At 71.1% G+C, this 57671-nt stretch carries 43 protein-coding genes, 1 tRNA gene and 2 pseudogenes (2 of these 46 running past the window's edge); 27 read left to right on the top strand and 19 right to left on the bottom strand.

Features of this window, described 5'->3' with window-relative positions; genetic code table 11:
- The 3 genes from ACZ56E_RS25660 to ACZ56E_RS25650 form a co-directional block, all read right to left on the bottom strand.
- Positions 1 to 82, bottom strand: the 5' portion of a protein-coding gene (locus ACZ56E_RS25660; RefSeq protein ID WP_471217630.1) for a LysR family transcriptional regulator. It extends 839 nt beyond the left edge of the window; 82 of the gene's 921 nt are visible here — the first part of the coding sequence; its start codon is at positions 80 to 82; its stop codon lies off the left edge, out of view.
- Between the two features lie 29 nt (positions 83 to 111).
- Positions 112 to 1032, bottom strand: coding sequence for a DMT family transporter (locus ACZ56E_RS25655; RefSeq protein ID WP_471217787.1), 921 nt, complete (start codon positions 1030 to 1032; stop codon positions 112 to 114).
- 170 nt (positions 1033 to 1202) lie between these two features.
- Complete coding sequence (locus ACZ56E_RS25650; RefSeq protein WP_471217628.1) at positions 1203 to 2690, bottom strand: FAD-dependent monooxygenase; 1488 nt, start codon at positions 2688 to 2690, stop codon at positions 1203 to 1205.
- Between the two features lie 127 nt (positions 2691 to 2817).
- Here ACZ56E_RS25650 and ACZ56E_RS25645 point away from each other — a divergent pair, with 127 nt between their 5' ends.
- On the top strand, positions 2818 to 3387 hold the full coding sequence (locus tag ACZ56E_RS25645; protein WP_471217627.1) for a TetR/AcrR family transcriptional regulator: 570 nt from the start codon (positions 2818 to 2820) through the stop codon (positions 3385 to 3387).
- A gap of 129 nt (positions 3388 to 3516) precedes the next feature.
- Here ACZ56E_RS25645 and ACZ56E_RS25640 read toward each other — a convergent pair whose 3' ends face one another.
- From ACZ56E_RS25640 to ACZ56E_RS25630, 3 genes are read right to left on the bottom strand one after another with little or no spacing between them, the layout of a single operon-like run.
- On the bottom strand, positions 3517 to 3756 hold the full coding sequence (locus ACZ56E_RS25640; RefSeq protein WP_150167792.1) for a hypothetical protein: 240 nt from the start codon (positions 3754 to 3756) through the stop codon (positions 3517 to 3519).
- Between the two features lie 20 nt (positions 3757 to 3776).
- Positions 3777 to 5924, bottom strand: coding sequence for a 4-alpha-glucanotransferase (gene malQ / locus ACZ56E_RS25635; RefSeq protein WP_471217625.1), 2148 nt, complete (start codon positions 5922 to 5924; stop codon positions 3777 to 3779).
- Positions 5924 to 6160 (bottom strand): hypothetical protein, encoded by a 237-nt coding sequence (locus ACZ56E_RS25630; RefSeq protein ID WP_471217624.1) that lies wholly within the window; start codon positions 6158 to 6160, stop codon positions 5924 to 5926. Before ACZ56E_RS25630 ends, malQ begins: the two co-directional genes overlap by 1 nt.
- A gap of 355 nt (positions 6161 to 6515) precedes the next feature.
- Between ACZ56E_RS25630 and ACZ56E_RS25625 the strand changes: the two genes are divergently transcribed.
- Positions 6516 to 9500, top strand: coding sequence for a beta-N-acetylglucosaminidase domain-containing protein (locus ACZ56E_RS25625; protein ID WP_471217623.1), 2985 nt, complete (start codon positions 6516 to 6518; stop codon positions 9498 to 9500).
- Positions 9501 to 9558: 58 nt separating this feature from the next.
- Here ACZ56E_RS25625 and ACZ56E_RS25620 read toward each other — a convergent pair whose 3' ends face one another.
- Positions 9559 to 10095 carry an HNH endonuclease gene (locus ACZ56E_RS25620; RefSeq protein WP_150184145.1) on the bottom strand — a complete coding sequence of 179 codons (537 nt, stop codon included), beginning with the start codon at positions 10093 to 10095 and terminating at the stop codon, positions 9559 to 9561.
- Between the two features lie 275 nt (positions 10096 to 10370).
- Here ACZ56E_RS25620 and ACZ56E_RS25615 point away from each other — a divergent pair, with 275 nt between their 5' ends.
- From ACZ56E_RS25615 to ACZ56E_RS25570, 10 genes are all read left to right on the top strand, one after another.
- On the top strand, positions 10371 to 11507 hold the full coding sequence (locus ACZ56E_RS25615; RefSeq protein ID WP_468601220.1) for a mechanosensitive ion channel family protein: 1137 nt from the start codon (positions 10371 to 10373) through the stop codon (positions 11505 to 11507).
- A gap of 2037 nt (positions 11508 to 13544) precedes the next feature.
- Positions 13545 to 14732, top strand: coding sequence for an ROK family transcriptional regulator (locus tag ACZ56E_RS25610; protein ID WP_471217621.1), 1188 nt, complete (start codon positions 13545 to 13547; stop codon positions 14730 to 14732).
- 57 nt (positions 14733 to 14789) lie between these two features.
- Positions 14790 to 16154, top strand: coding sequence for an ABC transporter substrate-binding protein (locus tag ACZ56E_RS25605; protein WP_471217619.1), 1365 nt, complete (start codon positions 14790 to 14792; stop codon positions 16152 to 16154).
- A gap of 19 nt (positions 16155 to 16173) precedes the next feature.
- Positions 16174 to 17109: a carbohydrate ABC transporter permease gene (locus ACZ56E_RS25600; RefSeq protein WP_471217618.1), complete on the top strand. Its 936-nt coding sequence runs from the start codon at positions 16174 to 16176 to the stop codon at positions 17107 to 17109.
- 8 nt (positions 17110 to 17117) lie between these two features.
- The gene (locus tag ACZ56E_RS25595) at positions 17118 to 18029 is read left to right on the top strand and encodes a carbohydrate ABC transporter permease (RefSeq protein ID WP_471217616.1); all 912 of its coding nucleotides are present in this window, start codon (positions 17118 to 17120) and stop codon (positions 18027 to 18029) included.
- 8 nt (positions 18030 to 18037) lie between these two features.
- Positions 18038 to 19303, top strand: a complete 1266-nt coding sequence (locus ACZ56E_RS25590) for a 6-phospho-beta-glucosidase (protein WP_471217614.1) — start codon at positions 18038 to 18040, stop codon at positions 19301 to 19303.
- Complete coding sequence (locus tag ACZ56E_RS25585) at positions 19294 to 20268, top strand: N-acetylglucosamine kinase (protein WP_471217613.1); 975 nt, start codon at positions 19294 to 19296, stop codon at positions 20266 to 20268. The genes ACZ56E_RS25590 and ACZ56E_RS25585 overlap by 10 nt, the downstream gene beginning before the upstream one ends.
- 216 nt (positions 20269 to 20484) lie before the next feature.
- Complete coding sequence (locus ACZ56E_RS25580) at positions 20485 to 22005, top strand: hypothetical protein (protein WP_471217785.1); 1521 nt, start codon at positions 20485 to 20487, stop codon at positions 22003 to 22005.
- A 47-nt stretch (positions 22006 to 22052) separates the two neighbouring features.
- A complete protein-coding gene (locus ACZ56E_RS25575; protein WP_471217612.1) occupies positions 22053 to 23066 on the top strand; it encodes a glutamate ABC transporter substrate-binding protein in 1014 nt (337 codons plus the stop codon).
- A 79-nt stretch (positions 23067 to 23145) separates the two neighbouring features.
- Positions 23146 to 24465 (top strand): hypothetical protein, encoded by a 1320-nt coding sequence (locus tag ACZ56E_RS25570; protein ID WP_471217610.1) that lies wholly within the window; start codon positions 23146 to 23148, stop codon positions 24463 to 24465.
- Between the two features lie 37 nt (positions 24466 to 24502).
- Here the strand turns inward: ACZ56E_RS25570 and ACZ56E_RS25565 are convergent, their stop codons facing one another.
- Entirely contained in the window at positions 24503 to 24850 is a 348-nt protein-coding gene (locus tag ACZ56E_RS25565; protein ID WP_471217608.1) for a hypothetical protein, read from the bottom strand.
- A gap of 10 nt (positions 24851 to 24860) precedes the next feature.
- Here ACZ56E_RS25565 and ACZ56E_RS25560 point away from each other — a divergent pair, with 10 nt between their 5' ends.
- From ACZ56E_RS25560 to ACZ56E_RS25545, 4 genes are all read left to right on the top strand, one after another.
- Positions 24861 to 26999: a serine/threonine-protein kinase gene (locus ACZ56E_RS25560; protein WP_471217606.1), complete on the top strand. Its 2139-nt coding sequence runs from the start codon at positions 24861 to 24863 to the stop codon at positions 26997 to 26999.
- Between the two features lie 2 nt (positions 27000 to 27001).
- On the top strand, positions 27002 to 28372 hold the full coding sequence (locus ACZ56E_RS25555) for a PP2C family protein-serine/threonine phosphatase (protein ID WP_471217604.1): 1371 nt from the start codon (positions 27002 to 27004) through the stop codon (positions 28370 to 28372).
- An 88-nt stretch (positions 28373 to 28460) separates the two neighbouring features.
- Positions 28461 to 29816, top strand: a complete 1356-nt coding sequence (locus ACZ56E_RS25550; RefSeq protein WP_471217602.1) for a vWA domain-containing protein — start codon at positions 28461 to 28463, stop codon at positions 29814 to 29816.
- Positions 29817 to 29929: 113 nt separating this feature from the next.
- Entirely contained in the window at positions 29930 to 31603 is a 1674-nt protein-coding gene (locus ACZ56E_RS25545) for an FHA domain-containing protein (protein ID WP_471217601.1), read from the top strand.
- A 31-nt stretch (positions 31604 to 31634) separates the two neighbouring features.
- Here ACZ56E_RS25545 and ACZ56E_RS25540 read toward each other — a convergent pair whose 3' ends face one another.
- Complete coding sequence (locus ACZ56E_RS25540; RefSeq protein WP_471217599.1) at positions 31635 to 32594, bottom strand: methyltransferase domain-containing protein; 960 nt, start codon at positions 32592 to 32594, stop codon at positions 31635 to 31637.
- Between the two features lie 81 nt (positions 32595 to 32675).
- Here ACZ56E_RS25540 and ACZ56E_RS25535 point away from each other — a divergent pair, with 81 nt between their 5' ends.
- Complete coding sequence (locus tag ACZ56E_RS25535) at positions 32676 to 33089, top strand: globin (RefSeq protein WP_362987569.1); 414 nt, start codon at positions 32676 to 32678, stop codon at positions 33087 to 33089.
- Between the two features lie 41 nt (positions 33090 to 33130).
- On the opposite strand, the gene ACZ56E_RS25530 is transcribed toward ACZ56E_RS25535, so the two are convergent.
- From ACZ56E_RS25530 to ettA, 3 genes are read right to left on the bottom strand one after another with little or no spacing between them, the layout of a single operon-like run.
- Positions 33131 to 33817 carry a DUF8185 domain-containing protein gene (locus ACZ56E_RS25530; RefSeq protein ID WP_468601250.1) on the bottom strand — a complete coding sequence of 229 codons (687 nt, stop codon included), beginning with the start codon at positions 33815 to 33817 and terminating at the stop codon, positions 33131 to 33133.
- Positions 33814 to 34254, bottom strand: a complete 441-nt coding sequence (locus tag ACZ56E_RS25525; protein ID WP_471217597.1) for an acyl-CoA thioesterase — start codon at positions 34252 to 34254, stop codon at positions 33814 to 33816. Before ACZ56E_RS25525 ends, ACZ56E_RS25530 begins: the two co-directional genes overlap by 4 nt.
- 7 nt (positions 34255 to 34261) lie before the next feature.
- The gene (gene ettA, locus ACZ56E_RS25520) at positions 34262 to 35926 is read right to left on the bottom strand and encodes an energy-dependent translational throttle protein EttA (protein ID WP_398297881.1); all 1665 of its coding nucleotides are present in this window, start codon (positions 35924 to 35926) and stop codon (positions 34262 to 34264) included.
- 1713 nt (positions 35927 to 37639) lie between these two features.
- Here ettA and ACZ56E_RS25515 point away from each other — a divergent pair.
- Positions 37640 to 37789 (top strand): annotated as a pseudogene (locus tag ACZ56E_RS25515) (IS5/IS1182 family transposase); the annotation flags it as partial.
- A 363-nt stretch (positions 37790 to 38152) separates the two neighbouring features.
- On the opposite strand, the gene ACZ56E_RS25510 reads toward ACZ56E_RS25515, so the two are convergent.
- The 4 genes from ACZ56E_RS25510 to ACZ56E_RS25495 form a co-directional block, all read right to left on the bottom strand.
- The gene (locus ACZ56E_RS25510; protein WP_471217595.1) at positions 38153 to 39568 is read right to left on the bottom strand and encodes a Cys-Gln thioester bond-forming surface protein; all 1416 of its coding nucleotides are present in this window, start codon (positions 39566 to 39568) and stop codon (positions 38153 to 38155) included.
- A gap of 302 nt (positions 39569 to 39870) precedes the next feature.
- A complete protein-coding gene (locus ACZ56E_RS25505; protein WP_471217594.1) occupies positions 39871 to 40314 on the bottom strand; it encodes a single-stranded DNA-binding protein in 444 nt (147 codons plus the stop codon).
- Between the two features lie 182 nt (positions 40315 to 40496).
- Positions 40497 to 42383: a YfjP family GTPase gene (locus tag ACZ56E_RS25500; protein WP_471217592.1), complete on the bottom strand. Its 1887-nt coding sequence runs from the start codon at positions 42381 to 42383 to the stop codon at positions 40497 to 40499.
- A gap of 5 nt (positions 42384 to 42388) precedes the next feature.
- The gene (locus tag ACZ56E_RS25495) at positions 42389 to 44080 is read right to left on the bottom strand and encodes a dynamin family protein (protein WP_471217590.1); all 1692 of its coding nucleotides are present in this window, start codon (positions 44078 to 44080) and stop codon (positions 42389 to 42391) included.
- Positions 44081 to 44349: 269 nt separating this feature from the next.
- Between ACZ56E_RS25495 and ACZ56E_RS25490 the strand changes: the two genes are divergently transcribed.
- The 3 genes and pseudogenes from ACZ56E_RS25490 to ACZ56E_RS25480 all read left to right on the top strand — a co-directional run bounded on the left by ACZ56E_RS25490 (position 44350) and on the right by ACZ56E_RS25480 (position 48429).
- A tRNA-Arg gene (locus ACZ56E_RS25490) sits at positions 44350 to 44422 on the top strand.
- Between the two features lie 304 nt (positions 44423 to 44726).
- Positions 44727 to 46617 (top strand): annotated as a pseudogene (locus tag ACZ56E_RS25485) (TerD family protein).
- A 585-nt stretch (positions 46618 to 47202) separates the two neighbouring features.
- Complete coding sequence (locus tag ACZ56E_RS25480) at positions 47203 to 48429, top strand: hypothetical protein (RefSeq protein ID WP_471217588.1); 1227 nt, start codon at positions 47203 to 47205, stop codon at positions 48427 to 48429.
- A gap of 70 nt (positions 48430 to 48499) precedes the next feature.
- Here the strand turns inward: ACZ56E_RS25480 and ACZ56E_RS25475 are convergent, their stop codons facing one another.
- A complete protein-coding gene (locus ACZ56E_RS25475) occupies positions 48500 to 49933 on the bottom strand; it encodes a tyrosine-type recombinase/integrase (protein WP_471217586.1) in 1434 nt (477 codons plus the stop codon).
- Positions 49930 to 50130 carry a helix-turn-helix transcriptional regulator gene (locus ACZ56E_RS25470; protein ID WP_471217584.1) on the bottom strand — a complete coding sequence of 67 codons (201 nt, stop codon included), beginning with the start codon at positions 50128 to 50130 and terminating at the stop codon, positions 49930 to 49932. Before ACZ56E_RS25470 ends, ACZ56E_RS25475 begins: the two co-directional genes overlap by 4 nt.
- A 963-nt stretch (positions 50131 to 51093) precedes the next feature.
- On the opposite strand from ACZ56E_RS25470, the gene ACZ56E_RS25465 reads away from it, so the two are divergent.
- The 6 genes from ACZ56E_RS25465 to ACZ56E_RS25440 all read left to right on the top strand — a co-directional run bounded on the left by ACZ56E_RS25465 (position 51094) and on the right by ACZ56E_RS25440 (position 57200).
- Positions 51094 to 51900 carry a helix-turn-helix domain-containing protein gene (locus ACZ56E_RS25465; protein ID WP_471217582.1) on the top strand — a complete coding sequence of 269 codons (807 nt, stop codon included), beginning with the start codon at positions 51094 to 51096 and terminating at the stop codon, positions 51898 to 51900.
- 26 nt (positions 51901 to 51926) lie between these two features.
- On the top strand, positions 51927 to 52616 hold the full coding sequence (locus ACZ56E_RS25460; RefSeq protein ID WP_471217784.1) for a zinc finger domain-containing protein: 690 nt from the start codon (positions 51927 to 51929) through the stop codon (positions 52614 to 52616).
- Positions 52617 to 52735: 119 nt separating this feature from the next.
- Positions 52736 to 53533: a DUF2637 domain-containing protein gene (locus ACZ56E_RS25455; RefSeq protein ID WP_471217576.1), complete on the top strand. Its 798-nt coding sequence runs from the start codon at positions 52736 to 52738 to the stop codon at positions 53531 to 53533.
- Between the two features lie 307 nt (positions 53534 to 53840).
- Positions 53841 to 54665 carry a DUF2637 domain-containing protein gene (locus tag ACZ56E_RS25450; protein ID WP_471217574.1) on the top strand — a complete coding sequence of 275 codons (825 nt, stop codon included), beginning with the start codon at positions 53841 to 53843 and terminating at the stop codon, positions 54663 to 54665.
- A 416-nt stretch (positions 54666 to 55081) separates the two neighbouring features.
- A complete protein-coding gene (locus tag ACZ56E_RS25445; protein ID WP_471217782.1) occupies positions 55082 to 55516 on the top strand; it encodes a plasmid mobilization protein in 435 nt (144 codons plus the stop codon).
- Positions 55517 to 55520: 4 nt separating this feature from the next.
- On the top strand, positions 55521 to 57200 hold the full coding sequence (locus tag ACZ56E_RS25440; protein ID WP_471217572.1) for a relaxase/mobilization nuclease domain-containing protein: 1680 nt from the start codon (positions 55521 to 55523) through the stop codon (positions 57198 to 57200).
- 44 nt (positions 57201 to 57244) lie between these two features.
- Here the strand turns inward: ACZ56E_RS25440 and ACZ56E_RS25435 are convergent, their stop codons facing one another.
- Positions 57245 to 57671: the end of an amino acid permease gene (locus ACZ56E_RS25435; RefSeq protein ID WP_471217570.1), read on the bottom strand. 1091 nt of this gene lie beyond the right edge of the window; only the last 427 of its 1518 coding nucleotides appear in the window; the start codon falls outside the window, past its right edge; the stop codon is at positions 57245 to 57247.

The raw sequence follows: 57671 nt of genomic DNA, 5'->3' as shown, positions 1-57671 counted from the left end.
GCGTCTGCGCCGTCGCCGTGACGGTGCCCCGCTCACTCAACGTGCGCAGGATCTGCAGCTTCTTGATGTCCCACTCGCTCATGAGCCCAACGTACCGACTGGTCAGAAGCATCACTTCGTGCGGGCCGCGCCGAGCACGACCCCGCCCAGGATCAGCCCCATGCACAGCACCTGCAGCCACCCCATCGCCTCCCCGAGGACCGCGAAGGAGAGCAGCGCGACGCAGACCGGCTGGAGGTAGTAGACGACCCCGGCGCGGGCGGCGCCGATGAGCGAGATCGCCTTGTTCCAGGCGAAGAAGGCGACCGCCGACGACACCACGCCGACGTAGAGGAGTGGGGAGACCGTGCCGACGGTGGGCTCGAAACCGCCCTGGACCGCATAGCTGACCAGGAAGACCGGCAGCAGCATCAGCGCGCCGAGCACGAACGTCGAGAAGAGGAAGGGGAGTCCGTCGATCTCGGCAGGCTTGCGCTTGAGCAGCGCGCTGTACGAGCCGAAGGAGAGCGCGGCCGCGATGATCCAGAGGTCGCCGACCGCGAAGTCCATGGCGAGCGAGCCCTTGCTGACCAGGAGCAGGACACCGGCGCAGGCGACGAGCATGCCGGTGACGCGGCGCGCGCCGAGCCGGGTGCCGCCGAGGCGTTCGTAACCGGCCATCAGGACGGGCGACGCAGCCATGATCATGCCCATGTTGCCCGCGGAGGTCGTCATGCCCGCCTGGTTCACGAGGGTGTTGTAGACGGTGACGCCCAACAGAGAGGCGACGAGCAGGAACTTGAGGTGCTCGCGGAGCACCTTCCGCTGCCGCCAGGTCCGGCGCGCGGCGAACGGCGCGACCGCCGCGATGGCGATGATCCAGCGCCAGAACGCGTGCTGGACGGGCGGCACGCTGTCGTGCAGCGCCCGGGAGGTGACGAAGCTGCCCGACCAGACGACCGTGGCGAGGGCCGCGAGGGCGAGGCCGACGCCGATGGGGCGCGCGGCCGCCTTCGCGGCGGCCGACGCGGTGTGAGCGGGGGTCCGGTCCAGGACTGCCACGGGGTATCCCTTGTCTCTCTCCCCGCGGTGCGGGGTGTGTGGGGTGTCTCGGTGAGGTGCGGAACCACCGTGACACCCCCACACCCATCAGGTCCATCGAATCTTTTCGCCGATTCTTTGAAGGAGAACTGAAGGGTTCGGGCACGCTCGGATGTGCTGGTCTACGCCGTGGCCCATTCCTTCAGCGCCGCCTCCACTTCCCCCGCCCCCGCCTCGTCCGCCGCCCACGCCACGTACCCGTCGGGGCGGACCAGGACCGTCGTGCGGCGGCCGCTCGACCAGTGGGCGGGCACCGCACGCCCCGTCCCGCACTCCTCCTCGCCCTCCGGCGTGATGAGGACGAACTCGCCCGCGCGCAGGGCCTCGTAGAGCCGCCCCTCCTTGAGTGCGACGTCGGGGATCCGCCGTCCGACGAGCCGGTGAGCGCCCTTCGGGGACCCATACGCGATGCCGACGCCGGTGACCTGGCCCGTCGCCTTGGCGCGCACCGCGGGCACGTGGTTGACGAAGGTCGCGAGGGCGGCGCGGGCCGCACGCGTCCACGGGCGCTTGGCCATCGCGAGCCTGACGAGCCCGCCGCTGCTGCGGAGCGCCGCCCTGCCGACCGGGTACCGCTCGGATGCGTAGCTGTCGAGGAGGCCGTGCGGGGCGTGGCCGTGGACCGCTGCGGCCAGTTTCCAGCTCAGGTTCGCGGCGTCCTGGAGTCCGGTGTTCATGCCCTGGCCGCCGGCCGGTGAGTGGACGTGCGCGGCGTCCCCGGCGAGGAAGACGCGCCCCACCCGGTAGGCGGGCGCCTGCCGCTCGTCGCTGTGGAAGCGGGACATCCAGCGGGCGTCGTGCATCCCGAAGTCGCGGCCGAGTGCGGCCCGGGCGATCTCCTTGACCTCGTCGAGGTCGAGCGGCTCGCTGTCGGGGACGTCGCGCGAGCGGTTCCAGCCGATGACGCGGTGGTAGCCGTCGGCGAAGGGCGCGATGAAGGCGAAGGAATCGCCGACGGCGTTGACGGTGACCAGCGTCGGCGGCTTCTCGGCGAGCTTGACGTCGGCGAGGACGAGCGAGCGGATGACGGATCTGCCGGGGAAGGGCAGGCCGACCGCCTCGCGCACGGCGCTGTGCAGGCCGTCGGTGCCGACGACGTAGGCGGCGCGCAGCGTGCTCGGCTCGCCGCCGGGGCCACGAACCCGGAGCGTCACCCCGGCCGCGTCCTGGGTGAGTCCGGCCACCTCGGTCTCGTACGCGAAGCGCACCCCGGCATCGGCCGCGCGCCGCTCAAGGACGCGCTCGACCTCATACTGCGGGATGACGAGAAGGTGCTGGAAGCGGGACGGCAGCCGCGCGAGGTCCAGCACGAGGCGGTCGAAGAGCCGGAGCCTGTCGAGCGGCTCCCCCGCCGCCTCCAGCTCGTCGGCGAGGCCCCGCGCGTCCAGCTGCTCAAGGGTGCGGGCGTGCAGCACCATCGCGCGGGAGAGGTTGCCGATGCCGGGCGCCCGCTTCTCCACGAGGGTGACGGGGACGCCCGCGGCGGCAAGGTCCCCGGCGAGCAGCAGCCCGGTGGGGCCGGCTCCGACCACCACGACGGCGCTGCCGCCCGTGCCGGTGCTTTCGGTGAGGTGCGCGTTCTTCTTCGTGTCGCCGGTCGTGCCGTTCATGGCCGCCTCCTGATGCCCACACGTGTTGGTCAACGCCCATTGGCCAACACTTGTTGACCAACGCTTGTCGGCAAACGTACGACCGCGGCCATGGACTGTCAACGGTTGTTGGCCTACGTTTGTTGGCATGACGGAAACGATCCCTGCCCGCCGCTCCGACGCCACCCGGGCCGGCATCCTCGCCGCGGCCCGCGAGCGCTTCGCCGCGGACGGGTACGAGCGTGCGACGATCCGCGCCATCGCCAAGGACGCCCGTATCGACCCCTCGATGGTGATGCGCTACTACGGCAACAAGGAGGGCCTCTTCGCCGCCGCCACCTCGGTCGACCTGCGGCTGCCGGACTTCGCCGAGGTGCCGAGGGAGGACGTGGGGCGGGTCCTGGTGACGCACTTCCTCGCCGTCTGGGAGGGCGACGAGGTGCTCACCGCGCTGCTCCGGGTGGGCATCACCAACGAGGCGGGGGCGGAGCGCATGCGGGGGATCTTCGCGGAGCAGCTGCTGCCGGTAGCGCGCGAGGTCTGCCCCGACCCGGCCGAGGCGCCGACGCGGGCGGCGCTCTGTGCCGCGCAGGTGCTGGGTCTCGCCCTGACGCGGTACGTGCTGCGGTTCCCGCCGTCGACGGCGCTGACGCGGGAGGAGGTCACGGACTGGCTGGCGCCGACGCTCCAGCGCTATCTGACGGCCGGACGGCCGTGAGCACGCCGAGGGCGCCCTCCGGCGACGTCCGTACGCGGTACGGGGGTACGTCGCCGGAGGGCGCCCTCGGCGGGAAAACGGAAGCTACCGGTCGGCCCGGAAGTCGAGGTCCGGCCCGGAAGCTGAGGTTCAGCCCTGCTTCTGCTGCTTGCGGGACTTGTCGCCGACCATCACGAGGCCCGCGATCACCAGGAACAGCACGATGGGCGCGGCGACATACAGGCCGAGCGTGTCGATGACGCTCAGGCCGGGGCCCGGGTCGTCACCGTCGTCGCGCACGGCCGCGAGGGCGGGGGACGACATGAGCAGCATCATCAGCGTCGTGCCGGAGGCCAGGGCGCCGGCGCGCAGTGCGTTCTTCTTGTCCACGGTGCCAACGTAGCGAACTCCTAAACGGGGTGCGCGCCCGGGGGTGCCGTACGGGCGCCCCGGCCCTCCGCCGAACCGTCACGGAACACCGCCATCAGGGCGTGCAGACGCGGCGATGCGGCGAGTTCCTCCAAGGTGACGGGGTGTCCGGCGGCGTCGGCCACGGGCAGGCGCCAGTTGGGGTACTGGTCCCAGGTGCCGGGCAGGTTCTGCGGCCTGCGGTCGCCGACCGCGTCCGGGAGCCAGACGCCGATCATGCGGGCCGGGGTGGCCAGCAGGAAGCGGTGCACGGCGCGGATCTCGTCCTCCTCGCAGCCGATCCCGCCGGGCAGCATGCCGAGCCGGCAGAGCAGCCCGAGCCATTCCCGCACGTCCGCGGCGGCCTCGGCCCGCTCCTGCGCCAACGGCCTGGTCAGCAGCCCGAGGTCGTGGCGGAGCCGGACGTGGCCGCCGGTGAGGCGGGCGGCGGTCGGGGGCAGGTCGTGCGTGGTGGCGGTGGCCACGCAGTCGGCGCGCCAGGCGTCGGCGGGCAGCGGGCGGCCCGTGCCCTGCCAGTCCCGCTCGAACCAGAGCACCGAGGTGCCGAGCACGCCGTGTTCGCGCAGGGCCTCGCGGACGCCCGGCTCGACCGTGCCGAGGTCCTCGCCGATGACGAGGGCGTCCGCGCGGTGCGCCTCCAGGGCGAGGACGGCGAGCATCGCCTCGGCGTCGTACCGCACGTACGTCCCCTCGGTGGGCTCGCGGCCCTCCGGGACCCACCAGAGGCGGAACAGGCCCATGACGTGGTCGATGCGGAGTGCGCCCGCGTTCCGGAGGAGGCCGCGCAGGAGGGCGCGGTAGGGGGCGTAGCCGGACTCGGCGAGGCGGTCCGGGCGCCAGGGCGGCAGGCCCCAGTCCTGGCCGCGCGCGTTGAAGGCGTCCGGCGGCGCGCCGACCGACATGCGCGGGGCGAAGTGCCGCTGCTGCGCCCAGGCGTCGGCGCCGCCCGGATGCACACCGACCGCGAGGTCGTGCACCAGGCCGATGTCCATGCCCGCCTCGCGGGCGGCGCGCTGGGCGGCGGCCAGCTGGGTGTCGGTGAGCCAGGCGAGGCGGCTGTGGAAGTCGACGCGGTCCATCGACGCGCGGCGGGCGCGGGCCGTGCCGGGCGAGTCCGGGTCGCGCAGGGCCGCGGGCCAGGAGTGCCAGTCGGGACCGTGGATCTCGGCGAGGGCCGACCAGGTGGCGTGGTCCTCCAGGGCGGGGCCCTGTTCGGCGAGGAAGGCGTTGTACTCGGCGCGGCGGCCGGGCCCCAGGGGGACATCGTGGAGCAGTTCGAGCGCTTCGCGCTTGAGGGCCCAGACCGCGTCGCGGTCGATCAACTGGCTCTGTTCCAGGACCCCTTCGCGCAGCCGCGCCGCCCGCCGGCACAGCTCTTCGGCCCGCTCGCGCGCCGCGCCCCGCAGATACGCGAACTCCGGGACCGCCTCGACACGCAGGTGCACGGGGTCGGGAAAGCGGCGCGAGGAGGGCCGGTACGGAGAGGGATCGCTCCCATGCCCCGCCGGAGAGGCGGGCACGGCGGCGTGCAGCGGGTTGACCTGGACGAAGCCCGCGCCCAGGTCGCGGCCGGACCACGCGGCGAGATCGGCGAGGTCACCCAGGTCCCCCATGCCCCAGGAGTGCCGGGACAGCAGGGAGTAGAGCTGGACCAGCAGCCCGTGGGCGCGCCGCTCCGGGGTCCTGATCCGGCGGGGCGCGGCGATGAGGTGGGCCTCGGCGGCGCTCCGGCCGGGGCACCGCACGTGGAGCCGGTGGGCCCCGGGGGGCAAGGGCTCCGGGAGCCCCGCGGCACCGCTCGGCGCGCCCGGCCCGTCCGGCACGGTCCACTCGGCCGTTCCGCCCTGCTCCAGGTCCACCCGCACCCGTGACCCTGCGGGCAGTTCCGCGAGGGACGGGGGCAGGGGGGCGTCCGTCCAGAGCACCACGGTCGGCGGGAGCAGGCGTGCGGACAGTTCCGTCTCGCGTGCGGCCAGCGCGGCTCCGGCGGCTTCCGGAGTGCTTGCGTCCACGTCCAGGGCGGCCAGGGCGGCGATCACCGCGGCGTCGGAGGCCGGGACGGTGTGTCCCGGGGACGGAGAGTAGGAGGTGGCCACGCCGTACGAAGCGGCCAGCCGCTCAAGAGGCATCAGACCGCCATGGAGTCCAGGCCCGAGGCCATACCGGTTGCGGTGGGCTCGCTGGTGAGCGGCGCGGCGTCGGCGAGGGGCGGCTCGCTGGTCAGCGGCGCGGCGTCGGCGAGCGGGGGCTCACTGGTGAGGGGCGGCTCGCCACAGCCGCAGGAGAACGAGCCGTCGAGGCCCGAGTCGGGGTGGGAGACCTGTTTGGAGAGCGCGGAGAGCAGAAGATTGGCGGAAGCGGCCACGTGGGAGCTCCTTTTCAGGGGGCAGGTCTCGGCAGCCCTACCCAGTGCGCGGACTCGCAGACGTATACGTTGCCACAACGTGACCCTGGTCACATCCACTTCCTCGTACGGAAGTTGTCTTCCGCGGCCCGTTCCGCCCCGGAAGAACAGGCTCCGGCCCGCCCGCTGCCGGGAAGATGTCCACCGTCGTCGCCCCCTAGTCCCCCGTTCCGGAAATTCGGGCAGGTTCCGCGAAGAATCCCCCGCCCGGTACCGCCTCCCGTTGACACCTCAGCCGCCTCAGTGGTGGGCTCACTGCCACATGTGACGCAAGGGACCGCAAGGACCCCGAGGGACGAGAACAGGGGCGAGGGCCGTGCAGTTGCGGCGCAGGAAGGGCGCGGCCGCCATCGCGGTCGCCGTGATCGCGGGCACGCTCGGCGGCGCGCACGGCGCCCTCGCTGCCCCGGGAGCGCCCGGCCGGCCCGGCGTTCCCGCCGCCTCCCCCGACGACGGCGGCAAGGACGGCCGGAAGGCCGCCGCGTCCGGTCTGCCGTCCGTCTGGCCGCGTCCCCAGTCGATGAGCGCGGCGGGAAGCTCCGTCACCCTGGGCGACGACGTCGTGCTCGTGACGGCCGACGGCAGCGCACCCCAGGGGAAGTCGGACGGCGCCGATGACGACCCGTACGCCCTGGAAGCCCTCCGCGCCGTCCTGCGCGACGCGGGCGCCCGCCGGATCACCGAGGTGCGGGACGGCGACCCGCTGCCCGCGGGCGGCACCCTCGTCGTGCGCGTCGGCGGGACCGGCGCCGACCGGGCGCTGCGCTCGCTCGGAGCCCGCGAGCACGGGGACCTGCCGAGGGGCGGCTACCGGTTGGCCGTCGGCCGCGTCGCCGGGCGCGACACCGTCGCCCTCGCGGGAGCCGGCGCGGACGGCCTCTTCCACGGCGTACAGACCCTGCGGCAGATCGTCGGCGGCGCGCACGGCACCCGCCTCGTCCCCGGCGTACAGATCCGGGACTGGCCCGGCACCGCCGTGCGCGGCATGGCCGAGGGGTTCTACGGCACCCCCTGGACCCGCGAGCAGCGGCTCGCCCAGCTCGACTTCATGGGGCGCACCAAGCAGAACCGGTACCTCTACGCCCCCGGCGACGACCTCTACCGCCAGGCACGCTGGCGCGAGCCCTACCCGGCGGACCAGCGGGCCGACTTCCGCGCCCTCGCGCGGCGCGCCAGGGCCAACCACGTCACGCTCGCCTGGGCCGTCTCGCCCGGCCAGGCCATGTGCCTGTCGTCCGAGCGGGACGTCAAGGACCTCACCCGCAAGATCGACGCCATGTGGGCGCTCGGCGTGCGCGCCTTCCAGCTCCAGTTCCAGAACGTCAGCTACAGCGAGTGGCACTGCGAGCAGGACGCCGAGACCTTCGGGTCGGGCCCGGAGGCCGCCGCGAAGGCGCAGGCACGGGTCGCCAACGCGGTCGCCGCACACCTGGCCGCCCGCCACCCGGGCGCGCACCCGCTCTCCCTGATGCCGACCGAGTACTTCCAGAAGGGGACGACCGAGTACCGCGCGGCTCTCTCCCGCGCCCTGGACCACCGCGTCGAGGTGGCCTGGACCGGCGTCGGCGTGGTCCCGCGGACCATCACCGGGCGCGAACTGGCGGGCGCCCGCGAGGCGTTCGGCGCGCACCCGCTGGTCACGATGGACAACTACCCCGTCAACGACTTCGCGCAGGACCGCATCTTCCTCGGCCCCTACACCGGCCGCCAACCCGCCGTCGCCACCGGCTCGGCCGCCCTCCTCGGCAACGCCATGGAACAGCCGTCCGCCTCCCGCATCCCCCTCTTCACCGCCGCCGACTACGCCTGGAATCCGCGCGCCTACCGCCCCCACGAGTCGTGGCTCGCCGCCATCGACGACCTCGCGGGCGGCGACCCGAAGGCGCGGGGCGCGCTGCGGGCCCTCGCGGGCAACGACGCCTCCTCCGTGCTCGGCGCCGACGAATCGGCGTACCTGCGGCCGCTCATGAGCGAGCTGTGGCGCGCCCGTACGACGACGGACCGGGCGCGGAACGACCGTGCCGCCGAGCGGCTGCGCGCCGCCTTCACCGTGATGCGGGAGGCACCCGAGCGCCTCGCCGACAGCGCGCTCGACGACGAGGTGCGCCCCTGGATCGAGCAGCTGGCGCGCTACGGCGAGGCCGGCGAGACCGCGGTCGACCTCCTGACCGCCCAGTCCGCCGGCGACGGCGCGGCGGCCTGGCGCGGCGCGCGCGCCCTGACGAAGCTCAGGAAGGAGCTCGGGCGCAGCGGCGTCACCGTCGGCAAGGGCGTCCTGGACCCGTTCCTCTCGCACGCGCAGAAGGCGTACGCGGCGTGGGCGGGGACCGAAGGGAAGCGGGCCTCGGACGGTGCGACGGCGCGGTTCGGCCGCGTCCGGGCGCTCGCCGCGGTGACGGCGCTGACCGACCCCGGCACGCGGGGCACCGTCGAGGCGCACGTCCCGGACAAGGGCTGGCGGCGGATCGGCGCCCTCTCGGAGCAGGGCTTCACCGAGCTCGACCTCACGAGGGGCGAGAAGGTGCGCGCCGACGCGGTCCGGGCCGTGGCCGCCGACGGCACCGTCCGCCACGTCGTCCCCTGGTTCGCCGACACCCCCGCCGCCCGCCTTTCGCTGTCCCGCACCGAGGCCGACGCGGAGATCGGCGGCGGCCCACTGCGGATCTCGGCGAAGCTGCTCCCGCTGCGCCCCGGCGACGTCACCGGACGGCTCCGGGCGAAGGCCCCCAAGGGCATCGAGGTGCGGGTCCCCGACAGGTCCACGCTGCCGCGCGGCACGGAGGTCGCCGTGCCGGTCGACATCACCGTTCCGGCGGGCACCCGCGCGGGGACGTACGAGATTCCGCTGGCCTTCGGCGACGAGACCCGCACGGTCTCGGTCCGCGCCTTCCCCCGCACCGCGGGCCCCGATCTGGCGCGCGGCGCGAAGGCGTCGTCGTCGGGCGACGAGACGAAGGACTTCCCCGCGTCGGGCGCCGTCGACGGCGACCCGAAGACACGCTGGTCGTCGCCGGCCGAGGACGGCGCGTGGTGGCAGGTGGAGCTCGCGCAGCCGGTCAGGCTCGGCCAGGTGGTGCTGCGCTGGCAGGACGCGTACGCGAAGGGCTACCGCGTCCAGACGTCCGCCGACGGCCGGACCTGGCGCACGGCGGCCACCGTGCGGGACGGCAGGGGCGGCCGCGAGGCGGTCCGCATGGACGCGCGTGACACCCGCTACCTCCGTGTGCAGGGCGACGAGCGGGCCACGCGCTTCGGCTACTCGCTCTGGTCCGTGGAGGCGTACGCGGTCGCCGAGGACTGACGACGACCGCGTACGACCCGAGTGCGTTCGCACACACGTACAACAAAGGCCCGGATCGCTAGGCGGAAATGCCGTCGATCCGAGCCATCGCGTCGTCCGCGCCGAACGGCTGCAAGTACGGCAGCCAGCGCGGATCCCTATGTCCGGTCCCGATGATGCGCCACGCGAGACCCGACGGCGGCGCGGGTTTGTGCCGCAGCCGCCAGCCGAGCTCCATGAGATGCCGGTCGGCCTTGACGTGGTTGCAGCGGCGGCAGGAAGCCACCACGTTGTCCCAGGCGTGCTGGCCGCCTCGGCTCTTGGGAATGACGTGGTCGACGCTGGTTGCGACGCCACCGCAGTACATGCACCGGCCGCCGTCGCGGGCGAAGAGCGCCCGCCTGGTCAGCGGAACGGGCCCCCTGTAAGGGACCCGGACGAACCGCTTGAGGCGGACCACGCTGGGTGCGGGGACGGTGCGCGTCGCGCTGTGCATGAAGGCGCCGGATTCCTCGAGGCAGAGAGCCTTGTTCTCCAGGACGAGGACGAGCGCGCGGCGGAGCGGTACGACGCCGAGGGGCTCGTACGACGCGTTGAGGACCAGGACATGCGGCACGGATGCCTCCTTGTACGCCGGCGGCGCGTGGCTCGCGCCGGGACGATCTGCCAGCCAGTCTCCCCTCATGCCTGGTCGTAGCGCCAGCATGTACTCGTAACGGCCTTGAAGTGTTTTCGACCACAGCGGACGCGAAAGCCGTCTCTGCCTCCTCCCCCCTGGTTCTTCCCGAGTTAGCACCGTCTCTCCCTCGAACATGACAACGATGCACACACGATGCCCCGTTAGTGTGGTGAGTCTGCCCGGCTTCCCCCCACTCCGCCGGTTCCGCTTCGATGGCGGTTCTTCGTTCGCCGGGCAGGCCGCGATACCTGGAGGTACCTGCCGTGTTCTTGTCCGTCCTGTCGGCAGCCGGAACGGACCCGGACGACACGCCACAGACCAAGCCGCCCACGCTCGAGGACGCCCAGGAGAGCGCCACGAACGCGGCCAGCTGGGTCGAGCAGAACTGGTCCACGTGGCTCGGTATCGGCCTGCGCATCGTGCTGATCGTCACGATCGCCGTCGTCCTGCGCGTCCTGGTGCGCCGCGCCATCACCAAGCTGATAGACCGCATGAACCGCACGGCGCAGGCCGTGGACGGCACGGCGCTCGGTGGCCTCCTGGTGAACGTGGAGCGCCGCCGCCAGCGCTCGCAGGCGATCGGTTCGGTCCTGCGTTCGGTCGCCTCGTTCCTGATCCTCGGCACGGCCGGGCTGATGGTCCTCAGCGCGTTCGAGATCAATCTGGCACCGCTGCTGGCCTCCGCGGGTGTGGCGGGCGTCGCGATCGGCTTCGGCGCGCGCAACCTCGTGACGGACTTCCTCTCCGGCGTCTTCATGATCCTCGAGGACCAGTACGGCGTGGGCGACTCGATCGACGCGGGGGTGGCCTCCGGCGAGGTCATAGAGGTCGGCCTGCGCGTCACGAAGCTGCGCGGCGACAACGGCGAGATCTGGTACGTCCGCAATGGCGAGGTCAAGCGCATCGGCAACCTCTCCCAGGGCTGGTCCACGGCGGGCGTCGATGTGACGGTCCGCCCGGACGAGGACCTGGACAAGGTGAAGGCGACGCTGGCGGAGGTCGGCGAGACCATGGCGAAGGACGAGCCGTGGAACGAGAAGCTGTGGGGTCCCGTGGAGATCCTCGGCCTGGACAGCGTTCTCCTCGACTCGATGGTGATCCGCGTCTCTGCGAAGACGATGCCCGGGCAGTCCTTGGGGGTCGAGCGTGAGCTGCGCTGGCGGATCAAGCGGGCGTTCGACGAGGCGGGGATCCGCATCGTGGGCGGCCTGCCGCTGGCACTCCAGGAGGACCCCGCCGCCGACCCCTCCGCCGCGGTGGCGGCTCCCTCCGCGTACGCCTCAGCCACGTCTCCCCAGTCCTTGGCGGCTTCCCCGATACCCCCGCCTCCGCCGAACCTCTCGAAGTAACGCAGCGCGACTTCGCTGATCCGGTGTCTTCGATCCGCACCGGGGCCGCCCGGCTTTTCCGGAGTGTGGCGCCTCCGGGCCGGCAGTAAAGGGCGCTCCCTGCGGTCGCGTCGGCTACGCCGATTCCGCTCCGCTCCACCCTTGACTCCCGCCCCTCCACCGCACGTTGACTTCGACCCGGACGGCCAGGGGTGGGGCCGACGGAAACTCAGGGTGGGTCCATCTCTATCGCGGCCGGGTGCAGACCGGCCCAGCGTATGAAGCCGTCACCCTCAAGGCGCGGGCCAGGCCCGGCTTCGCCGGCCGGGTCACCCACTTTCACCGCCGGGTGCAGACCGGCCCAACGTGCCTCACCGCAAGAGCACCGCCAGGCCCGGCTTCGCCGGTCGGGTCAATCACCTTTCGCGGCCGGGTGCGGACCGGCCCAACGTGGGCAGCCGTCACAGTCGATGCGCTGCCAGCCCGGAACCCCAAGGCCCGCCACCCAGCCAGTCGGACCAGCCGGGCACCTACTTCCAAAAAGTTGCGAAGAGGAAGCCCGCACGCCCCCCATCCACGGGCAATGCGCCCCGGGTCGGAAGAGGCAGCCCGCCCCCCGGGGACCTACTCTCGAGAAGTTGCGAACGAGGAGGCCGCGCGCCCCCTCATACACGGGCAACGCGCCCCCAAGCTGGGAGGGAAAGGCCCCCACCCGGGGACCTACTTTCGCCAAGTTGCGAATGCGTGCACCGCACGCCCCCTCCATGCGCGGACACTCCGCCCCCAAACCGGAAGGGGCAGGCCGCAGGCCGCCCCGGGGACCTACTCTCGAGAAGTTGCGAACGAAGAAGCCGCGCGCCCTTCAGCCACGGGCAATGCGCCCCAGGCCAGGATGAGCAGACCCCCCCACCCGGGCACCCACTTCCGCCAAGTTGCGAATGCACGTGCCGCACGCCCCCCTACACAGGCAACGCGCCCCCGGGCCGGGAGAGGCAGCCCGTCCCCGGGGACCTACTTCTACAAAGTTGCGAATACGGAGGCCGCGCGCCCCCCTCGAACAGCCAACGCGCCCCCAGGCCACGAGGGGCAGACCGTCCCCCGGGACCTACTTCCACAAAGTTGCGAATGCGGAGACCACGCGCCCCCTCCATGCGCGGGCAATGCGCCCCAGGCCGGGAGGGGGCAGGCCGCCCCGGGGACCTACTCTCGAGAAGTTGCGAATGAGGAGCCCGCGCCCCCCCTCCTTGACGAGCAATGCGCCCCCTGGCCGGGAGGGAGAGGCCCCACCCGGGGACCTACTTTCGCCAAGTTGCGAATGCGTGCACCGCACGCCCCCCGCGAACAGCCAATACGCCCCCACCACACAGCCCTGCATTACGGCGCGGGGGGGCGTGGCAGGGGGGCGCGCGGCCTTCCCATTCACAACTTTTCCAAAGTAGGTCCCCGACCGGCCGCCCGCATGCCCAGCAGAGGGCCCCTCAGTGACAGCCACACACGTTGGACCGGTCCGCACCCGGCAGCGAAAGTCGATGACCCGGCCAGTCAAGCCGCGCGGACGGCCGAGGTACGACCGTGACCCGCGCCCACGTTGGGCCGGTCTGCACCCGGCCGCGAAAGGGGATTGACCCGACCGGCGAAGCCGGGCATGGCCGCCCCCTGACGGTGACGGCTACATACGCTGGGCCGGTCTGCACCCGGCAGCGAAAGAGAAGGACCCACCCCGAGATTCCGTCGGCCCCACCCCTGGCCGTCCGGGTCAAGGTCAACGTGCGGTGGAGGGACGGGAGTCAAGGGTGGAGCGAAGCGGAATCGGCGAAGCCGACGCGTAGCGCAGCGGAGCGCCCTTTACTGCCGGCCCGGAGGCGCCACACTCCGGAAAACACCGGGCGGCCCCGGTGACCGTCAACGTCACCGGCCCACCGAAGGCGGCCCCCAGGTAACGACTTGGTTGCCCTGGCCGCGCCCGCTATTGACGCCCCATTCACGCCAGCCGTACGGTCCTCACCAATTGGAAAGTTTCCTAACAGTTAGCGGCCGACAGGCAGGCAGGTGGGCGTCATGGCAGCAGGCAGCACCCCGGGCTCACCGGGTACCCCAGGCACCCCGGGTACCCCACGCGTCCTGCGCGCCATGAACGACCGAGCCGTGCTGGACCTCCTCGTCGCACACGGCCCCCTCACCCGTACCCGCATCGGCGAGCTGACCGGGCTCTCCAAGCCCACCACCTCCCAGCTTCTCGGGCGGCTCGAAGCCGCCGGGCTCGTGCACACCACCGGCAGCCTCAGCGGACGCCCAGGACCCAACGCCCTGCTGTACGAGATCGACCCCCGCGCCGGCCACGTCGCCGCGCTGTCCGCCGACCCGAACGGCATCACCGCCCTCGTCGCCGACATCACCGGCACCGTGCTCGGCCAGGCGCGCGTCGAGGCCGACGCCGTCGCCGAGGACGTCCGCCACCGCACCGCCCAGCTGGTCGCGGAGGCCGTCGACGGCGCCCTGCGCCAAGCGGGGCTCGGCCACGAGGACCTGCGGGCCGCCGTCATCGGCACCCCCGGCGCCATCGACCCGCAGACCGGCCAGCTGCGCTACGCCCCGCACCTGCCGGGCTGGCACTCGCGGACGCTGCGCGACGATCTCGCCGCCGTCCTCGGCACGCCCGTCGACATCGAGAACGACGTGAATCTCGCCGCCGTCGCCGAGCAGTACGAGGGCGCCGCCCAGGACTACGACAACTACGTGCTGACCTGGCTCGACGAGGGCGTCGGCGCCGCCATCGTGCTCGGCGGCACCCTGCTGCGCGGCGCGACCGGCGGCGCGGGCGAGATCGGCTACATGCCACTGCCGGGCGCCCCGCTGGTCCGCCGGGGTGCGCAGGGCGACGGCGGTGGTGATGGGGGGTTCGAGAGTCTTGTCTCTGCGTACGTCGTGCGCGAACTCGGCGGCGACGGCGCCACCCTCGCGGACGTCATGGCCGACGACACCGCCCTCGCCGAAGTCGCCCGCCGCATCGCCACCGGCATCGCCGCCGTCGTCGCCGTCGTCGACCCCGAACTCGTCGTGCTCTCCGGCTCCGTCTCCCAGGCGGGCGGCGACAAGCTGCGCGCCAGGGTCGAGGAGGAGCTGACCGGGCTCGCGCTGCCCCGTCCGCAGATCCGCATCAGCGAACTCGACGGCGACCCGATCCTCACCGGCGCCCTGCGCTCGGCCCTCACCCAGGCCCGCGACCAGGTGTTCGACACGGCCTGAAGCCCCCGGCAAGCACCGAAGTCCCCGTAACTCCCCTCCCCGCAAAGGAAGTCCGCCATGCCGCGATGGCGCATGCCCACCTGCGCGTCCGCCGCGCTCGCCGCAGCCGGTCTGTTGCTCTCCGGCTGCGCCAACCCGAGCGTCGGCAGCGCGAACGACGACCCGACCAAGCCGGTCACCCTGAAGTTCTGGCACGGCTGGGCGACGCCCGGCGAGGTCAAGGCCATCAACGACAGCATCGACCGGTTCGAGAAGCTGCACCCGAACATCGAGGTGAAGGCCACCGGGAACGTCTCCGACGAGACCGTCAACCAGGCCCTGCGTGCGGGCGGCGGCAAGGCCCCGGACGTGGTGTCCTCGTTCACCACCAACAACGTGGGCCAGTACTGCGACTCCGGCATGTGGGTGAACCTCGACCCGTTCATGAAGAAGACCGGGCTCGACAAGCACAAGACGTTCCCCAAGACGCTGCTCGACTACACCAGTTACCGCGGCAACCAGTGCGCCCTGCCCCTGCTCGCGGACGCCTTCGGGATGTACTACAACAAGGACGCCTACGCCGAAGCCGGGATCAAGCGGCCGCCCCGCACCATGTCCGAGTTCAAGAAGGCCGCCGAGAAGCTGACCGTGCGCGGCGGCAAGAGCGGTAGCGGGGGCGGTGGCAAGGGCTCGTATCAGCGGGTTGGGTATATGCCCAGCTTCCGCTTCTATCAGAACAGCCCCGACCGGCTCTTCGCGCAGTGGGGGCCGAAGTACTTCAACGCGGACGGCACCTCACGGCTCGCCGACGAGCCCGCGTCGTACGACTTCTTCAAGACCATGCGCAAGATCGCCGCTGCACAGGGCGGATTCCAGGACCTGGAGAAGTTCCGGCTCACGTTCGGCGACGAGATGTCCAGCCAGAACGCCTTCCTGACCGGCAAGGTGGCCATGCTCCTGGACGGTGAATGGCGTGGCCTGATGCTGAACGAGGCGAAGGCGGAGTTCGACTGGGGCGTGGCGCCGCTGCCCGTCCCCGACGACCAGGCCGACACGTACGGGCGGGGCTTCATCACCGGCACCGTCGCCGGCATCGCACACAGCAGCAAGCACCAGAACGCCGCCTGGGAGCTGGTGCGGTTCCTGACCGCCGACACCAAGCAGGTCGTGAGCTTCGCGAACGCCATCCACAACGTCCCCTCCACGTTCGCGGCGCTCAAGTCGCCCGACCTGGACGCCGATCCGACCTTCCGGGCCTTCTTCGACATCCTGGAGAACAAGCACAGCAAGGCTCTGCCGCCCTCCGTCAACGGCGGCGCGTACGTCGTCTCCCTGGGGGACTTCTCGTACTCCGTGGAGGCCGGCCGCGTGGGCGACCTGCGCAAGGGGCTGAAGAAGCTCGACGAGCAGATCGACGCCGACACCCTCCAGTCGAAGAGCTGAAGAGCTGAGGACCCCCGTCATGGCAATGACCCTCTCCAATCCCGCGCGCCGCCGGCTGCGCACGCTCGGTTTTCTCTCCCCCTGGCTGGTCGGCTTCAGCGTCTTCTTCGCGTATCCGCTGATCGCCACCGTCTACTTCTCGTTCATGCACTACAACCAGATCAAGGAGCCCACCTTCGTGGGCCTCCGGAACTGGAAGTACGTGTTCGACCAGATGCCCCTGTTCGGCCCCGCCCTGTGGAACACGCTCTGGCTCGTCGTGATCATGGTGGCGCTGCGGGTGGTCTTCGGGCTCTCGCTCGGGCTGCTCATCACGAAGATCAAGACGGGCGTGGGGTTCTTCCGTACCGCCTTCTACATTCCGTATCTCGCCCCGCCGGTGGCCGCCACGGTGGCCTTCGTCTTCCTCCTGAACCCGGGCTCCGGCCCCGTCAACGAGGTGCTCGGCGCGGTCGGCATCTCCGCGCCCAACTGGTTCAACGACCCGGACACCGCCAAGCCCTCGCTGGTGCTGCTCTCCCTGTGGGGCATCGGCGACCTGATGGTGATCTTCATGGCCGCGCTGCTCGACGTACCGAAGGAGCAGTACGAGGCGGCCGAGCTCGACGGCGCCGGGGCGTTCGCCAAATTCCGCTACGTCACCTGGCCCGCCATCACGCCGATCGTGATGTTCGCCGTGGTCACGGGCGTCGTGCAAACCATGCAGTACTACACGCAGGCCCTGGTCGCGGGGAAGGTCGCCTCCGGCGTCAACATCGGCCCCGGGTCCGTCATCCAGCCCGGCTATCCGGACCACTCGACCCTCACGGTCCCCCAGCTCGTCTACCAGATGGGCTTCCAGAACTTCAACACCGGTGCGGCGTGCGTGCTCTCGCTCGTGCTCTTCGCCATCGCCATGGCCGTGACGATGCTCCTGATGCGCAAGCGCTCCGGGCTGCTCGCGGCGGAGGACTGAGGACTTCGATGACATCCACGACTCTCGGCGCGCCCGCCCCCGCGGCCGCCGAACGGACCGCCCCGAACCGGGGGCCCGCCGCCGCCCGCGCCCGCCGCAAGCGGATCCTGCACTGGATCGCCGTGCACAGCGTCGCGATAGCCGTCGCGCTGCTGTTCGTCCTGCCGTTCGTCTTCGTCTTCCTGACGTCGGTGATGAGCGACGCGCAGGCGATGAGCGGCGACCTGTGGCCCGACACCTGGCACTGGTCGAACTACAAGGCCGTGTTCGAGACGCCGGGCTTCCTCGACTGGTGGCGCAACTCGCTCATGTACGCGGGGCTCGGCACCCTCTTCACCGTCTGCTCGGCGATCCCCGTGGCGTACGCGCTCGCCAAGTTCCGCTTCCGCGGCCGGCGCACCGCGATGCTGCTCGTCATCTCGACGATGATGCTGCCGCCGCAGGTCATCGTGATCCCGATGTATCTGGTGTGGGCGCAGCAGTTCCATCTGTCGGGCACGCTGTGGCCGCTGATCATCCCGATGGCGTTCGGCGACGCCTACTCGATCTTCCTGCTGCGGCAGTTCCTCCTGACCATCCCCAAGGAGTACATCGAGTCGGCGAAGGTCGACGGGTGCGGTGAGTTCCGCACCCTGGTGAAGATCGTCGTGCCGATGGCCAAGCCCGGCATCGCCGCCATCGCCCTCTTCCAGTTCTTCTACTGCTGGAACGACTACTTCGGCCCGCAGATCTACGCGGCGCAGAACCCCGGCGCCTGGACGCTGAGTTACGGCCTGGAGTCGTTCAAGAGCGCCCACAGCGTCAACTGGAACATGACCATGGCGGCGACGCTGCTCGTCATGGCCCCCGTCATCATCGTCTTCTTCTTCGCACAAAAGGCCTTCGTCGAAGGCGTCACCCTCACCGGAGTAAAGGGCTGAGAACCGATATGAAGCTCGCAGTGGTCGGCGGAGGGTCGACCTACACACCCGAACTCATCGACGGATTCGCGCGGTTGAGGGACACCCTGCCGATCGAGGAGCTCGTCCTCGTGGACCCGGCGGCCGACCGCCTGGAGCTGGTGGGCGGCCTCGCCCGGCGCATCTTCGCCAAGCAGGGCCACCCGGGCCGCATCGTCACCACGTCCGACGTGGACGCGGGCGTCGCGGACGCCGACGCGGTGCTGCTCCAGCTGCGCGTCGGCGGGCAGGCGGCACGTCAGCAGGACGAGACCTGGCCGCTGGAGTGCGGCTGCGTCGGCCAGGAGACGACCGGCGCCGGCGGCCTGGCGAAGGCCCTGCGGACCGTCCCGGTCGTCCTGGACATCGCCGAGCGCGTACGGCGTACGAATCCGGACGCCTGGATCATCGACTTCACCAACCCCGTCGGCATCGTGACGCGGGCGCTGCTCCAGGCCGGGCACAAGGCCGTCGGCCTGTGCAATGTCGCGATCGGCTTCCAGCGCAAGTTCGCGAAGCTGCTCGGCGTCGCGCCGGGCGAGGTGCACCTCGACCACGTGGGGCTCAACCACCTGACGTGGGAGACAGGCGTACGTCTCGGGGGCCCCGGCGGCGAGGACGTCCTGCCCAAGCTGCTCGCCGAGCACGCGGACGCGGTCGCCGAGGACCTGCGCATGCCGCGCGCGATCGTCGACCGGCTGGGCGTCGTGCCCTCGTACTACCTGCGCTACTACTACCAGCACGACGCCGTCGTCGACGAGCTGCGGACGAAGCCGTCGCGCGCCGCCGAAGTCGCCGCGATGGAGGGGCAGTTGCTGGAGATGTACGGCGACCCGGCGCTCGACGAGAAGCCGGAGCTGCTCGCCAAGCGCGGCGGCGCCTTCTACTCGGAGGCCGCCGTGGACCTGGCGGCCTCGCTGCTCGGCAACGGCGGCAGCCCCTACCAGGTGGTCAACACCGTCAACAACGGCACGCTGCCGTTCCTGCCGGACGACGCGGTCGTCGAGGTGCAGGCCGCGGTGGACGGCACGGGCGCCAAGCCGCTCGCCGTGCCGCGGCTCGACCCGCTGTACGCGGGGCTCGTCGCGAACGTCACCGCGTACGAGGACCTGGCGCTGCGGGCCGCGCTGCACGGCGGCCGCGAGCGCGTCTTCAAGGCGCTGCTCGCCCACCCCCTCGTCGGCCAGTACGCGTATGCCGAGCAGCTCACCGACAGTCTGATCGCGCACAACCGGGAGCACCTGGCGTGGGCGTAGGCACGAGCGTGCTCGCGATCGACGCGGGCAACAGCAAGACCGACGTCGCGGTGGTCGCGGCCGACGGGCGCGTCGTCGGCGCGGCCCGCGGCGGCGGGTTCCAGCCGCCGAAGGTCGGCGTCGAGACCGCCGTGGACGTGCTCGCGGAGGCGGTGACGCGGGCGTTCTCCGAGGCCGGCGTCGACTCCGTGGGGCATGTGTCCGCGTGCCTCGCCAACGCCGATCTGCCCGTCGAGGAGCGGGAGTTGGCGGAGGCGCTGCGGCGGCGCGCGTGGGGCGCCTCGGTCGACGTGCGCAACGACACCTTCGCCGTCCTGCGCGCCGGGCTCCTCGAGGACGCCGAACCGCGCGGTGTCGCCGTGGTGTGCGGCGCGGGCATCAACTGCGTCGGCATGCTGCCGGACGGGCGCACCGCCCGCTTCCCCGCCATCGGCCGCATCTCCGGCGACTGGGGCGGGGGCGGCGGCCTCGCCGAGGAGGCGCTGTGGCACGCGGCGCGCGCCGAGGACGGCCGCGGTCCGGCGACCGCGCTGCGCGAGACGCTGCCCGCGCACTTCGGCCTGGCCTCCATGTACGCGCTGATCGAGGCCCTGCACCTGGGCCGCGTCGCCCCGGCGCGCCGGCACGAGCTGACGCCGGTCCTGTTCGCCACCGCGGCGGCGGGCGACGCCGTGGCGCGGTCGCTGGTGGACCGGATGGCCGAGGAGGTCGTGGCCATGGCGGCCGTGGCCCTGGAGCGGCTCGGGCTGCTCGACGAGGAGGCGCCGGTGCTGCTCGGCGGCAGCGTCCTCGCCGCGCGCCACCCGCAACTGGACGACGGCGTACGGGCGTTGCTCATGGAACGGGCGCCCAAGGCGGTGCCCCGGGTGGTCCTCGCCCGTCCCGTGCTCGGCGCGGCGCTGCTGGGCCTCGACCAGGTGGGGGCCCCGCCCGAGGTGCACGCGCGCGTGCGGACGCAGTACTAGGGGCGGGAACCGAACACCCCTCGATCTCGTGTTCCAAGGCAGGAGGTTCCGGAGCGGGGGCAGGGGGTTCCGAGGCGGGGATACGCACAAGATCGAGTCAAGGCCTGTGCGGATGTCAGTCCCTGCGGCAATACTTGCGGCCGTGCACTTCTTCCCGCTCCGCGCGTGCCGGGCGGAGAGACCCGTCCGATGACCGAGGGGGAGGTCGAGGTCAAGGTGACACATCCGCCGAACGGCGGCGCGGTGCCGCCGGGCCCGCCCGGGCAGGCACCGACCGCGCCCGCGCAGGCACCGGGACGGCCCGCGCCGACGATGCCGACCGTGCCGCCACAGGCGCCGGGCACGCCGCCCGCGCCAGGCACGCCGCCCGCACCGCCCGCGGGCGTCGGCGCCGTCACCGCGCGCCGCCGCACCGCGTGGTCCGAAGGCGTCGACCGGCTGCGCGCCGCCGCGACCACGGAGCCGGGCAAGCTGCGCATCATCGGTGCCGTACTGGCCCTGCTCGTCGTCGCGTTCGGGGCGGTCACCACCTGGCAGATGACGGAGCGCTCGGCCGCCGCGGACGACGTGCTGCACCGCAGCCAGCCGCTGAGCGCCGACGCCGCCGCCATCTACCGCTCGCTGGCGGACGCCAACACCGCGGCGTCCAGCGGCTTCCTCGCGGGCGGCCAGGAGCCCACCGCCGTCCGCGCACGGTACGAGCGCGACATCAAGCGCGCCTCCGAGAAGCTGGCGACCGCCGCGTCGAACGCGGGATCGGACTCGTCGTCCGCGGCCTCCGTCGGCAAGCTGAACAAGCTCCTTCCGGAGTACACGGGCCTGATCGAGCGCGCCCGCGCCAACAACCGCCAGGGCCTCCCTCTGGGGGGCGCCTATCTCCGGTACGCGAACGACAAGATGCAGACCCAGATGCTCCCGGCCGCCGAGAAGCTCTACAAGGCGGAGAACGCACGGCTGAGCTCCGACTACGGAAACGCCAAGCCGTACCCCTGGTTCGCCATCGCCCTCGGCGTCCTCGCGCTCGCCGCGCTCGGCTGGGCCCAGCACCGCAACTACCGCCGTACGAACAGGGTGTTCAACCACGGCCTGCTCGCCGCGACGGCGGCCGCCACCGTCGTGCTGCTCTGGCTCGTCGTCGGCCACACCTTCGCGCGCTCGGGCCTCAACGAGTCGTACGACGACGGAGTCCGGTCCCTGAACGTCCTGAACGACGCCCGCATCAGCTCCCTGAAGGCCCGGGGCAACGAAAACCTCACGCTGGTCAGCCGCGGCGCCGAGACCACCGAGGTGCGCGGCGAGTCGGAGGACAAGTTCGACGTCGCGTACCGCGCGCAGATGAAGCAGCTGGGCGGCGCCGACAGCGGACTGCTCGGCAGGGCGGCCGAGCTCGCCGACGACGACGCCGGGGGGAATCCGGTGGCCGAAGCCGCGGAGAACGTGGGCGTCTGGAAGGACCGCCACCGGGTGGCCCGCTCCAGCGACGACTCCGGCGACTATCAGGGAGCCCTCGACAAGGTCATCGGCGCCAAGGCCGACGAGCCGACCGGCGAGTGCTTCGACAACGTGGACGCGGCCCTCGACCGGGCCCTGGCGCACGAGCAGCGCGAGTTCCAGCGGGCGGCGCGGGACGGCAGGGGCGCCATGAGCGGCCTCGCGGTCGGCGCCGCCGTCCTCGCGGCCCTCGCCGCGGTGGGCGCCGTGCTCGGCATCGGCCGCAGGCTTTCGGAGTACCGGTGATGGAGCCAGAGGTGATGGGGCCAGAGGTGGCAGGGGGCGCGCGGACGATGCGGACACGACCCGGCACGGCGAGGCCGCGCGGCACGGCCAGGCTGCGCGGCTGGGGCGGCGTGGGCGCGATGGGCCTCGCCTGCGCCCTGGCGGGATCCCTCGTCCTGGCCCTCCCGGACCGCGGCACCGGCGGCGGTCCGGACCGCGAGAGTCCCGGCACCACCGTGGCCGCGCCCGCGCGGGCCGACGCCGACGACTGCAACGACCGCAGTCTGCGCCCCTCGCCCAAGGACGGCCCGACGATCGACCGGATCAAGAACCGCGAGATCAAGAAGCTCATCGTCGGCGTCGACCAGAACAGCTACCGCTGGGGCTACCGCGATCCGAACGGGGCGGGCGGCAAGCTCGAAGGCTTCGACATCGACCTCGCGCGGGAGATCGCCGAGGAGATCTTCGGCGACCGCGACGCCATCGTCTTCCGCGCCATACCCACCAACCAGCGCATCGAGGCGATCCAGAGCGGTCAGGTCGACATGGTCGTCCGCACGATGACCGTCAACTGCAAGCGCCTGGAGGACGTCGACTTCTCCACCGGGTACTTCGAGACGGGCCAGCAGGTGCTCGCGCCCAGGAAAGCCGAGGACATCACCGGCTACGACGCGTCGCTCAAGGGCAAGAAGATCTGTTCGGCCGCGGGCTCCATCGCCGAGGAGGAGCTCAAGAAGGAGAGCTTCGGCGCCGACATCTCCACCACGGTGCCCAACCAGCTCGACTGTCTGGTCAGGCTCCAACTGGGCGAGGTGGACGCGGTGGTGACCGACAGCGCGCTCGCCGCGGGCCAGGCCGCGCAGGACCCGACGGTCGAGCTCAAGGGCGAGGAACCGTTCACCACCGAGCACTACGGCGTGGCGATGAAGAAGGGCTCGGACGACTTGGTCCGCCGGGTCAACAAGGTCCTCGACGACTACCGCAAGGACAAGGATCACGGCTGGGAGAAGTCCTACGACAAGTGGCTCAAGGGCGGCCTCGGCAAGTCCCCTGGCCCACCGGCCCCCGAGTACCGGGACTGACCGAGAGGACTGACCCGGAGCCGACAACCGACCTGGTACGACTGAAGAGTTACGGCAACGCACAGCGGAGAGGTGATCGATGAGCGTCACGGGACCCCCCGGTCCGGTGATGGACCGGGACGAGGTGGACCGTGCGCTGGCGCGGCTCGACGCCGAGCACGAGGCGATCGAGACCTCGCTCCTCGCCCTCCAGGACCACGCGGGCCGCCGCCTCCTCGAAGGCGCCGGGCTCACCGGCGTCACCGAGGAGCGCTGGGCGGACACGGAGAGCCGGATCACGCTCCTCTGGGCCTACTTCGACGCGTACGCGGGCGCCCTCCGCACGGCACACGAGGTGCGTGAGCGCCGGCGCTGGCCCAGCAGGGACGACCTCGCCGAGCTGACCGAACTGCTGCGCGGCGAGTCCGTGACCGTCGCGGGCGGCACCTCGTCGGGCGCGTCCTCGTCGATCACCGGCCCCGCCAGGCTCACCGAGCGCTTCACGCTCGAAGAGCTCGTGTCCCGGATGAACGACCTGTACGCGCACTCCCTCGACATGGTCGTCGCCGCCGACGCCGTGTGGTCCGCGCTGCCCGCCCGCATCGACCTGCTCGCCGCCGAACTGGCCCGCACCCGCCAGCTCGCCCACTCCGTCGGCGTACGGCCCGGGGAGCACCCCTCGGGCGACGACCTGGAGCGGATCACGCGCACCCTGACCGCCCTGCGCGAACAGGTGGTCTCCGACCCGCTCGCCTTCTGGCGGCCCGCGCAGGGCAGTTCGGCACCCGGCGGCGGCCGTCCCGCGACCGACCGGTACGACCGCGAGGCACGCGCCCTGGAGGAGGTGCGCCGCGAGATCGACGCGGTGCTCACCGTCCGCCAAGACGCCGAGGCGCGCCTCGGCAAGCTGCGCGACGTGCTCTCCCGCGCGGACCGCACCCTCGCCGAGGCACGCTCCGCGCGCGGGGAGGTCCTCGCGAAGATCGCCGCCTCCGAGGTGCCGGCCGTCAGCGGCCCGCCGACCGCCCTGCAGGAACAGCTCGCGACCGCCGCCGAGTACCGCAGACACGGCCAGTGGCACCGCCTCTCCCCGCTCCTGGAGTCCCTGGAGCAGAAGGCCGAGGACGAACTGCTGCGCGCCCGCGAGTCGCTGGGCGCCGTCACGGCACCGCTCGCGGTCCGCGCCGAACTGCGCGGCCGCCTCGACGCGTACAAGGCGAAGGTCGCCCGGCACGGCCACGCCGAGGACCCGCTGCTCATCGAGCGGTACGACGCGGCGCGCCGGATGCTGTGGAGCGCGCCCTGCGACCTCCGCGTGGCGGAGCAGGCGGTCCTCCGCTATCAGCAGGCCGCCGCCGAAGTGCTCGCGCCGAGGGTCCCGCAGCAGGGCGGGCCCGCCGACCGGACGGGGGAATCGTGAGCCAGCGTCAGTGTCAGCGCCCCACATGCACCGGCAGCTACGACGACTTCGGCGGCGGTGAGCTGTACTGCGACACCTGCGGGCTCGCCCCGGTCGTCGCGCCGAACGGCATGGTCGGATCGACGCCGACGGGCATCACGGCCGGCGGCAAGGGGTCGCGGGGCAGCGGCAGTTCCAGCGCGCGCTCCTCCGGCCGCTCGTCCTCGCGGTCGTCCTCCAGGTCGTCCTCGCGCTCGTCCCGTTCGCAGTCCTCGCGCAGGTCGGTCTCGGGCCGGCTCTCGCGGTCCCTTTCGGGTGGTTCCACGTCCCGGTCGGTGTCGGTGCGCAGCTCAGGCTCCGCGGCCTCGTCCTCGGCCCGCGGGCGGCTCGGCGTCGGCCTGGTCACCGTGCCGGACGTGCCGCGTCCCGACCCGCGCGAGGCGGTGCAGAAGAACCCCGAGGTGCCCGAGCGGAAGCGATTCTGCTCCCGCTCCGACTGCGGCGCGCCGGTGGGCCGCGCGCGCGGCGAGCGGCCCGGCCGCACGGAGGGGTTCTGCACCAAGTGCGGCCACCCCTACTCCTTCGTACCCAAGCTGAACACCGGCGACATCGTGCACGGCCAGTACGAGGTCGTGGGCTGCCTGGCGCACGGCGGCCTCGGCTGGGTCTATCTCGCCATCGACCGCGCGGTGTCGGACCGCTGGGTGGTCCTCAAGGGCCTCCTCGACACGGGCGACCAGGACGCGATGGCCGCGGCGATCTCCGAGCGCCGCTTCCTCGCCGAGATCGAGCACTCGAACATCGTCCGCATCTACAACTTCGTCGAGCACCTCGACCAGCGCACCGGTTCCATGGACGGCTACATCGTCATGGAGTACGTCGGCGGCAAGTCCCTCAAGGAGATCGCCAACGGCCGCCGCACCCCGGACGGCAGACGCGATCCGCTGCCGGTCGAGCAGGCGTGCGCGTACGGCATCGAGGCCCTCGAAGCCCTCGGCCATCTGCACAGCCGCAACCTCCTGTACTGCGACTTCAAGGTCGACAACGCCATCCAGACCGAGGGCCAGCTCAAGGTCATCGACATGGGCGCGGTCCGCAGGATGGACGACGACGAGTCCGCGATCTACGGCACGGTGGGCTACCAGGCCCCCGAAGTCGCCGAGGTGGGCCCCTCGGTGGCCTCCGACCTCTACACGGTGGCGCGTACGCTCGCGGTCCTGACCTTCGACTTCCAGGGCTATACGAACGTGTTCGTGGACTCCCTGCCCGACCCCGACAACATCGAGGTCTTCCGGAAGTACGAGTCGTTCTACCGCCTCCTCGTCCGCGCCACCGACCCGGACCCGGCCCGCCGCTTCGCCTCCGCGCAGGAGATGGCCGAGCAGCTGACGGGCGTCCTGCGGGAGGTCGTGGCGCTCCAGACGGGGCTCCCGCGGCCCGCGCTCTCCACGCTGTTCGGCCCCGAGGTGAAGGTCCCGGACACGGAGCTGTTCGCGGAGCTGACCGGGGAGGTGTCCCGGCTGGGGGCCCGCGCCGTCGAGGGGGCCCCGGGGGAGGGCGGTGGTGCGGGCGGCACCGGGATCGTGCGGGCCATCGACGCCACCGCGACGGCCCTCGCACTGCCCGTGCCCCTCGTGGACCCGAACGATCCGAACGCCGGCTTCCTCGCCGGCCTCATCGCGTCCGCGCCCGCCGAGCTGATCGGCGCGCTGGGCGCGGCGCCCGCCGACTCCCTGGAGCTGCGGCTGCGCGGTCTGCGCGCCCGGCTCGCCATGGGTGAACTGGCGCCCGCCGCCCAGGCCCTCGCCGAGCTGGAGCTCCAGCACCCGGACGACTGGCGGGTGGTCTGGTACCGGGGCGTCGCGGCCCTGGCGACCGGCGACTTCGAGAGCGCGGCGCTCTCCTTCGACGCGGTCTACGACGCGTTCCCCGGCGAGCCCGCGCCGAAGCTGGCGCTCGGTGTGTGCGCGGAGGTCCTCGGTCAGCTGGACAACGCCGCGGAGTACTACCGGCTGGTGTGGACGACCGACCCCAGCTATGTCAGCGCCGCGTTCGGCCTGGCCCGGGTGCAGCTCGCCGCCGCCGACAGGACGGGTGCCGTGCGCACCCTGGAGTCGGTGCCGGAGTCGTCCATCCACTACACCGCGGCCCGGGTCGCGGCGGTGCGGGCGCGGCTGCGGCAGCGGGTGGCGCCGGACCCGGCAGCGGCCTCGTCGGACACCACTCTCCTGGACGACCTGACGGCGGCCGCGGGCCAGATCGAGGCGCTCGCCGGGTTCGGCCTCGACGCGGTGCGCAGGGAGCGTCTGTCGACCGAGGTTCTGGGGACGGCGCTCGACTGGGTACTCTCCGGTAGGCACTCTGGTCACGTTTCCGCACCACCGGCCACCGCCGGGGCGCGGACCGTACTGCTCGGCAGCGACCTGGACGAGCGCGGACTCCGGTTCGGTCTGGAGCGTTCGTACCGGACGCTGGCCCGGCTCGCACAGGGTGGCGATGAGAGGATCGAACTGGTGGAGCGGGCCAACCGTTTCCGCCCCCGGACGTGGGTGTGAGTATGTCGCAGATGCCCCAGCTGTCTGCCTGCCCCAGCTGTGAGGAGCCGCTGGAGTCGGGTGACCTGTTTTGCGGTGCGTGCGGGTTCGACCTGTCGGCGGTGCCCCCGCGGCCGGACGTCTCCCCCAACGGATCCGTGCGGTCAGCGAGCGCCGTCCCGGACGGCGACCCGTCGGAGTGGCCCGTCGCGCCGGAGGTCGACAGCTCCGACACACCGGTGCCGACCCACCTCCCGACGGACCTGCGGGGCACGGACTCGACGGGCGGTGAACTGCCCGCCGACCCCAAGGCGGTGGCCCCGGAGCACACCGAGGGCGTGAGCGAGCCGGCCGGCACGAACGAGTCGGACGAACCGGACGAGTACCCGCTGCCCGCCCCCGCCCCGGCCGCCCCTATGGAAGTCGCGGCCGCCCCCGACCCCCGTACGGACACGCCCGACCCCACGCCCCCCGTCGGCACCAAGCTCTGCGTGGCCTGCCGTTCGGGCCGGGTCGACCCGGACGGGTACTGCGAGAACTGCGGGCACGCCCAGCCGCGCGAGCGCGACCACATGGAGCAGGAGCTCGACGCGGTCGCCGCGGTCAGCGACCGCGGCCTGCGCCACCACCGCAACGAAGACGCCTTCGCGATCTCCGCGGCCGCGCTGGCCGACGGCTCCCCCGCCGTCGTCGCGATCGTCTGCGACGGCGTCTCGTCGGCGACCCGCCCGGACGAGGCCTCGCTCGCCGCGTCCCGCGCCGCCAACGAATCGCTGCTCGCGGCGCTGCCGCGCGGCACCCACCCGCAGCAGGCGATGCACGAGGCGATCCTCACCGCGGCCGACGCCGTCAACGCGCTCGCCGCCGAGCCCGCGACGGCCCGCGAGCACAGCCCCCATCAGAACGCGCCTGCCTGCACGTTGGTCGGCGCCGTCGTCGCCAATGGCCTGCTCGTCGTCGGCTGGGTCGGCGACAGCCGTGCCTACTGGGTCCCGGACGACCGCAGCGGCCCCACCGTCCGTCTGACCGAGGACGACTCGTGGGCCGCGCAGATGGTCGCCGCGGGTCTGATGAACGAGGCCGAGGCCTACGCCGACGAGCGCGCGCACGCCATCACGGGCTGGCTCGGCGCCGACGCGTACGAACTGGAGCCGCACACCGCTTCCTTCAAGCCGGACCGTGCGGGTGTAGTGGTGGTGTGCACGGACGGGCTGTGGAACTACGCGGAAGCCGTCGAGGAGATGGCCGACGCGGTGCCCGCCGACGCCGCCGACCGGCCGCTGCACAGCGCCCAGGTGCTCGTCGGTCACGCGCTGGACGGCGGGGGCCACGACAACGTAACAGTGGCCGTCGTCCCGTTCCCGTACGTGCCGCAAGGGGCAGGATCGGCCTAGACAGAGGGCAGGAGCGGCCTGGAGCCGGGCGGGGGGCCGTACCGGCTCGGGGTCGTGAGGTTTTCAGGATCTGAGGGGGAGCAGTTCCATGGCCAATTTCTCGAAACCGAACGTGCCGCAGTTCTCGGTGGAGGTCTATCAGAACGAGTACCTCCCGGAGGGCGGCCGCGAGGTCAACGCCATCGCCACGGTGACATCGACCGGGGGCGGGACGATCGGCTCGGCGGTTAACGCACCGCACCTGTACTCGGCGGGGCGGAGCCCGGACGCCGCCGTGGCGATCATGGTGGACTGCTCCGGCTCGATGGACTACCCGCCGACGAAGATGCGGGGCGCGCGGGACGCGACAGCCGCCGCCATCGACGCCCTCCGCGACGGCGTGCACTTCGCGGTGATCGGCGGCACGCACATCGCCAAGGAGGTCTATCCCGGCGGCGGCCGCCTCGCGGTGGCAGGACCGCAGACCCGCGAGCAGGCCAAGCAGGCGCTGCGCAGGCTGAGCGCGGGCGGCGGCACGGCGATCGGCACCTGGCTGCGCCTGGCCGACCGCCTCCTGGCCTCCGCCGACATCGCCCCGACCGCGGTCCGGCACGGCATCCTGCTCACCGACGGGCGCAACGAACACGAATCCCCGGACGACCTCAAGGCCGCACTCGACTCCTGCGCGGGCCGCTTCACCTGCGACGCCCGCGGCGTCGGCACGGACTGGGAGGTGAAGGAGGTCACAGGGATAGCCTCCGCGCTGCTCGGCACCGCCGACATCGTCGCCGACCCGGCCGGGCTCGCCGCCGACTTCACGCGGATGATGGAGACGGCGATGGGCAAGGAGGTCGCCGACGTCAGCCTGCGGCTGTGGACGCCGATGGGCGTGGAGATCCAGTTCGTCAAGCAAGTGGCGCCCCGCGTCGAGGAGCTGACGGACCGTCGCACGGAGGCGGGGCCGCGCGCCGGGGACTACCCCACGGGGTCCTGGGGCGACGAGTCCCGCGACTACCACATCTGTGTGCGGGTGCCGGGCGCCGAGCTGGGCCAGGAGATGCTCGCGGCCCGCGTCTCGCTGGTCGTGCCGCAGGGCGACGGCAGCGCGCAGACCCTGTCGCAAGGGCTCGTGCGGGCGGTGTGGACGGACGACATGGCGGCCTCCACCTCGATGAATCCGCAGGTCGCGCACTACACCGGCCAGGCCGAACTGGCGCAAGTCATCCAGCAGGGACTCGACGCCCGCAAATCGGGAGATGTCGACGGAGCGACGGCCAAACTGGGCCGCGCCGTCCAGCTCGCGAGCGCCTCGGGCAACGCCGATACGGCGAAACTGCTTTCGAAGGTGGTGGACGTCGTCGATGCCGCGGCAGGTACTGTTCGATTGAAGGCGAAGGTCGCCGAGGCCGACGAGATGACACTCGAGACACGGTCGACGAAGACAGTTCGCGTGAAGAAGCAGTAGCTGCTCGTGAACGAGCGGTAGCGCGGCGCTCCGGCGTCGCGGACGGTACAGAAGCAGTACAGAAGCAGTACGTACGGCCCTCGGGCCGGAGAAGGAGAGGGGGAAGCGCCGACATGCCGACCTGCCCGAACGGACACCAGTCGGGTTCCGACGACTGGTGCGAGGTCTGCGGTCACCGCATGGCCGGTGCCGTACCGCCGCCTCCCCCGCCGCCGCCCCCGGCCGGGTACGGCTATCCCCCGCCGCCGCCCGGTCAGGACCCCGGCTTCCCGCAGCCCGCGCCGGGGCGCCCGCATCTGGCCGCCGTGCCGGATCCGGCTCCGGAGGGCCAGCTCTGCCCGCAGTGCCGCACGCCCCGCGAGGCGAACGCGCCGTTCTGCGAGGAGTGCCGCTGGAACTTCCTCACCAATACGGCGACGTCGTACACGCCTGCCGCGCCGAACCCGCCGCTGCCGGCCACGCACGGCGGCCCGGGGCGGGGTCCGGGCGCCGGTCCCGGCATGCCGCCGGGTCCGAACCCGCCGCAGCAGTTCCAGCAGCAGCCGCCGCCCGGGTACGAGTACCAGGGCTCGCGCCCCTCGCAGGTGAACCGACCCGCAGAGCCGATCCCGCCGTTCGGCAACGGCGGCGGTCCCGGCGGTTCCGGTGGTCCGGGTGGTCCCGGCGGCCTTGGTGGCCCTGGTGGCCCCGGTGGTCCCGGTGGCGGCCAGCAGGGCCAGGGTCCGCAGGGGCCGCAGGGTCCGGGTCCGCAGGGCCAGGGGCCTCAGGGGCCCGGTCCCCAGGGCCCCGGACCTCAGGGCCCCGGACCGCAGAATTCCGGCCCGCACGGGCCCGGCCCGCAGGGACCCGGTCCGCAGGGCCAGGGACCTCAGGGTCCCGGTCCGCAGGGCCCCGGACCTCAGGGTCCCGGCCCGCAGAATTCCGGCCCGCACGGGCCCGGCCCTCAGGGGCCTGGTCGGCAAGGCCCCGGTCAGCAGGGCCCGGGTCCGCAGGGCCACGGCCAGCCGATCCCGGGTCAGTCCGGCCCGGGACCGCAGGGCCACGGCCCGCAGGGCCCCGGTCAGCCCGGCCCCCAGGGCCACGGCCAGCCGGGCCAGCCGGGCCAGGCACCCCCCGGTGCCCCCCAGGCGTTCCAGCAGCCGGGCCCGCCCGCGCCCCCCGCGTTCCCGCGGGAGTCGGGCGGCCCGCAGGGCCCGCCCCCGCCGCCGCCCGGCCCCAGCGGCCCGTCCTTCGGCGGCGGAGACGACGACTGGGTGCTGTCGCCCCCTTCCTCGGCCCCGTCCCAGCAGGAGCCCTTCCGGCAGCCGGAGTCCTTCCAGGCGCAGGAGCCCTTCCAGCAGGGCGCCGCGCAACAGCAGGCTCCGCAGACCCAGCAGGGACCCGGCACCTGGACGGTGACGATCGGTCCCGACCGTGAGTACTTCATGGCGATGATGCAGCGCAGCGGCCCCGAGGCGTCGGGGCTGAACCTGCCCGCGTACTCGCCCGAGCAGCAGCGCCCGCTGGCCGGCGACCAGATCAGCATCGGCCGCCGTCGGCACTCCACGGGCGACACCCCGGACATCGACCTGTCGGTGCCGCCGGAGGACCCGGGCGTCTCGCACCAGCACGCGGTCCTGGTCCAGCAGCCGGACGGCAGCTGGGCGGTCGTCGACCAGAACTCGACGAACGGCACCACGGTCAACGGCGGCGAGGACCCCATCCAGCCGTTCGTCCCCGTCCCGCTCCAGGACGGCGACCAGGTCCACGTGGGCGCCTGGACGACGATCACGATCCGCAGGGACTGAGTCGAAACCGAGGCGAGACCGAGGCGAACCGTCAGAGGGGCCAGACGTACGGCCCTTCGGGGTCGTCCAGCCAGGCCCACTCGTACGACCCGCTCACCGTGATCCCGAAGCGCTCGCGCACCGGCCGCCCCTCGCGCTGCCACAGCGCGAGCGCTTCGTGCGGATCAAGGCTGCCCGCGGTCAGTTCCAGAAGGAACCGGAACAACTCGTTCTGCAGCGCCTTGCGCGGCAGTCCGCCGATGTGCTGCTCCTGCGGAGCCCTCGCACCGCCGCCGCGCAGCGGCACGAAGTAGGCGGGGGTGTGCAGAAAACGCCCCTCGGCGTACTCCGCGTCCCGCACGGTCAGCGCGATCAGACCGGTGGCCAAGGGCGCGAGAATGCGGGCCCCGGGACGGCACTGGGCGAGCCACTCCCTCGGCACCGAGCTCATGGTGCAGGTGGCGATGATCCGGTCGTAGGGCGCGCGCTCGGGGCACCCGGCCGCGCCGTCGCCCGTCACCACGGCGGGGCGGTACCCGGCGGCGGTCAGGTGGCACCGCGCGGACTCCGTGATCTCCGGGTCGAGGTCGACGGTCGTGACGTGGTCGTCGCCGAGCCGGTGGGCGAGCAGCGCCGCGTTGTAGCCGGTGCCCGCGCCGATCTCCAAGACGCGGTCGCCTTCGCGTACGTCCAGTTCGACGAGCATCTTCGCCATCAGGGACGGCTGGCTGCTGGACGAGACGAGTTCCCCGTCGCGCACCCGGGTGGCGAGCGGTGCGTCCGCGTAGGCGCCGCGCAGCCAGCGGGTACGGCGCCGGTCGTCGGGGTCCTCCCCCCACAGCCGCTCGTATCCGCCGACCACGCCCAGGTAGTAGTAGGGCACGAACAGGTGTCGCGGCACGGCCCTGAACGCCTCGCGCCAGCCAGGGTCGTCCCGCCAGACCCCGCTCGCCTCGATCTCGCGCACGAGGGCGGTCCGGGCCTCGGCGAGCAGCACAGGATCGGGTTCCATAGGTCCACTGTGCTGCGCCGTCGCCGCCGATGCGAGGCGATGGTCCTAAGCCTTCCGTCCTCGGCCGTCCCGTCTGAGACCATGGAACGCGTGAACGAGATCCCGCGCGGCACGCTTCAGGAGCAGACCTACTACGAACAGGTCGGCGGCGAGGAGACCTTCCGACGCCTGGTGCACCTCTTCTACCAGGGGGTCGCGGAGGACCCGCTGCTCCGACCGATGTACCCGGAGGAGGACCTGGGCCCCGCCGAGGAGCGCCTGGCGCTCTTCCTGATGCAGTACTGGGGCGGTCCCCGCACGTACAGCGACAACCGCGGCCACCCCCGGCTGCGCATGCGGCACGCGCCGTTCACGGTCGACAGGGCCGCGCACGACGCCTGGCTGAAGCACATGCGCGCGGCGGTGGACCAGCTCGGCCTCTCCGAGGAGCACGAGCGCACGCTCTGGAACTACCTGACGTACGCGGCGGCGTCGATGGTCAACTCCGAGGGCTGACCACCACTTCAGATCTCAGACCGCCGCTTCGATGCCCATGGCTAGGCGGGTGTGACGGAGAGCCCCGAAGCACCCGCCCGGCGCACGGCGACGGACCCATAGGCCGTACGCAACCGCAGCCACGCCCCCGACGACAGCAGCGTCAGCGCTTCTCCGCGCAGGAATCCCAGGGTCTGCGCCGCGTGCGCGGCCCGTACGGGCAGCTCCGTGTCGCCGACGGGCCGGGACCAGATCTCCCGGCCTACCCGGTCGAGCTCGGCCCGCACCCGCCGCTCGGCGGGCAACTCCTCGACGCGGGACCGGAATTCGGCCACGGCCTGCTTGACCAGGGACCGCACCGCGTCCGGCGCCGGAAGCCCCGGCTCCGGCCGCCAGCCGCCGCGTGGCGGCAGCACGCCCGCCCACGGCGGCCCGGTGACGGCCTCCGGGACGTCGGCGACCCCCGCGCTCTCCACGGACTCCGCCGACTCACCGACGCGCTCCAGGAACTCACCGGCCGAGACGGTGACGTCCAGCGCGGTGTCGATCCCGTGTTCGTACGGCTTGGCGAGCCGTGCCGTCCGGACGACGAGCACCTCGAACGACGGCGGCCGCCCGAACACGGCGAGCGTGTCCCCGGCGGCCTGCAGCCGTACGGCGGCTGCCTTGTCGTAGTGGATCAGCCTGGCCAGGAAGGCGGCGAGGTCCGCCGCCTCCCCGGCATCGGCGAAGTGGAGCCGCGCGGTCATGCGGCGAGCGCCCCCGAGCCACTGTCGGCACTGTCGTCGACGTACACCTGGAGGAACGACCTCTCCTCCGCGGTGATCCGCCGCGGCCGCTGCGCCTCAAGGTCGAACGGCACGACCACGGTCGAGGCCCGCACATACACCTGTTCCGCGTCCTTGATCTCGTACGCGATGGTCAGCGACGCCGCACCGATCTTCGTCACCCACGACTCGACGGTGACCGGCTCGTGCCGGTGCACCAACGGCCGTACGTAGTCGATCTCGTGCCGGGCCACGACCGACCCGCCGGAGAACGACGGGGACCCGTCACCGGGCGCGAGCCGGAACATGAAGTCGATGCGCGCCTCTTCCAGATACCGCAGGAAGACGACGTTGTTGACGTGCCCGAAGGCATCCATGTCCGACCAGCGCAGCGGGCATTGGTATATGTGTCGAGCCACAGCCGCCTCAGCCTCGCGTGAGCTTCTTGTAGGTGGCGCGGTGCGGACGGGCCGCATCGGCGCCCAGGCGCTCGATCTTGTTCTTCTCGTACGACTCGAAGTTGCCCTCGAACCAGTACCACTTGGAGTCGCCCTCGTACGCCAGGATGTGCGTGGCGACCCGGTCGAGGAACCACCGGTCGTGGGAGATCACGACGGCGGCACCCGGGAACTCCAGGAGCGCGTTCTCGAGGGAGGACAGGGTCTCGACGTCCAGGTCGTTCGTCGGCTCGTCGAGGAGGAGCAGGTTGCCGCCCTCCTTGAGGGTCAGCGCCAGGTTGAGGCGGTTGCGCTCACCACCGGAGAGCACCCCGGCCGGCTTCTGCTGGTCCGGTCCCTTGAACCCGAAGGCGGAGACGTACGCCCGCGAGGGCATCTCGACCTGGCCGACGTTGATGTAGTCGAGCTCGTCGGAGACGACGGCCCACAGCGTCTTCTTCGGGTCGATGTTGGCGCGGCCCTGGTCGACGTAGCTGACCTTGACCGTCTCACCGATCTTGATCTTGCCGGAGTCGGGCTGCTCGAGGCCCTGGATCATCTTGAACAGCGTGGTCTTGCCCGCGCCGTTCGGACCGATGATGCCGACGATGCCGTTGCGCGGCAGCGTGAAGCTCAGGTCGTCGATGAGGACCTTGTCGCCGAAGGCCTTGGAGAGGTTCTCGACCTCGACGACGATCGAGCCCAGACGCGGGCCCGGCGGGATCTGGATCTCCTCGAAGTCCAGCTTCCGCATCTTGTCCGCCTCGGCGGCCATCTCCTCGTAGCGCGCCAGACGCGCCTTGGACTTGGCCTGCCGCCCCTTGGCGTTGGACCGCACCCACTCGAGCTCTTCCTTGAGCCGCTTGGCGCGCTTGGCGTCCTTCTGGCCCTCGACCTTGAGACGGGACTGCTTCTTCTCCAGGTACGTGGAGTAGTTGCCCTCGTACGGGTGGGCGCGGCCGCGGTCGAGCTCGAGGATCCACTCGGCGACGTTGTCCAGGAAGTACCGGTCGTGGGTGACCGCGACGACAGCGCCGGCGTACTTGGAGAGGTGCTGCTCCAGCCAGTTCACCGACTCGGCGTCGAGGTGGTTGGTGGGCTCGTCGAGGAGCAGCAGGTCGGGCGCCTCGATGAGGAGCTTGCAGAGTGCGACGCGGCGCTTCTCGCCACCGGAGAGCGTGGTGACGGGCCAGTCGCCGGGCGGGCAGCCGAGCGCGTCCATGGCCTGTTCGAGCTGGGCGTCCAGGTCCCACGCGTTGGCGTGGTCCAGGTCCTCCTGGAGCTTGCCCATCTCCTCCATGAGCTCGTCGGAGTAGTCGGTGGCCATGAGCTCGGCCACTTCGTTGAACCGCTTGAGCTTGCCCATGATCTCGGCGGCGCCGTCCTGGACGTTCTCCAGAACGGTCTTCGACTCGTCGAGCTGCGGCTCCTGCATGAGGATGCCGACGGTGTACCCCGGCGAGAGGAACGCGTCACCGTTCGACGGCTGCTCCAGACCGGCCATGATCTTCAGCACCGTGGACTTACCGGCGCCGTTGGGGCCCACGACACCGATCTTCGCGCCAGGAAGGAAGCTCAAGGTGACATCGTCGAGGATCACCTTGTCGCCGTGCGCCTTGCGCGTCTTGCGCATGGTGTAGATGTACTCAGCCAAGAGAAACCGTCCGGCAATCAGTGAGTGGGCAGATACACCCCATCTTGCCTGACGGCCACCCCCCGGGGGAAACCCGTATGGTCGAGGGCTCTGACCTGCGGCGGAGCGGTGGGGTCGCGACCGGCATCCGTCGTGTTTTCTCCTCTGTGGCCGTTACCGGTCGTCCTCTACCGGCCCGCAACCGGCCCCGAGGCCGCCCGCGCCTCCTCTGCCGACCAGGGCGGACACCCTCCTGGCGCTGGGACTCCCCTGACGAGTCCGTCGACTCGCTGACAGGACGGCGCTCCCGGCGCGCCTGAGCCGCCGTTCGGAAGGGTGCGCACCGCGCAGATCTCCCTACGGGGGAAAAGAATCGTCGTCCCCATCGGGCCGCCCACCGTAAATCTGACCTCTCCTGGGCGGTGTTTCTTCGAGAGCAAACACCAGTCGATCCACTTCCGCTGGAATGGACTTAGGTGTGTGCAACAGTGCAGTTCGCAGGTCGATCAGGAGGCCTCTCAGTTCAGTGTCTTGAACCTCTCCAGCGAGACGAATCAAATCGTCGAGATCCTCCATATTTGGATCCTGCCTTTCGAATCGCCCAATGCTCGCATCACCCCGCGTAAGGGCTCCTAGGATGCCTTGAAGCGGAGAGGGAGACGCTTCGACTTCCTCCCTTTGCGAGGAGTCGGACCATTCGATCACCCTAAAGAGCCTGCTCGGTAACGATCGTATCCACGCCAACACCTGTCTACGAGCCGCCAACATATCCGGGTTGAGCGAGACCGCCCCTGCAACTACCTCTCGCGCGACCCCTCCTGCGGTTACCGCAGCGCCGACACCAAACGAGTCCATCCAGTTGTCCGTGAAGAGAAAATCGGAAGTCAGCCCAGTGACAGCACCCGCGACGAGCGCCTGTATGAACCCCCTCCACCGTGCGTGACTCTCTCGAACCTCACGATCAGGCGCCCTTCCCAACACGGCCACCGCCATTCGATGCCTGGCCCAGTTCTGACCGCTCGGCCTACGGGCCTCAGCCAGCAATCCCCGAACTTCGTTCGCGACGGCCATAGCGAAGATTTCAGCTCTTCGCGGTCCGTCAGGATAAGCGACTCTATTAAGCGCGGCCTGTACACTCTCAGTATTCGCAGAGTTGACAACCCACTCATTGAGACTTGCGAAGAATGTGGCACTCGCCGGGCCAGAGTACTGCGGGAAGCGGATGCCTCGACTGACTTTCTCCCGCGTCCATCTACTAAAGCGCTGCGTGATCCCATGTGTGGGCTCATTCGGAATAGCCACCCGCTCCAGGGCGTCACAGATTCGATCTGCCGCTTCCCCTACTTGCTCCGTGACAAGTTCACGGTTGCGATTCAAGGCACGCACGACGGCCTCATGCCGTAAGTATTTGAGCCACTCGCGCTCGTCGTGCATGATCTTTACCGAATGCAGCAGACGATAAGTACGGCTCACGTCACCCGGTCCCGGCCGCACAGAGCACCCCCTTAATCTGCGCGAACACAATGTACTGGCAAGGCGTAAGACCTACAACGGCGCATGAACGTATCTGCACTATCGAATTTGCCCGTAGGCCTTCACGGAAGCATTCAGAGTTCAGGATCTTCCAGGATGTCGCGCCGGAGCAGTTGCCACCTCGTGGTGCACCTGGCGGCACCTGCCGCCAAGGGAATCTGGACTGGTCGCGCTGCGCGATCGACGCGGTCAGCGTCCGTGCGGTCAATGGGGACCCTTGACCGGACCGAATCCGACCCGAACGGCCGCCGCCTGCACCGCCGTTACGAGCGCAGGGTCGAGCACTTCCTCGCCTTCGCTGGAATCGCCGCGACCCTCATCTGCTACCGCCGCATACCGACGGCGACTTGAGAGCTCCGGAGGTCAGCGCCAGTTCGGCGGAAGCTTGCGCAGCTGCTCTCGCAGCTCCCAGCCGACCGGTCGGTCCTTGGGGTCGAACCATACGGAACCAGCATCGAGCCAATGATCACGAAGGAGGCGACACTGAGCCACGGTGTCGTCGCCGTAACCGGACTCAGTGCCACAGCACACACAAACGACGAACAACGCCGACCCGTGATCGTCGAAACGCACCTCGCCGGCGTCCAGCCCGCAGACCCGGCAAACAGTCTCAAGCCCAGTCTCCATGGGCGAAGCCTACGGACCCCCAGTCAAGACACCGTCTTAGCGGCGTGAGGCGAAGCCCGTGCCGCGTGCCAGGGGGCTGCGGGTGCCTCACTCCTCCGTGGAGGTGGAGGTGTCCGCCGACCGGGTCGGGGTGTCCTTCTTGCGCAGGAAGAAGACCGCTGCGCCGCCGAGCACGACGAACGTCACCGCGATGCCGATGATCATCGGGGTGTTGCTCGAGCTGCCGGTCTCGGCCAGGTCGCCGCCGCCGTAGGTGCCGCCCGCGGAGGCGGGGCTGGGCTCGGAGACGGGCTGGGCCGCCTTGCTGCCTATCGCGTCGCCGGCCGTCCGGCAGTCGAGCACGCCCTTGAAGCGGTTCTCGACGCCGTTCGGCCCCTTGATCGTGAAGTCGTAGGGCTGGTCCTCCTGCAGCGGGATCGTCACGGTCTGTGAGGAGCCCGCCTTGATCGTGTGCTTGAAGCCCATCAGGCGGAAGGTGAAGGGCTTGTCGCCCTTGTTGACCGCGGTGATGTCGATGCCGCTCTCGGCGCAGTTCTTCTCCGCCGAGAGCGCGGGCAGCGCTCCCTCGGCGGCCCAGTCGGCGGTCGCCGTCGCGGACACCGTCGACTCGCTGGAGCCCGCGAGTATCTGCGTCTGGCTCCTGGTCTCGGAGGCGAAGGCCCGGCCGACCGGCACGGTGGTCGACGCCTGCACGGAGAGCGCGGCCGAACCGTCCGGCGCGCCCTTCGGCACGTCGAAGTAGAGGCGGCTGCCGTCGCCCGCGGACTGCACGGCCTTGCCGTTCTTGGTGACGACCTTGACCCCGCTCGCCGCGGAGTCCGCGGGCTGCGTCACCGTCACCGACTCGGCGTCGGTCCGCACGGTGACCGGGCCGAGCCGCTCCCCCGAGCGGCCCGACACGGCGGGCGGCTCCAGCGTCAGCGACGCCTCGGGCTCCGCGCTGCCGCGCGCGCTCTTGTACAGGTAGTCGGCGAGTTTCTCCGCCTTCGGGTCGAGGGCGTCGACCTCGGCGCCGTCGGAGTACCGCCAGATCGCCACCTGGGTGCCGGCCGCGGCGGTCTGCTCGGTGAGGGAGCCCACGCCCGCCTTGCGGGCCAGCGCCGCGAGGTCGTTCACCTGCGGGTAGGAATGCTGGAGGATCCAGCGGATCTTGCCCGCGTCACGGTTGCCGTTCAGCGAGGTGCCGCTCCAGGAGGTCTCCTGGTACTTGGCGTCCTTCTGCGTGGGGTTCAGGATGTCGATGCAGTACGTCTTCAGGGTGCCGCCGCCCTCCACGGACATCTCGAAGAGTCCGGCGGGCACCTGCTGCGAGCTGCCGTTGTCACGGATGATCGCCTGGTCGTACGTCTGCAGCCCGCCCAGCGTCGCGATCGCGCCGCCCCGGTGCTGTGGCGCCTCTTCCGCCGCGGCCGGGCCCGCGAGGGTGACTCCGCCCGCCACGGCCAGGCCCGCCGACACGGTCACCGCGGCGAGCCGGGCGACGCCGCGGCTACGTATGGACAACGCAGAAAACACTGAATTCCCCTCCGGGCGGGACCCGTTCACAACGTGGGGGGTGGTCCCGCCAGCAGACTGAAAGGGGCAGGAACGCCTGCCACCTGCATGGCATCTCCTGCCAACTGCCCCGTGAGCTACGTCCGGCATCCTAAGGAAGCGGCGCATCACGAGCCCCACGCATCTCATCGGACAGCGGATCCGACTCGGAATCGTTATCCCCAACAACCGCTCCGAGCTGGGCTTATCGACAAATCAACGGCATTGATTCGCCGATATGCCGCACTTCGGTCCCCATGCCTGATGGGGCGTCACCCCACGGGCGCCGGCTCCTTCTCCCGCTCTCCGGCGGCGCTTTCCTCTCGCCCGGCCGCCGGCTCCGTCAGCGCCGGGTTGGCCCTGCCCACCCGGCGGAACGCGGCGGTGCCGCGCGACAGATCGTGTCCGACGGCCACCGCCTCGATGTCCGCCGACGTCCAGTGCTGCCCGCCGCGCTCCTCGTCGCGGACCCTCAACCGGCCCTGAACGATGACCGGTTCGCCCACGGACACCGATCCCTGCACGTTCGTACCCAGCGCCCGCCAGGCCCAGACCGTGAAGAAATTGGTGTGTCCGTCGTTCCACGTGTTCTTCGCGGCGTCGTAGTACCGCGCCGTCACCGCGAGGCGGAACCGCGCCACCGGTCCCGACGGCAGCTCCCGGTACACCGGAGTCGTCGCCACATTCCCCACCACCGTCACCAAGGTCTCGTTCATCTGCGAACCTCTCCCCCGCTCGTCCGTGTCCGCCGCCGCGCTCTCACGGCCGCGATCTCAGATTGCACCGGCCGCGCCGATCCCGCTGAGCCCTGTGGGCAACCACCCGGTTGTGGAAAACTCCGTCACCCCATCGGGGCATGGGGACGTGCATCAGGCCATTGGGGGGAGCACGCAGCCCGTCAGACCATCGCGGAACGCCCTCCCGTCACCCGCACGTACTGCTCCCTGACCTCGCGATACCGCAGCAGCTCCGCCGCCACCGGGTCGAGGACTCTCGCCCGCCCGCACCCGGCGGCCGCATCCCGCAGCCGCCGTTCCGCGTCGTAGCCGTACCGGCGCGCGGGCCCCCGCGCCGCCACCCTGCTCAGCCACTCCACGCACGGGCCGCCCACGATCCCCGCCAGCATCAGCAGCACCGGCACGCCCAGGTTCGGCGTGGCGATCCCGATGATCTGCCCCACCAGCCACAGGCCGCCCACGATCTGGAGCAGCGTCATCGCCGCCTGGGCGAGGACCGCGACCGGCCACCAGCCGGGCCGCGGCGGCCGCCCGGTCGGCACGCCCGCCGTCACCGCAAGCTCGTCGAGCGCCTCCGGCAGCCCCACGGCGCCGCGCACCGCCGCCTCCCGCACCGCCTGCCCCCAGGGCGCGGGCAGGCCCGTCGCCGCCTGATCGGCGACCGTGCGCACGGCCTGCTCCACGCGCTGCCGCGCCGTCACCTCCTCGTCGGCGGGTACGTGGGTGGTCTGCGTGGGGACGCCCTGCGGGGAGCGCCGGGCCTCGTACAGGCGCCACAGCCGCAGCCAGGGGTCGCCGCACGCCTTGCCCGCGTGCCTGCGCCAGGCGCGCTCCGCCGCTTCCCCCGCGGCGGTCGCCCCGACCGCGTCCGCGAGCCGGTCGGCGAACTCCTCGCGCGCCTCCTCACTGAGCCCGATCCGCCCGCGGTTCCGCCCGCCGCGCGCCCCCGAGACATACACCGGACGCAACCGTTCCGCGGCGGCGTCCAGATCCGCGGAGATGCGGCGGGCCGCCGCGCCGCGCTCCTGGGTGAACTGGCCGAGCGTCTCGCGCAGTTCGCCCATTCCTTCGCCGGTCAGCGCGGAGATCGCGAGCACTGTGGCGCCCGGTTCCCCGTGCTCGCCGAGCGCGACGCCGTCCTCGTCGAGGAGTCGCCGCAGATCGTCGAGGACCTGGTCGGCGGCGTCTCCGGGGAGCCGGTCGATCTGGTTGAGCACGACGAAGGTGACTTCGGCGTGCCCGGCCATGGGCCGCAGATAGCGTTCGTGGAGCATCGCGTCGGCGTACTTCTCGGGGTCGACGACCCAGATGACGGCGTCGACGAGGGCCAGGATGCGGTCGACCTGCTCGCGGTGCTCACCGACCGCCGAGTCGTGGTCCGGCAGATCGATGAGGACGAGCCCCTGGAGCTCGTCGGCGCCGGGCCCCTGGAGCGGCCGGCGGCGCAGGCGCCCGGGGATCCCGAGCCGGTCGAGAAGCCCCGCCGCACCGTCCGTCCAGCTGCATCCGATGGGTGCGGCCGTGGTGGGCCTGCGCACGCCGGTGTCGGAGATCATCACCCCGGCGAGTGAGTTGAAGAGCGTGGACTTGCCGCTTCCGGTGGCGCCCGCGATGGCGACGACGGTGTGCCGTTCGGAGAGTCTGCGCCGGGCGGCCGCCTCGTCCAGGATGCGGCCGGCCTCGGCGAGCGTGCCGCTGTCGAGGCGGGTGCGGGAGAGTCCGACGAGTTCGCGGAGCGCGTCGAGCCGGGTGCGCAGGGGCCCTTCATAAGAAGGGGGGCTTCCTGAGGGAGCGTACGAGCGGATTCCCGTGTCGGTACCGGTGCTGGCACCGCTGTGCGTGCCCGTCCCCGTGCCCGTGCGCGAGCCCCGCGGGCCGCCCGCGACGCGTCGCGCGATCAGTCCGTCGTCCCAGGCCCTTTCGCCCTCACGGCCACCGCTGGAGGACTCCTCGCGCTTGATGCGCCTGTCGCGCTTCTCGTGGTCGTCGCCGTGGTCGCTGTGCTCGGGGTGATCGGCGCGGTCGGCGTGATCAGTGACGGCGGTCACCGCGGTCACCTCTCCTTCTGCAGTACGGACAGGGCGGCAATGAGCTCGGCCTGGGGTTCGGGGTGCACTTCGAGGGCGTCGAGAGGGGCGAGCCGCCGCTCCCGTTCGGCGGCGAGGACCTTCTCCAGGTACTCGGTCAGCAGACGGCCGCCCCGGTCGAGGAGCCGGACCGCGCCCTGGGCGCCGATCCGCTCGGCGAGCACCTCACCGGCCGAACGCGCCCGGCGCCCGCCGAGCAGCGCCGTGGCGAGCAGCGCAGCGACGACTTCGGGGTCGGGAAGGGCGTTCTTGTCGACCCTTTCCAGCCCGCGCACCTCGTCCTCGGCGTACTCCTCCAGGACGCGCCGCCATCTGCGGACGGCCATCCCGATGCGGTGCTCGGCGCTCTCCGCCTCCGGGTCGCGGTCGGCTAGGCCCGGCGCGCCCGCGGCGGGTTCACGGCGCCAGGCCTCGTCGATGCGCTCGTCGGCGGCCGTGACGGCGCACAGGAGCAGCGCCTCCAGGCTCTCGGCGATGGCGTCGAGCAGCTCCCCGGCCCCGCAGTCGAGCGGATAGCTGCGCCACCGCTTCAGGGCGCCACCGGCGAGCACACCGCCCGCCTGCAGACGGCGGTGCACGCGCGCGTGCTCGTTCTCGTACGCGTCGTCGACGGCGGAGGTGAGCCGCAGCGCGGCGGCGTACTGGGCGGCGACGGCGCCGGCGAGTTCCGGCAGCCGGGAGTCGAGGGACCGCAGGACGCCACGCGCGGTGCGTGCGACGGCCTGGGCGCGGGCCGCGGGTTCCTGGACGCGGTGGGTGAGCCAGGCGCGCAGGGGCGCGACGGCGGTGGCGGGGAGCAGCCCGCCGCCGCCCGCGGACTCGGGCAGCTCGGGCACGGTGAAGCGCGGCACGTCGCCGAGGCCGGCCTTGGCGAGCAGCGCCCCGTAATGCCGTGAGACCTCGGTCACCACCTGGTGGGGCACGCGGTCGAGGACCGTGACGAGGGTGGCGTCGTGCTCCTTGGCGGTACGCAGGAGATGCCAGGGCACGGCGTCGGCGTACCGCGAGGCGGTGGTGACCATGACCCACACGTCGGCCGCGGAGATCAGTTCGGCGGCCAGGACGCGGTTGTCGGCGGCGAGCGCGTCGATGTCGGGGGCGTCGAGGAGCGCGAGCCCGCACGGCAGGCTGGCCGCGGTCTCGATCCGCAGGGCCCGCTCGTCCTCGCCGACGAGCGCCTGTACGTCCTCTTCGCCGTCGCCCTCGTCGTCCCCCTCGCCGCCCTCCCCGGGGTCCTGCCGGGGCACCCACACGCGCGTGAGGTCGGGCAGGATCCTCATCCCCGAGAACCAGTGGTGATCGTCCGGGTGGCAGACGAGCACCGGCGTACGCGTCGTGGGCCGCAGCACACCCGCCTCGCTGACCTGCCGTCCCACCAGGGAGTTCACGAGGGTGGACTTGCCGGCGCCGGTGGATCCGCCGATGACGGCGAGCAGGGGCGCTTCGGGGGCCCTGAGCCGGGGCACCAGATAGTCATCGAGCTGTGCCAGCAACTCGTCCCGGTTGGCACGCGCGCGTGGCGCCCCTGGCAGGGGGAGCGGAAAGCGTGCGGCGGCTACACGCTCGCGCAGGGCGGAGAGTGCGTCAAGCAATTGAGGCCGTACGTCCAAGGTCACCACATGCGAAGAATGCCCAATTTTGGCGGCTTTCTGAAGCATATGGCCGTCTCTGCGCGCCGATCGGACACAGGGGATGGAAGGGGCGACTGGGGCGCAGGCATAACGAGTGCACAACACCCGGGGCGCGAGGCGCCAAAAGCGATGCGAGATTCGCACCTGCCTGCGATTATCAGGACCGCTTCACCGAACCTCCACATCACGGCGCGGAGGCGAAGCACCAGGGACAGGGCACCGGGAGCCCTATCCTTGTCCCCGGCAAGGTCACGGATCACCCCACATCCGAACCCCCTGCCACCCGGCCACACCCGGCCCCCGTAGCTCAGTGGATAGAGCAGGCGCCTTCTAAGCGCTTGGCCGCAGGTTCGAGTCCTGCCGGGGGCGCTTTTGATCATGCGGCGTTCGACCCTCCCTATGGGAGGGTCTTTTTGCTGGTCAGGGGCAGGCTAGCCAGTGCGGCGTAGTGGCTCCGTACGCCTCGGCGGACACCTCGCCCGAGAGGGCGGCAGTCCGGCTGGGAGCGGTTCCACACGGGTTCTGGCGGGTGTTCTTCCCGAAAACTTCCCGAAGTTTGGGGTGCGGTCTCTTGCAGCCGACCTGCTAGATCGACCATCGCCGCTTGCCATATACCGGGACAGAGCGGAACCCAGGTTGATGGAATGACCCATTCCGCACCATCCTTACCGTCATGCCTCTCCGGTCCCCCGCTCTCGACCCGCCCATACCCGGCATGCGCGACTACGCCCTCGACTGGGCACTCGTGGACGTCGAGACCTCCGGGCTCATCCCCCGACGGGACCGTGTGCTGTCGATCGCTGTGGTGACCATCGGAGCGGACGGTGAGCAGAGAGTTCTCCACGCTGCTGAACCCCGGATGTGACCCCGGGCCCGTGCACGTACACGGCCTGACCGCCGAGCGGCTGCGTGGGGCTCCGGCCTTCGAGCAGGTCGCCGAACAGATCGGGGCACTGTTGCAGGACCGGGTGCTTGTGGCCCACAACGCGCAGTTCGACTACGACTTCCTGGCCCACGAGTTCGCGCGGGCACGCCTGCACCTGCCGGTGGCGCGGCGGCTTTGCACCCTCGCACTCAACCGGCAGGTGGACCCGCCCATCGAAGACATGAAGCTGGGCACGCTGGCCGCCCACTACGGGGTACCGCAGGCACGAGCGCACGACGCGCTGGACGACACCCGAGTGCTCGCGGAAATCTTCCGCGCGACGTTGCAGGAGGCGGCCCGGCTGGATCTGCCGCTGCCGCTGGTGGCGTGCCCGCCCCGGCAAGACCCGCGGTTCGCACCCAAGCCGCCGAAGACACCGTGTGCACACCGCAATCCGGGGCGGCTCGAGCCGGGCGGCCCGCTCGTCCAGGGGATGAAGATCGCCATCACCGGAGAGACCGCGACCTCGCGCGCCGAGCTGGTCGCGCGGTCGGTGGCGGCCGGGCTGAACATGATGTCCTCGGTCAGCCGGCACACCAGCGTGGTGGTGACGAATGACTCCGCGTCCGGTTCGGCCAAGGCCCGGCGGGCCGTTGCCGAGGGGGTGCCGGTCATCGACGAGGACACCTTCCTCAAGCTGCTCGGGGACGTACGGCCTGGGGTGCTCCATCAGGCGCCCGTACCGAAGACCGACGCTTCCGTGCCGGAGACCGCGCGTGCGTCGGCGCCGGTCGTCCCGGCTCCTCGCCCGCCGGAACGCGCACCGGCCCCGTCGGCGGACAGGCCGCTGGCTGGGCGGCGGGTGCTCGTCCTGGGAGGCGCTCACCCCGAGGCGGTCGCCGCCCGCAGCCGCGTCGTCGAACTGGGCGGCTCCGCCGCCGTCAACCTCTCGCGCAGCGTCACCGATGTTGTCTTCCTGACCGGCGGGGAGAACGATCGCCGTATGCGTCGGATCGCGGAGTTGGGGGTCCCGGCGCGCGACGAGCAGTGGCTCGCCGATCCAGCGGTCGCTGTCGGCACGCCGGAGCGACACACTGAGGCTGAGGCGGCGGTGACGACGGAAGCCACGGAGGCGGCCGTCGTCGAGCGGTCGCAAGCCCCGCGTGTACTGCCCCGCGGCGGGGTCATCGACCTGCCTGCGCCGCCGACCGGAACTCCCGCACCCCAGTGGCAGGTCACCGCGGCCTGGGCGCCGCAGGAGCGCTGCGAGGTCGGCGTCGTCGCCTTCGTACTCGACGAGGACGAACAGGTCACCTTCGACGAGGACTTCGTCTTCTACGGCTCCCCGGAGAACCCCGGCGGCACGGTCCGCCTCCTCACCGACGGCCCGGCCGAACAGACCATCGCCCTCGACCTCGCCTCGCTCCCGCCGGCCGCGCGGAAGGTCGTGGTCGCGGCCGCCGTCGACGGGAACATGACCTTCGGGGACGCCGGCGCGGTCCAGGTGGCCGCCGCGCCTGGCGAAAGTGCCGCAGCGCTCACGCGGGCCACCCTGGACGCGGCCACCAGTGAACGCGCTCTGCTCCTCGCCGAGATCTACCGCCGCGGCTCCGTCTGGCGCTTCCGCGCCATCGGGCAGGGCTACGACCACGGACTCGCCGACCTCGCCCGCGGGTACGGCGTCGACATCGCCAACTGACCCTGCCGCGCCAGACCAGAGCGTCAACGACACCTCCTGGCCTGCGCCGCAAGGCAGAGCTGCGGGCAGTCAAGGGGGCCCGTGGACGGACTCTGGGGACTGGGCTGCCCGGTGGCCAGTTCACCAACTAAAAACCGATCGTCCGGGCCGGGACGGCTTGCCTACGATGATGTATGCGCCAGGCAGAGAGGGCTGAGCGAGCATGGATCCGCAGAATCGTGGCACCTTGATCACTGCTGTCTCAGAGATGACGGTCCTGCGCGCCCTCCAGCTGTCAGGGAATCGGCTCCTAGGCAGACGTGGCCGCTCCGTCCGCGGGCGGATGAAGTCAGTTGAGCCGTGGTCAATTCACGTCCACCTGCCAGTAGAGGAGCATGAGTTGGACGCCCTCCTCAAGAATGCCTGGGACATTCCCGTCGCAGTCGGCCTCCCAGAGGATCTGCTCGTTGCACTCGACAAGCACACTCGCATCTTGCTGGCAGCCAGCGTCGAATTTCGCCGTGATGACCTCCTGCTCACTCTGTCTCGACTCCCCGCCCAGCCTGTATTGCCCTGGGAATCTCAAAACTCGTCCGGAGCGTCGTAATGCCGTCCAGTACCAGTGCGAGTGAACTCGACGCGGCACGCAGTGTGGAGTACGTGACTGGCCAGATACTCGAGCCGTACGACCGGTGCGTCGAATGTGGCGACTTCCATGACATGGGCACCCCTACCAATGGTCGATACGACTTCCACCAGGGACAGGACGGTGCGCTAGAAGTCACGCACGCCACAAGCAGGGTCGCCGAACGCAATCACCGAGACTGGGACCCTTACGTGGCACCGCGCCGGGCCCCAACTTTGCGTGACCGCTGGCACGTCATGGTCCACAGCACCGCGAAGGCTAAAGCGCCTCGCAGCAAGAGAGGAGCCCGTGACTCCAATGAATTCCTCGAGATGATCACCCCCGCCCTGGCGGAGCTCGAACGTCAGGGCGTGTCGGATCTCGGCATGGGGACCTCCTGCTTCTCCAACCCCTTTTATGATCCTAATTGTCCGTACGGAGCGCTGCGTCGAGCTGGCATCAACTCTGCCTGGGCGCAGCCAAGTAGCGACGGAGAGGGCTCTATCAGCGTCAGCGTGATCTTCGGGTACGACGACATGCCTGCGTTCGATGAAGAGGACGAAAGGAAGAGGGCGGAACGGCGCGAGAAGAAGCAGCAGGCCAAAGAAGGAAGGAAGCCCTCAGCAACGCCCACCAGCCCTGACACGCCACGCTTGGGGCCGGTGCAATGGTCGGTCAACCCCCGCTTCATTGCGCGCCTGGAGTCGCAACGAGCGGAAGATGAGCAGCGGGAGGCCGAATTCATGCGCGCCCAGTTCGCTGACCGGCTGACTGAGTCCGAGATCGTCGAACGTGCTCGCAAGGCAGTAGATGAGAAGATCGCGCTCGCCAGGAACATGGTCTGGCGAGAACCACTCCCGACGCCGTCGGGGCCGAGGAACGCTGATGCAGGCACGGACCTTGTTGACCTCCTGGAAGTTGAGTTCTCGCTCCACCCCGACCTGGCCGCGAAGCTGCTCCGAGCGGATCCTCGCCGAGCGCGGCGCGAGGTCTTCTTCTGGCTGACCTGGATGCGGTCGTCGGCCTGGCACCGGCTCACGCGCGATGACCTTCTTCCGGATCGTTCCCCGGAAGTGCCTGACGGTGTGACTGGCGTCTGGGTCGGATGTCTGACAGACCACACACAGGTCCTGCACTGGGACGCGGAGGCAGGATGGACCTGCCACAGCCTGGGGAGCTCCGCGGTGGCATCCGTCTGCCGGCGGTAGCCGCCGTCCCACGCGGGTGCAGCGGATGACATCGCCGACTGAGTCGGCGATGTCATCCGCTGCGGGCGTTTCAACGGGCTCTGCCCGCTGGCGCCTTGGGTGCAGCTGAGGGCAGCCGCGTGGCGTGCCCTATGCCGGGGAGGCGTTGGGGACCTTCGATGCGTTGCTGAAGCTCGGTCAGCTGGCCAGTGATGCATCGCGCGTAGGTGGCGAGCAGGACCGGGACGCTGTTGCCTGCCCACTCGGCGACCTGGGCGGGTGGGATGCCGTTGTTGAGCCAGGTGGTCAGGCAGGTGTGGCGCAGGTCGTAGACGCGCTTGCCGGTGGGCGAGTTGTACTCGTGCTCGGGCAGGACGGCCTTGCGGGCCTTGTTCCAGGCTCGCCGGAAGACCGATCCGGCGAGCAGGCCGCCCTTCTCGCCGGGGAAGATGAGGTCGCCGGGCTTCAGGTCGTCTTCCTTGATCAGTTCGCGGAGGGCGGCGACGAGGGCGGGGTGGGCGGGCACGACGCGGGTGTCGCCTTCGGCGCGGCCCTTGAGGTGACGGGTTTCGTGCACCTGGCCGTCGTCGGTCCACTGGCTGCCGACCTCGGGTTCGGCGGTGTGTACGAGGAGTTCGCCCCAGCCCTGTGCGGGCAGTGTGGCCGCGCTGACGCGCAGGGCGACGGCTTCTTCGGGGCGCAGGCCCGCGTAGTAGAGGGTGGCGAAGAAGGCGTGGAGGCGGTGGCCGGTGCGGGGGCGGCCGGCGATCCAGGTCAGCAGGGCGGCGACCTGACCGGGGTTGAGCAGGGATCGTTTGTCGATGGCCTCGGCGACCTTGGGGGCGGCGTCCTCGTCTCTGCCCTTGGGCAGCGGGTTGGCGGTGAGGATCTTCTGCCGGACGGCGTACTTCATCGCCACGTTGAGGATGCGCCGCTCGCGCTTGACCGAGCTGGCGGCGGCCGGGCTGCCGTCCAGCAAGGTGTCGAGGGCGCGCATGACGCGGTCGACGTGCTTGGTGTTCTCCCAGGCCGTCATGGGCAGGGAGTTGCGACCGATCCAGGACAGGATGGTGCGAGTCTCCGGCGGGGCTTCGGCGCGCCGCAGTTTGTTGAAGGCGTACTCGCGTAGGGCTCTGCGCACCTCGACCGGGTCGAAGCGGTCGGGGAGTTCGGCGCGCAGGAGGGCGAGGGTGGCCTTGGTGAGGGCCTTGGCGGTGTTCTTGCGGTTGTTCGCCGAGATGCGGGGCCACTTCGCGTCGACGTACTGGAGAGCGAACTCGTACCAGGTGAGCTCGGCTTCCGGGGTGGCGTGGGAGAGTGGGAGGCCGGAGTCGAGGTCGAAGGGCTCGCCGTTGTTGGCGGCGACGAGCAGCGTCGCGCGAAACGATTCTGCGAGCGCGCTCGTCGCGAAACTGCGGCCGCGGCGTCTGCCCTCGACGGACCAGCGGACGGTGTAGGTGGTCTTGCGCTTCCCCTTGTAGACCTCGGTGTCGTAGAAGCGGACCTTGAAGGACCGGTTGCTCAAGCGTGGTCCTCGCAGTCGGTCAGCCAGTTCTCGTAGTCGCTGCGGCGGATGCGCAGGGCGCCGTTGGGGATGCGGATGCAGCGCGGGGCTCGGCCCTTTTTGCGCCAGTCGTAGAAGGTGGAGCGGGATATGCGCAGGTCGGCGCAGAACTCGTCGACCGTGAGCTTGTCGGTGGTGCGGCGGGGCGGGGACGTCAAGCGGGTGTTCCTTTGGCAGGGGCGAGGGCTTGCCACTTCGCCGGGGTGCGAAGAGGCAGGCGGGATTGGGGAGTTGCGGACCGCGGGGTGGGAGCGGGTCGATGGGCTGGTGCGCTACCCGGTCTCGTCAGGCGAGGGCTGCGCGCGGCTGCGGAGAGCGGCCGCCGTGGCGACGCGCTCGTCAGCCTCGCGCCGGGTTCGTCAGCATTCGAGGCGCAGGGGCGTCGTGCGGGCCGCGAGGCGGCCCAACACGGCTGCGTGGTCAACCAGTTGCTGGCTGAATCGGGCAGGGACGCGGAAGCGCCCGATAGGCCAGATGGCGCACCAGGCGGTCGGAGGGATTTCCAAGGGGCGTTTGTTCACGCCTCTGTTGTAGCTCTCGATCCACGGTTAGGTTAACCGGGGATCGTCTGCTATGTTCCCGCCTGCATTTTCCAGGCCGTCGCACCGCAGCCGGACAATGGCGAAACACAGCGCAGGAATACCAGTTTCCCAAGTACCGTGTGCCAGATCTCTCGGCCGCATGCGCGCACGCTCACTACAGGACCGTCTGGCCTGGTCAGAGCACGTGTCCAGCTCCGCGAGGCGTGGGCGCAACCGCCTCGCCGAAGCATGGCGACTTATCCCTATTGCACCTCTTCGAATTCCTGGGCCATTTCGGCAACCGGGGAACTGGGTTTACAGTTTTCCTCCCCCTCGCGGGGACGTGTTCGCCGTCAGCTGTGCGCTTTCTCGGCGGAATGCTGGACTTGCGCGGGGTGGGTGTGGCTTTCTTGTCAGGCCCCGGGAACGCCGGTCCCGGGCGCCTGGGAATCCCGGTGTGCCAACGCCGGGACCAGGAAGCCCTCGTGCACACCCTGCGGGCCCCGCCGACACACCGAGCCGGGGCCTTCGCACCCTCTCCTCGCCCCCAAAAAGGGGCACACCCCTACCCCGCCCCCCTGCCCTAGGAGCCGCCACCCGATGAGCCACGACGCCCGAACCTGGGTGTGGGATCACAGCCGCAGCAAAGGCACCGCCCGCCTGGTCCTCGCCCTGATCGCCGACCGCTGTCTCGATCACCGCTGCATCGCCTACGCGTCCGTGCCCGCCCTCATGAAGCGCGCGAACGCATCCCGTACCGCCGTACGCGACGCCCTCCACAAGCTGATCGACGACGGCGAGTTGGAACGACTCGACGACCGGAAGGGGCCTCGCGGAGAGACGTACTACAAGCTCCCCGACGCCGCCCGGTTCCTCGCCGAGCAGGACGCAGAGGATGGCGGGCAGCTAACCGCAGCAGGGCCGGAATCCGCCCCTTTGCCCACCCGCGCAGGGGGACCGGAGAACAGCCCCGGGGAGCGGATTCCGCCCCCTGGGGGGAGCAGAATCGGGCCCGACGGGGGCGCAGGTTCCGGCCCCCAGAACAGTAGTGAACCGAAGGTGAACGGTAAGAGCAGCAGCAGCTCTGCCTCGCTCATCTCCGCCGCCGAGTGGCAGATCGATGACGCCACCCAAGCCTGGCTGGACCAGGACGGGCAACGGGCCCGGCTCGGCGAGCGCGGCCTGCGCATCGCCGATGAGAAGTGGCGCTCGTACCGGGCAGCATGGGCGCCCCGCACCGCCGCCGCCTGGGCCTGTGACTGGCGCGCATGGATCACTCGCGAACACACCCCCACTCCCGGGCGTCTGCACCTGCGCGCCCTGCCCGGCGGCGAGGCCCCTGCCGGGCCCGCCGGGATGACCCGTGCGGAGAAGCACACCGCTGCCCTGCTCGCCGCCCTCGACTAGCCGACCCGAACGTAAGGAGAAGCACCCTGGAGCCCCGCGAAATCGCCGCCGTCCTCGCCTACATCGGCCGACTGGACCCCCGCACCATCCGCACCGATTCCGGTGAGGCCCGCGACCAAATCGCCCAATGGCACGAGCTGCTGAGCGACGTGCCCTTCGCCACCGACCACGGCTGGGATGTCCGCGAGGCGATACGCGCCCACGTCCTCGCCTCCCCGTACCCGATCCTGCCCGTGGACGTCGCCCGCACGTGGCGTGCCCACCGCCGTGACCTCCTCGACCGGCACACCGACCCCACCCCCGCTGCCGACCCGGACGATGTGACCACCTGGCGCGCCGAACTGCTCGGCGCCCGGCACGCGGTCGCCGTCGGTGCGGCAGCGCCCTCGACACACCGGCAGCTCACCAGCGGCAGCCCGTACCCCGACGTCGAGGCCCGCCTGCGTGCCATCGGCTCGTGCATCCCGCCCGCCGTCCGCGCCGAGCTCGCCCGCTACCGGCCGGCCCGAGCCGCCCGCGAGGCCGCCGTCGCCGCAGGACACCCCGATGCCCTCACCATCGCGTGCCCGTGGTGCCACGCCGCCAAGGGCCAGCCCTGCCGCAGCAGGCGCGTGGGCCTCGACGGCCGTGCCCGGGGCAACGCACCGCGCGTAACACCCCACCCGAGCCGCGTGGACCTCGCAACCGCCCAGCTCGCACGATGTACGGCCGCCTGAACCGCGTCCCCCCTACCCCTGGAGGAACTCCCATTGCTCAACACCCCACATCTGCCCACCCGCTTCTTCGCACGGCCGTGCACCAGAGCTGGGCACGTCACCCCGTGGGAGCACCGCTGATGCCCAAGCACGCTCCCGAGCGGTTGGCGCTCATCACGGCGCTTGCCGTCGTCGCCCCCGCCGTCGGCGGATTCTGGCTCTCGTACGCACACCTCGCCGAGGTCGCCGGAACACACGGCCTCGACGGCTCTCCCATTCACCGCTGGGCCTGGCCCGCGGCCCTGTACATGGTCATCGTCGCGGGCGGGCTGCTCATGCTCCGAGCGCGCCTGCGTCGGGTCACGGACCGCTGGGCTGTCGCGCTGACCGTCACCGGGGCGGTCGGCTCCATCGCGCTCAACGTGGCCTGTGTCAGCAGCGTGGACCACACCGGCAGCGTGTCCGTGGTCGACTACGTCGTCACCGTGGTTCCCCCGGCCGCCGCACTGCTGGCCTTCGGCATCCTCATGCGTCAGCTCCATCAGCTCGTCGATCGGACCGCCGATCGCCCGGAACCCGTCTCGTATCAGCTACCGGAGCCACCTTCCACCACTGCCCGGACACCGCAGGAACCGAATTCCGGTCACCGTCCGCGTGACGACAACAAAGACCATCCGGCACACGAACGCGCCCCGGAGGACGTCCACCCCCAGAGCGGGGCACCACACCGCTCATCCGAACCTGCACCAAACCCGAAGGAGCCGTCGGCTCCTCGACGCGCTGGTCAACCTCCGCACGCCTCGAACGCCGAACTCTTGGCCATCGCCCGCGGCGTGGTCATGCGGACAGGTGACGCCGATGACGCCGAGATCGAATGGGAGATCCGGGCGGTCCACGGCCTGAAGGTCGCTGACGGCCAGCTCACGAAGGTCATCTGACAGGTGGAGGACGAACAAGACGAGCTATGGGATGCCGTCGACGAGCTCGACTGAGGCCAGCCCACGGAGGTACGAATCCGCCCCGGCACCTCCGGCGTCCCTGCGTCTCCCCTTGACGTGCCCGTACGCGTAGCGACGCCGCAAGGCGCTCGCAGCATCTGCCGTCACAGAGAAGTCCCTGTCAGACGGATCACGCGACCGTGCGCGCACCCAAGCCATCACGCACGAGACCTCTCAGCCGGGTCCACGTGTACAACCCCTCCGCCCAGATCCCCAGCCCCAACTCCCCGCCCAGGAGTCCCTCGCGTTGCGCTTCCCCTCCTTCGTCTCCCCGGCCGCCGTGCGCGGCGGCCGCAGCATCCGTGTCGGCATCGTCCTGCTCGCCGTCTTCGGCTTCCTGCTGTCCTACGACGCCCTGCGCCAGATGGCCATCGCCGCCCACATCCGCGGAGTACTCACCTATCTCTTCCCTCTCGTGATCGACGGGTTCATCGCCATCGGCGTGATCGCCCTGCTGATCCTTCGCACCGCCCCGTGGCCCTCCCGCCTGTACGTCTGGGCACTCGTCGGACTCGCCACACTCGCCAGCATCTGGGCCAACGCCCTGCACGCCATCCGTCTTAACGAGCAGACCCGCCTCTATCTCAACAACGCCACCGTCGGCGCCCTGTCCGCCATCGCCCCGCTCGCCCTCGCCGGCGCCGTCCACCTCTACCTCGTCATCAACCGCCACCTCGCCGCCGACAACGAAGCGCGGGTGGCGGAAACGCCATCCGCCACATCGCTCGTACGACCGGCCCCGCCACAGCCAAGCCGCCAAGACCGCCGACAGCACACGGACGACGCCACCGCCCCCACCGACGCGCCCGAACCCGAGGCGACAGCCGCCATCGCCGTGACGCCCCGGCCCAAGGCGAAACCCAAGAAGAGCGGACGCAAGACCGTCCCCGACGAGGTGCTGTGGGCAACGGCCCGCGCCATCGGCGCCGAGCTCGGCACAGTCACCCGCACCAGCTTGGAGGACGCGGTCAGGGACCAGGGCTACACGATCCAGAAGGACCGCGCCAGGGAGGTCGCCAAAGCCGCCACGGCGGAACTCGCTTCCGCCAACAACTCCGCCACCGCCGCGTAAACGCCAAGACGGAACGCCCGGCGTTGGCGGAACGCCACACGCCAACGCCGGGCGCCGCCGACGGAGCTTCGCCGCCACCCCGCTCCCCGCCCTGCAGCACTCAACTCCGTTGCCTCAACCGCCACATCGCCTTCACCACGGTGCTCCTCACCGCATCCGCCAGGCATACGCAGCGGCTCCCTGAACCTGCTCCACGACCGCACGTACCACCACACCTCTACCCACCCCTGGAGACCAACCCCATGCCCGACCAACACCACCGAAACCCCACCCACCACGCACATCCCCAGAACCCCACCAGCCCTACAGCGGGAGCAAGTTGTCGGGTAAGGAGTCCTTACCCGGCCTCCGCCCCACAGGGGGCGGAGGCTCCCGGCGCCGAGGGGGCACCGGAGTCGGCCGGCCCGGGGGAGCCGATCGAGGGAGGGACAAGCGAGCCGTCGTCGAACGCGCCGCAGCAGCCTGCACCGCGTCGCCGTCTGCGTGACAAGCAGCTGCGCGAGCACCGCGTCCATCCCCGCTACAACGACGACGAGTACGCCCTCGTGAAGAACGCCGCCGCCCTGAGCCGCATGCAGCCCGGCGGCTACGTCGCCGAGTGCTCGCTGGCCGCCGCCCGCTCCGACGACCCCACCGCCGCGGTCGCCGACTACCGCGCCATGGTCAAGGCGCTGATGGCCGCCAACGGACAACTGGGCAAGATCGGCAACAACCTCAACCAGCTCACCTGGCACCTCAACAAGGACGGCGCCTGGCCCCAGTCCGACACCGTCCAGCGGCTCCTGGACCGCGTCGAGGCGTCGATCGCCGACGTGGACACCGCCGTCGCCCAGATCACAGAGGGCCGGTAAGACGGTGATACCCAAGATCATCCTCGGCAGGGGTCCGGAGGCCACCCGCCGCACGATCGGCTACCTCTTCGGCAAGGGCCGGGCCAACGAGCACACTGACCCGCATCTGGTGGCCTCCTGGAACGGCTTCGCCCCCGACCCCGGCCGCAGCCCCCACCGCGACCCGAAGGAGGTGGAAAGGCAGCTCGCCGCCCAGCTCGACCAGCCCGTGAAAATGCTGGGCGACAAGGCACCCAAGTACACCGTGTGGCACTGCCCCGTCCGCGCCGCACCCGAAGACCCCATCCTCACCGACGCCCAGTGGGCAGACATCGCCCGCCGCATCGTGTCCGCCGCCGGCCTCGCCCCCGACGGGGACGAGGAAGCCTGCCGCTGGGTCGCCGTCCGCCACGCCGACGACCACATCCACATCGCCGCCACCCTCGTCCGCCAAGACGGCCGACGCCCCCAGCGCGACTACGACCAACGCGCCGTCCAGAAAGAGGCCCGCCAGATCGAAATCGGCTACGGGCTGCGGCGGTTGAAGCCGGGCGACGGCACCGCCGCCAAGCGCCCCACCAGCCAAGAGCACTTCAAGGCCAAGCGCCTGGGCCAAGACGCCACATCCCGCGAGATCCTGCGCCTGCGCGTACGCCGCGCGGTGGCCGCCGCCTCCAGCGAAGCTGAGTTCTTCGCCTTCCTGGGGGCGACCGGCGTGAACGTACGCCCGAAGACCGAGCCGTCCGGCGACGTGATCGGCTACAACGTCGCTCTGCCCGGCGACGTCAATAAGCAGGACGAACCCATCTGGTACGCGGGCTCCACCCTCGCCGGCGACCTCTCCCTGCCCAAGATCCGCCAGCGCCTCACGCACACCAACCCCGCGCCCGCCCCCATCCCGCCGGGCAATCCGTGGCACCAGGCCACCGCCGCCACCGAACGCATCCCCCACCACCTCACCCACGGTGACGATCCCGCCGCCCAAGGCCAGCTCGTCGCACTCGGCGCCGCCTTGGACCTGCTGCCACTCACCGCACCGGCCGGGGTGAGGAGCGAACTGGAACGGGCCGCCGCGGCGTTCGAGCGCGCCACCCGCTCCCGCATCGCCGCCGACGACGCCAGCGCCCGCGTTCTACGCCGCAGCGTCCAGGCGATCTGGCGCAACCCCGCATCCGTGGGCGACGGGTCCGGCCTGGCGATGCTGATCGACGCCGCGCTCACCGCGGTCGCCTTCGCCCGGCACTGGCACCGCACCCGCCAGCACGCCCAGCAAGAGGCGGCAGTCGAACAGGCCCTCCTCCACCTGCAGACCGCGTACGCGCAGATCGCCACACCGGTGCTGGACAGCCTCGCCCGCCACGCACCCACCCTGCAGACCAAGCATCGCCTCGCCCAGTACGTCCACAAGGCGGTGCCCGCCTACGCCCAGCGCATCCTTGACGACGCCGCCTGGGATGCCTTGGCCGCAGTACTGGCCGAGGCCGAGAAGGCAGGGCACAACGCGGCCACCGTCCTCGACCAGGCTGTCAGCCAACGCACCCTGGACGACGCCCGCAACCCCGCCCGCGCCCTGACCTGGCGCATCCAACGCCTCGGCCAACGTCACGCCCCCGGCCCTCGCGCTCAGGCCACCTTGCAGAACCCTGTCCCCGGCGCCAGCGCACCCGGTGTCAGGCCGGCGAACGGTGCTGCTCGCCGGCGCTGACCGCACAAGCGGGCTGAACATAGCCGTTCCTCCTCCGCCGCGGCTTACGAGCGCGCCGCTTCCCGCTCATGAGCGGGGCTGGCGTTGCGGGGGTGGGCTGGGTTGAGGAACCATTTGCGGGCTGAGGCAAGCCACCAGGTACCGCAGAAGGCGACGACGACCCCGACCGCGATCGGCGCGTAGTTGAAGGTGTCCGCGGTGACTGGGGAGCTCTGCGGCAGCATGAACAGCACCGTGATCACCACGACCCACGCGACGGCGATCGTGCCGACCGTGGTGGACCAGGAGCCGAGGTGCCAGGGGCCGCGCTCGAACCGGCTCCCCAGGCGCAGCCGCAGGAACGTGGGGATCACGTACGCGATGTAGAGGCCAATGGTCGCGATAGAGGTGACGGCCGCGTACGCGGTGCTGTTCCACAGGTAGGGCAGGCCGAGGACGAAGGCACCGCCGGTGGCGAGCCAGACGGCGTTG

It is taken from the genome of Streptomyces sp. NPDC039480 (assembly GCF_055597165.1).
The sequence above is the reverse complement of the archived record's forward strand: the minus strand, read 5'-3'. Positions and strand labels throughout refer to the sequence as shown.

Bases quoted from the DNA above. Each gene is read 5' to 3' on its own strand.
- ACZ56E_RS25590 (WP_471217614.1), top strand. From the start codon at position 18,038: ATGAAGCTCGCAGTGGTCGGCGGAGGGTCGACCTACACACCCGAACTC.
- malQ (WP_471217625.1), bottom strand. From the start codon at position 5,924: ATGCCTCTTGAGCGGCTGGCCGCTTCGTACGGCGTGGCCACCTCCTAC.
- ACZ56E_RS25595 (WP_471217616.1), top strand. From the start codon at position 17,118: ATGACATCCACGACTCTCGGCGCGCCCGCCCCCGCGGCCGCCGAACGG.
- ACZ56E_RS25645 (WP_471217627.1), top strand. From the start codon at position 2,818: ATGACGGAAACGATCCCTGCCCGCCGCTCCGACGCCACCCGGGCCGGC.
- ACZ56E_RS25455 (WP_471217576.1), top strand. From the start codon at position 52,736: ATGCCCAAGCACGCTCCCGAGCGGTTGGCGCTCATCACGGCGCTTGCC.
- ACZ56E_RS25530 (WP_468601250.1), bottom strand. From the start codon at position 33,817: ATGACCGCGCGGCTCCACTTCGCCGATGCCGGGGAGGCGGCGGACCTC.
- ACZ56E_RS25465 (WP_471217582.1), top strand. From the start codon at position 51,094: ATGAGCCACGACGCCCGAACCTGGGTGTGGGATCACAGCCGCAGCAAA.
- ACZ56E_RS25545 (WP_471217601.1), top strand. From the start codon at position 29,930: ATGCCGACCTGCCCGAACGGACACCAGTCGGGTTCCGACGACTGGTGC.
- ACZ56E_RS25570 (WP_471217610.1), top strand. From the start codon at position 23,146: ATGAGCGTCACGGGACCCCCCGGTCCGGTGATGGACCGGGACGAGGTG.
- ACZ56E_RS25650 (WP_471217628.1), bottom strand. From the start codon at position 2,690: ATGAACGGCACGACCGGCGACACGAAGAAGAACGCGCACCTCACCGAA.
- ACZ56E_RS25540 (WP_471217599.1), bottom strand. From the start codon at position 32,594: ATGGAACCCGATCCTGTGCTGCTCGCCGAGGCCCGGACCGCCCTCGTG.
- ACZ56E_RS25535 (WP_362987569.1), top strand. From the start codon at position 32,676: ATGGAACGCGTGAACGAGATCCCGCGCGGCACGCTTCAGGAGCAGACC.
- ACZ56E_RS25575 (WP_471217612.1), top strand. From the start codon at position 22,053: ATGCGGACACGACCCGGCACGGCGAGGCCGCGCGGCACGGCCAGGCTG.
- ACZ56E_RS25600 (WP_471217618.1), top strand. From the start codon at position 16,174: ATGGCAATGACCCTCTCCAATCCCGCGCGCCGCCGGCTGCGCACGCTC.
- ACZ56E_RS25555 (WP_471217604.1), top strand. From the start codon at position 27,002: ATGTCGCAGATGCCCCAGCTGTCTGCCTGCCCCAGCTGTGAGGAGCCG.
- ACZ56E_RS25605 (WP_471217619.1), top strand. From the start codon at position 14,790: ATGCCGCGATGGCGCATGCCCACCTGCGCGTCCGCCGCGCTCGCCGCA.
- ACZ56E_RS25505 (WP_471217594.1), bottom strand. From the start codon at position 40,314: ATGAACGAGACCTTGGTGACGGTGGTGGGGAATGTGGCGACGACTCCG.
- ACZ56E_RS25495 (WP_471217590.1), bottom strand. From the start codon at position 44,080: ATGCTTCAGAAAGCCGCCAAAATTGGGCATTCTTCGCATGTGGTGACC.
- ACZ56E_RS25480 (WP_471217588.1), top strand. From the start codon at position 47,203: ATGCCGTCCAGTACCAGTGCGAGTGAACTCGACGCGGCACGCAGTGTG.
- ACZ56E_RS25550 (WP_471217602.1), top strand. From the start codon at position 28,461: ATGGCCAATTTCTCGAAACCGAACGTGCCGCAGTTCTCGGTGGAGGTC.
- ACZ56E_RS25615 (WP_468601220.1), top strand. From the start codon at position 10,371: ATGGCGGTTCTTCGTTCGCCGGGCAGGCCGCGATACCTGGAGGTACCT.
- ACZ56E_RS25610 (WP_471217621.1), top strand. From the start codon at position 13,545: ATGGCAGCAGGCAGCACCCCGGGCTCACCGGGTACCCCAGGCACCCCG.